Origin of the sequence: Aliigemmobacter aestuarii, from assembly GCF_004799285.1 — a bacterium.
Classification (GTDB): domain Bacteria; phylum Pseudomonadota; class Alphaproteobacteria; order Rhodobacterales; family Rhodobacteraceae; genus Aliigemmobacter; species Aliigemmobacter aestuarii.
In genome coordinates this window covers 1,232,282-1,287,267 of sequence record NZ_SSND01000001.1, presented here as the reverse complement: position 1 = coordinate 1,287,267, position 54,986 = coordinate 1,232,282, and the positions used below count along the sequence as shown (strand labels likewise).

At 65.6% G+C, this 54,986-nt stretch carries 61 protein-coding genes and 1 pseudogene (2 of these 62 running past the window's edge); 38 read left to right on the top strand and 24 right to left on the bottom strand.

Translation table 11 applies throughout. From position 1 onward, the window contains the following. The 3 genes and pseudogenes from E7811_RS06305 to E7811_RS06295 all read right to left on the bottom strand — a co-directional run. Positions 1-243 carry the beginning of a TsoY family (seleno)protein gene (locus tag E7811_RS06305; RefSeq protein WP_136393683.1) on the bottom strand. The gene continues 963 nt to the left of window position 1, outside the view, so 243 of the gene's 1,206 nt are visible here — the first part of the coding sequence; its start codon is at positions 241-243; its stop codon lies beyond the left edge, outside the window. Between the two features lie 139 nt (positions 244-382). Next, positions 383-1,582: a 3-oxoadipyl-CoA thiolase gene (gene pcaF / locus E7811_RS06300; protein WP_136393682.1), complete on the bottom strand. Its 1,200-nt coding sequence runs from the start codon at positions 1,580-1,582 to the stop codon at positions 383-385. Positions 1,583-1,585: 3 nt separating this feature from the next. After that, positions 1,586-1,963, bottom strand: a pseudogene (locus tag E7811_RS06295) (CoA-transferase); the annotation flags it as partial. 217 nt (positions 1,964-2,180) lie between these two features. On the opposite strand from E7811_RS06295, the gene E7811_RS18390 reads away from it, so the two are divergent. After that, positions 2,181-2,300 (top strand): helix-turn-helix domain-containing protein, encoded by a 120-nt coding sequence (locus E7811_RS18390; RefSeq protein ID WP_246020238.1) that lies wholly within the window; start codon positions 2,181-2,183, stop codon positions 2,298-2,300. Between the two features lie 60 nt (positions 2,301-2,360). Further along, positions 2,361-2,684, top strand: coding sequence for an IclR family transcriptional regulator domain-containing protein (locus E7811_RS18170; RefSeq protein ID WP_246020236.1), 324 nt, complete (start codon positions 2,361-2,363; stop codon positions 2,682-2,684). Between the two features lie 11 nt (positions 2,685-2,695). On the opposite strand, the gene E7811_RS06285 is transcribed toward E7811_RS18170, so the two are convergent. Further along, entirely contained in the window at positions 2,696-3,178 is a 483-nt protein-coding gene (locus E7811_RS06285; RefSeq protein ID WP_136393681.1) for a GNAT family N-acetyltransferase, read from the bottom strand. Positions 3,179-3,394: 216 nt separating this feature from the next. Between E7811_RS06285 and E7811_RS06280 the strand changes: the two genes are divergently transcribed. Further along, positions 3,395-6,850 carry a chromosome segregation SMC family protein gene (locus E7811_RS06280; protein ID WP_136393680.1) on the top strand — a complete coding sequence of 1,152 codons (3,456 nt, stop codon included), beginning with the start codon at positions 3,395-3,397 and terminating at the stop codon, positions 6,848-6,850. Positions 6,851-6,866: 16 nt separating this feature from the next. Here the strand turns inward: E7811_RS06280 and E7811_RS06275 are convergent, their stop codons facing one another. Both E7811_RS06275 and cbiB read right to left on the bottom strand, forming a co-directional pair. After that, positions 6,867-7,787, bottom strand: a complete 921-nt coding sequence (locus E7811_RS06275; protein WP_168732939.1) for a calcium-binding protein — start codon at positions 7,785-7,787, stop codon at positions 6,867-6,869. An 89-nt stretch (positions 7,788-7,876) separates the two neighbouring features. After that, on the bottom strand, positions 7,877-8,788 hold the full coding sequence (gene cbiB, locus E7811_RS06270; RefSeq protein ID WP_136394258.1) for an adenosylcobinamide-phosphate synthase CbiB: 912 nt from the start codon (positions 8,786-8,788) through the stop codon (positions 7,877-7,879). 301 nt (positions 8,789-9,089) lie between these two features. Here cbiB and E7811_RS06265 point away from each other — a divergent pair, with 301 nt between their 5' ends. After that, positions 9,090-9,440: a hypothetical protein gene (locus E7811_RS06265; RefSeq protein WP_136393678.1), complete on the top strand. Its 351-nt coding sequence runs from the start codon at positions 9,090-9,092 to the stop codon at positions 9,438-9,440. Positions 9,441-9,497: 57 nt separating this feature from the next. Here the strand turns inward: E7811_RS06265 and E7811_RS06260 are convergent, their stop codons facing one another. Beyond that, positions 9,498-10,670 carry a MalY/PatB family protein gene (locus tag E7811_RS06260; RefSeq protein WP_136393677.1) on the bottom strand — a complete coding sequence of 391 codons (1,173 nt, stop codon included), beginning with the start codon at positions 10,668-10,670 and terminating at the stop codon, positions 9,498-9,500. A 284-nt stretch (positions 10,671-10,954) separates the two neighbouring features. On the opposite strand from E7811_RS06260, the gene def (E7811_RS06255) reads away from it, so the two are divergent. The 5 genes from def (E7811_RS06255) to E7811_RS06235 are packed head-to-tail and all read left to right on the top strand — an operon-like array spanning position 10,955 to position 13,682. Beyond that, positions 10,955-11,476: a peptide deformylase gene (def, locus tag E7811_RS06255; RefSeq protein WP_136393676.1), complete on the top strand. Its 522-nt coding sequence runs from the start codon at positions 10,955-10,957 to the stop codon at positions 11,474-11,476. Beyond that, complete coding sequence (def, locus tag E7811_RS06250; protein ID WP_136393675.1) at positions 11,476-11,967, top strand: peptide deformylase; 492 nt, start codon at positions 11,476-11,478, stop codon at positions 11,965-11,967. Before def (E7811_RS06255) ends, def (E7811_RS06250) begins: the two co-directional genes overlap by 1 nt. Next, positions 11,964-12,467, top strand: coding sequence for a peptide deformylase (gene def / locus E7811_RS06245; RefSeq protein WP_136393674.1), 504 nt, complete (start codon positions 11,964-11,966; stop codon positions 12,465-12,467). Before def (E7811_RS06250) ends, def (E7811_RS06245) begins: the two co-directional genes overlap by 4 nt. Before the next feature lie 21 nt (positions 12,468-12,488). Next, positions 12,489-13,385 (top strand): methionyl-tRNA formyltransferase, encoded by an 897-nt coding sequence (gene fmt / locus E7811_RS06240; RefSeq protein WP_136393673.1) that lies wholly within the window; start codon positions 12,489-12,491, stop codon positions 13,383-13,385. A gap of 57 nt (positions 13,386-13,442) precedes the next feature. Further along, positions 13,443-13,682: a GlsB/YeaQ/YmgE family stress response membrane protein gene (locus tag E7811_RS06235; RefSeq protein ID WP_136393672.1), complete on the top strand. Its 240-nt coding sequence runs from the start codon at positions 13,443-13,445 to the stop codon at positions 13,680-13,682. Here E7811_RS06235 and E7811_RS06230 read toward each other — a convergent pair. The 6 genes from E7811_RS06230 to E7811_RS06205 form a co-directional block, all read right to left on the bottom strand. Next, positions 13,672-14,193, bottom strand: coding sequence for a transcriptional regulator (locus E7811_RS06230; RefSeq protein ID WP_136393671.1), 522 nt, complete (start codon positions 14,191-14,193; stop codon positions 13,672-13,674). The two genes, E7811_RS06235 and E7811_RS06230, sit on opposite strands and share 11 nt — an antisense overlap. Positions 14,194-14,252: 59 nt before the next feature. Continuing rightward, the gene (locus E7811_RS06225; RefSeq protein ID WP_136393670.1) at positions 14,253-14,888 is read right to left on the bottom strand and encodes a trimeric intracellular cation channel family protein; all 636 of its coding nucleotides are present in this window, start codon (positions 14,886-14,888) and stop codon (positions 14,253-14,255) included. Beyond that, positions 14,885-15,349, bottom strand: coding sequence for a ribonuclease HI (rnhA, locus tag E7811_RS06220; protein ID WP_136393669.1), 465 nt, complete (start codon positions 15,347-15,349; stop codon positions 14,885-14,887). Before rnhA ends, E7811_RS06225 begins: the two co-directional genes overlap by 4 nt. A 39-nt stretch (positions 15,350-15,388) precedes the next feature. Continuing rightward, positions 15,389-15,841, bottom strand: a complete 453-nt coding sequence (locus E7811_RS06215) for a DUF3429 domain-containing protein (RefSeq protein ID WP_136393668.1) — start codon at positions 15,839-15,841, stop codon at positions 15,389-15,391. Between the two features lie 23 nt (positions 15,842-15,864). Then, positions 15,865-16,815 (bottom strand): 4-hydroxy-3-methylbut-2-enyl diphosphate reductase, encoded by a 951-nt coding sequence (gene ispH, locus E7811_RS06210; protein ID WP_136393667.1) that lies wholly within the window; start codon positions 16,813-16,815, stop codon positions 15,865-15,867. A 205-nt stretch (positions 16,816-17,020) separates the two neighbouring features. Beyond that, the gene (locus E7811_RS06205) at positions 17,021-17,593 is read right to left on the bottom strand and encodes a LabA-like NYN domain-containing protein (RefSeq protein WP_136393666.1); all 573 of its coding nucleotides are present in this window, start codon (positions 17,591-17,593) and stop codon (positions 17,021-17,023) included. A 143-nt stretch (positions 17,594-17,736) separates the two neighbouring features. Here E7811_RS06205 and folK point away from each other — a divergent pair, with 143 nt between their 5' ends. The 13 genes from folK (at position 17,737) to E7811_RS06140 (ending at position 28,161) form a co-directional block, all read left to right on the top strand. Then, on the top strand, positions 17,737-18,312 hold the full coding sequence (gene folK / locus E7811_RS06200) for a 2-amino-4-hydroxy-6-hydroxymethyldihydropteridine diphosphokinase (protein WP_246020234.1): 576 nt from the start codon (positions 17,737-17,739) through the stop codon (positions 18,310-18,312). 94 nt (positions 18,313-18,406) lie between these two features. Beyond that, positions 18,407-18,760, top strand: a complete 354-nt coding sequence (rpoZ, locus tag E7811_RS06195; RefSeq protein WP_136393665.1) for a DNA-directed RNA polymerase subunit omega — start codon at positions 18,407-18,409, stop codon at positions 18,758-18,760. A gap of 25 nt (positions 18,761-18,785) precedes the next feature. Continuing rightward, on the top strand, positions 18,786-20,903 hold the full coding sequence (locus E7811_RS06190; RefSeq protein WP_136393664.1) for a RelA/SpoT family protein: 2,118 nt from the start codon (positions 18,786-18,788) through the stop codon (positions 20,901-20,903). Between the two features lie 22 nt (positions 20,904-20,925). Next, complete coding sequence (locus tag E7811_RS06185; protein ID WP_136393663.1) at positions 20,926-21,606, top strand: DUF2062 domain-containing protein; 681 nt, start codon at positions 20,926-20,928, stop codon at positions 21,604-21,606. Positions 21,607-21,650: 44 nt separating this feature from the next. Beyond that, a complete protein-coding gene (locus E7811_RS06180) occupies positions 21,651-22,412 on the top strand; it encodes a pyridoxine 5'-phosphate synthase (protein WP_136393662.1) in 762 nt (253 codons plus the stop codon). Next, entirely contained in the window at positions 22,409-22,852 is a 444-nt protein-coding gene (locus tag E7811_RS06175; RefSeq protein ID WP_136393661.1) for a hypothetical protein, read from the top strand. The genes E7811_RS06180 and E7811_RS06175 overlap by 4 nt, the downstream gene beginning before the upstream one ends. Positions 22,853-22,860: 8 nt before the next feature. Beyond that, on the top strand, positions 22,861-23,295 hold the full coding sequence (gene acpS, locus E7811_RS06170; RefSeq protein ID WP_136393660.1) for a holo-ACP synthase: 435 nt from the start codon (positions 22,861-22,863) through the stop codon (positions 23,293-23,295). Positions 23,296-23,361: 66 nt separating this feature from the next. Continuing rightward, complete coding sequence (gene lepB / locus E7811_RS06165; protein ID WP_136393659.1) at positions 23,362-24,150, top strand: signal peptidase I; 789 nt, start codon at positions 23,362-23,364, stop codon at positions 24,148-24,150. Next, a complete protein-coding gene (rnc, locus tag E7811_RS06160; protein WP_136393658.1) occupies positions 24,147-24,836 on the top strand; it encodes a ribonuclease III in 690 nt (229 codons plus the stop codon). The genes lepB and rnc overlap by 4 nt, the downstream gene beginning before the upstream one ends. Then, positions 24,829-25,746 (top strand): GTPase Era, encoded by a 918-nt coding sequence (gene era, locus E7811_RS06155; RefSeq protein ID WP_136393657.1) that lies wholly within the window; start codon positions 24,829-24,831, stop codon positions 25,744-25,746. Before rnc ends, era begins: the two co-directional genes overlap by 8 nt. Next, complete coding sequence (locus E7811_RS06150; RefSeq protein WP_136393656.1) at positions 25,736-26,077, top strand: DUF1491 family protein; 342 nt, start codon at positions 25,736-25,738, stop codon at positions 26,075-26,077. Before era ends, E7811_RS06150 begins: the two co-directional genes overlap by 11 nt. A 42-nt stretch (positions 26,078-26,119) precedes the next feature. Then, positions 26,120-26,839 (top strand): DNA repair protein RecO, encoded by a 720-nt coding sequence (recO, locus tag E7811_RS06145; RefSeq protein WP_136393655.1) that lies wholly within the window; start codon positions 26,120-26,122, stop codon positions 26,837-26,839. 155 nt (positions 26,840-26,994) lie between these two features. Further along, complete coding sequence (locus E7811_RS06140; RefSeq protein WP_246020233.1) at positions 26,995-28,161, top strand: MFS transporter; 1,167 nt, start codon at positions 26,995-26,997, stop codon at positions 28,159-28,161. A gap of 72 nt (positions 28,162-28,233) precedes the next feature. Here the strand turns inward: E7811_RS06140 and E7811_RS06135 are convergent, their stop codons facing one another. After that, complete coding sequence (locus E7811_RS06135; RefSeq protein ID WP_136393653.1) at positions 28,234-29,253, bottom strand: NAD-dependent epimerase/dehydratase family protein; 1,020 nt, start codon at positions 29,251-29,253, stop codon at positions 28,234-28,236. Positions 29,254-29,408: 155 nt separating this feature from the next. On the opposite strand from E7811_RS06135, the gene E7811_RS06130 reads away from it, so the two are divergent. Continuing rightward, complete coding sequence (locus tag E7811_RS06130; RefSeq protein WP_136393652.1) at positions 29,409-30,035, top strand: DUF4189 domain-containing protein; 627 nt, start codon at positions 29,409-29,411, stop codon at positions 30,033-30,035. Between the two features lie 19 nt (positions 30,036-30,054). Here the strand turns inward: E7811_RS06130 and E7811_RS06125 are convergent, their stop codons facing one another. Next, complete coding sequence (locus E7811_RS06125) at positions 30,055-31,719, bottom strand: acyl-CoA dehydrogenase family protein (RefSeq protein WP_136393651.1); 1,665 nt, start codon at positions 31,717-31,719, stop codon at positions 30,055-30,057. 169 nt (positions 31,720-31,888) lie between these two features. Here E7811_RS06125 and E7811_RS06120 point away from each other — a divergent pair, with 169 nt between their 5' ends. Beyond that, a complete protein-coding gene (locus E7811_RS06120) occupies positions 31,889-32,647 on the top strand; it encodes a sulfite exporter TauE/SafE family protein (RefSeq protein ID WP_136393650.1) in 759 nt (252 codons plus the stop codon). A 61-nt stretch (positions 32,648-32,708) separates the two neighbouring features. Here the strand turns inward: E7811_RS06120 and E7811_RS06115 are convergent, their stop codons facing one another. Beyond that, entirely contained in the window at positions 32,709-34,307 is a 1,599-nt protein-coding gene (locus tag E7811_RS06115; protein WP_136393649.1) for a phosphoenolpyruvate carboxykinase, read from the bottom strand. A gap of 385 nt (positions 34,308-34,692) precedes the next feature. On the opposite strand from E7811_RS06115, the gene E7811_RS06110 reads away from it, so the two are divergent. From E7811_RS06110 to E7811_RS06080, 7 genes are all read left to right on the top strand, one after another. Beyond that, positions 34,693-35,394, top strand: coding sequence for a response regulator transcription factor (locus E7811_RS06110; RefSeq protein ID WP_136393648.1), 702 nt, complete (start codon positions 34,693-34,695; stop codon positions 35,392-35,394). Between the two features lie 9 nt (positions 35,395-35,403). After that, positions 35,404-37,134, top strand: coding sequence for a sensor histidine kinase (locus tag E7811_RS06105; protein WP_136393647.1), 1,731 nt, complete (start codon positions 35,404-35,406; stop codon positions 37,132-37,134). Continuing rightward, complete coding sequence (locus E7811_RS06100) at positions 37,131-37,592, top strand: HPr kinase/phosphorylase (protein WP_281277026.1); 462 nt, start codon at positions 37,131-37,133, stop codon at positions 37,590-37,592. Before E7811_RS06105 ends, E7811_RS06100 begins: the two co-directional genes overlap by 4 nt. A gap of 72 nt (positions 37,593-37,664) precedes the next feature. Further along, complete coding sequence (gene rapZ / locus E7811_RS06095; protein WP_246020301.1) at positions 37,665-38,549, top strand: RNase adapter RapZ; 885 nt, start codon at positions 37,665-37,667, stop codon at positions 38,547-38,549. Between the two features lie 8 nt (positions 38,550-38,557). Beyond that, positions 38,558-38,956: a PTS sugar transporter subunit IIA gene (locus E7811_RS06090; protein ID WP_136393646.1), complete on the top strand. Its 399-nt coding sequence runs from the start codon at positions 38,558-38,560 to the stop codon at positions 38,954-38,956. After that, on the top strand, positions 38,953-39,222 hold the full coding sequence (locus E7811_RS06085) for an HPr family phosphocarrier protein (protein WP_136393645.1): 270 nt from the start codon (positions 38,953-38,955) through the stop codon (positions 39,220-39,222). Before E7811_RS06090 ends, E7811_RS06085 begins: the two co-directional genes overlap by 4 nt. 36 nt (positions 39,223-39,258) lie before the next feature. After that, the gene (locus E7811_RS06080) at positions 39,259-40,125 is read left to right on the top strand and encodes a lysophospholipid acyltransferase family protein (protein ID WP_136393644.1); all 867 of its coding nucleotides are present in this window, start codon (positions 39,259-39,261) and stop codon (positions 40,123-40,125) included. Between the two features lie 7 nt (positions 40,126-40,132). On the opposite strand, the gene E7811_RS06075 is transcribed toward E7811_RS06080, so the two are convergent. Beyond that, positions 40,133-41,008, bottom strand: a complete 876-nt coding sequence (locus E7811_RS06075; RefSeq protein WP_136393643.1) for a 3-hydroxybutyryl-CoA dehydrogenase — start codon at positions 41,006-41,008, stop codon at positions 40,133-40,135. 168 nt (positions 41,009-41,176) lie between these two features. Here E7811_RS06075 and E7811_RS06070 point away from each other — a divergent pair, with 168 nt between their 5' ends. After that, a complete protein-coding gene (locus E7811_RS06070) occupies positions 41,177-42,010 on the top strand; it encodes a DUF6473 family protein (RefSeq protein ID WP_136393642.1) in 834 nt (277 codons plus the stop codon). Positions 42,011-42,060: 50 nt separating this feature from the next. Here the strand turns inward: E7811_RS06070 and E7811_RS06065 are convergent, their stop codons facing one another. The 6 genes from E7811_RS06065 to E7811_RS06040 all read right to left on the bottom strand — a co-directional run bounded on the left by E7811_RS06065 (position 42,061) and on the right by E7811_RS06040 (position 46,289). Further along, positions 42,061-42,987: an electron transfer flavoprotein subunit alpha/FixB family protein gene (locus E7811_RS06065; protein WP_136393641.1), complete on the bottom strand. Its 927-nt coding sequence runs from the start codon at positions 42,985-42,987 to the stop codon at positions 42,061-42,063. 1 nt (position 42,988) lies between these two features. Then, positions 42,989-43,750 (bottom strand): electron transfer flavoprotein subunit beta/FixA family protein, encoded by a 762-nt coding sequence (locus E7811_RS06060; protein ID WP_136393640.1) that lies wholly within the window; start codon positions 43,748-43,750, stop codon positions 42,989-42,991. Between the two features lie 210 nt (positions 43,751-43,960). Continuing rightward, positions 43,961-44,533 (bottom strand): cob(I)yrinic acid a,c-diamide adenosyltransferase, encoded by a 573-nt coding sequence (locus tag E7811_RS06055; RefSeq protein ID WP_136393639.1) that lies wholly within the window; start codon positions 44,531-44,533, stop codon positions 43,961-43,963. A 3-nt stretch (positions 44,534-44,536) separates the two neighbouring features. Continuing rightward, complete coding sequence (locus E7811_RS06050) at positions 44,537-44,740, bottom strand: twin transmembrane helix small protein (protein WP_136394254.1); 204 nt, start codon at positions 44,738-44,740, stop codon at positions 44,537-44,539. Positions 44,741-44,820: 80 nt separating this feature from the next. Beyond that, positions 44,821-45,651, bottom strand: coding sequence for an SDR family oxidoreductase (locus tag E7811_RS06045; RefSeq protein WP_136393638.1), 831 nt, complete (start codon positions 45,649-45,651; stop codon positions 44,821-44,823). Between the two features lie 74 nt (positions 45,652-45,725). Next, positions 45,726-46,289: an SH3 domain-containing protein gene (locus E7811_RS06040; RefSeq protein ID WP_136393637.1), complete on the bottom strand. Its 564-nt coding sequence runs from the start codon at positions 46,287-46,289 to the stop codon at positions 45,726-45,728. Positions 46,290-46,435: 146 nt separating this feature from the next. Between E7811_RS06040 and E7811_RS06035 the strand changes: the two genes are divergently transcribed. From E7811_RS06035 to E7811_RS06020, 4 genes are all read left to right on the top strand, one after another. Then, the gene (locus E7811_RS06035) at positions 46,436-48,742 is read left to right on the top strand and encodes a DNA topoisomerase IV subunit A (RefSeq protein WP_136393636.1); all 2,307 of its coding nucleotides are present in this window, start codon (positions 46,436-46,438) and stop codon (positions 48,740-48,742) included. 25 nt (positions 48,743-48,767) lie between these two features. After that, positions 48,768-49,991, top strand: coding sequence for a DUF898 family protein (locus E7811_RS06030; protein ID WP_136393635.1), 1,224 nt, complete (start codon positions 48,768-48,770; stop codon positions 49,989-49,991). Continuing rightward, complete coding sequence (locus E7811_RS06025) at positions 49,991-51,121, top strand: M48 family metallopeptidase (RefSeq protein WP_136393634.1); 1,131 nt, start codon at positions 49,991-49,993, stop codon at positions 51,119-51,121. The genes E7811_RS06030 and E7811_RS06025 overlap by 1 nt, the downstream gene beginning before the upstream one ends. Positions 51,122-51,197: 76 nt before the next feature. Next, positions 51,198-52,040, top strand: coding sequence for a calcium-binding protein (locus E7811_RS06020; protein WP_136393633.1), 843 nt, complete (start codon positions 51,198-51,200; stop codon positions 52,038-52,040). Positions 52,041-52,067: 27 nt separating this feature from the next. On the opposite strand, the gene E7811_RS06015 is transcribed toward E7811_RS06020, so the two are convergent. Then, positions 52,068-53,447: a cytochrome P450 gene (locus tag E7811_RS06015; protein WP_394345598.1), complete on the bottom strand. Its 1,380-nt coding sequence runs from the start codon at positions 53,445-53,447 to the stop codon at positions 52,068-52,070. Positions 53,448-53,615: 168 nt separating this feature from the next. Here E7811_RS06015 and tuf point away from each other — a divergent pair, with 168 nt between their 5' ends. Together tuf and E7811_RS06005 are read left to right on the top strand one after the other, a co-directional pair. Continuing rightward, complete coding sequence (gene tuf / locus E7811_RS06010; protein ID WP_136393615.1) at positions 53,616-54,791, top strand: elongation factor Tu; 1,176 nt, start codon at positions 53,616-53,618, stop codon at positions 54,789-54,791. 176 nt (positions 54,792-54,967) lie between these two features. After that, positions 54,968-54,986, top strand: the 5' portion of a protein-coding gene (locus tag E7811_RS06005) for a CatB-related O-acetyltransferase (protein ID WP_136393632.1). The gene runs 623 nt beyond the window's last position; only the first 19 of its 642 coding nucleotides appear in the window; it begins with the start codon at positions 54,968-54,970; the stop codon falls past the right edge of the window.

Here is a 54,986-nt window from a genome sequence, read left to right as displayed (position 1 = left end):
CTGATAGTGCAGGACGGCAAGCCCGGCGATCGACAGCGCCGCAAGCGCGATCATCGCCTTGGTCACAAGGCCGCCCGCCGCAAAGGCGGCGGCGATGTCCTCGAACACCGGCACCTGCTGGCCGGGGTGGGGGATCCACATGTAGAGCCACAGGAAGAATGTCACCACCAGCCCCCCCGCGCCAAGCGCCGCAAGGAAGTAGGTCGGGTTCCAGGTGTTGGCCGGTCGCGTCGGGTTCGGCATCAGAGCCTCCATTCACATTCACAATATGGAATATGAATACAGGACATGCCCATGCAATGCGCCGCGACCCGCCGTCGCAGGGATCTCCGCATCCGTGCAGGATCGCCACGGGCGCGGCCAGCACGTGCGCGAAGGCCGGTCAGGCGCGTTCCAGCGCGATGGCGATGCCCTGGCCCACGCCGATGCACATGGTGGAAAGGGATCGCCTGGCGCCGGTGCGCGCCAGTTCCAGCGCGGCGGTTCCCGTGATCCGCGCGCCCGACATGCCAAGGGGATGGCCAAGGGCGATGGCCCCGCCGTTGGGGTTCACGCGGGGGTCGTCATCGGCGATGCCAAGCTGGCGCAGGGTCGCCACGCCCTGTGCGGCGAAGGCTTCGTTCAGTTCGATCACGTCCAGATCGGCCTGGGTCAGGCCGAGGCGGGCCAGAAGTTTGCGGCTGGCCGGCGCCGGGCCGATGCCCATGACCCGCGGCGGAACGCCCGCCGTGGCCCCGCCAAGAACGCGGGCCATGGGCGTCAGGCCAAAGCGCGCGGCGGTGTCCCCATCCGCAAGGATCAGCGCCGCCGCGCCATCGTTCACGCCGCTGGCATTGCCCGCCGTGACCGACCCGTTCGCAAACAGCGGGCGCAGTTTCGCCAGCGCCTCGGGCGTGGTGGCGCGCGGGTGTTCGTCGCGGTCCACGACCAGCGCGTCGCCCTTGCGCTGCGGAATGGTGACGGGGGTGATCTCGGCGGCAAGGCGCCCGTTCGCCTGGGCGGCGGCGGCCTTGGCCTGGCTGGCCAGCGCCATCGCATCCTGCGCCTCGCGGCTGATGCCATGGTCGTCGGCCACGTTCTGCCCGGTCTGGGGCATGGAATCGGTGCCATAGGCCGCCTGCATCGCGGGGTTCACGAAGCGCCAGCCGATGGTCGTGTCGTAAATCTCGGCAATGCGCGCGAAGGCGCTGTCGGCCTTGGGCATGACGAAGGGCGCGCGGCTCATGCTTTCGACGCCGCCGGCGATCATCAGCCGCGCCTCGCCCGAGGCGATCGCGCGCGCGGCTGTGAGCACCGCATCCATGCCCGACCCGCAGAGCCGGTTGATCGTCGTGCCGGTCACGCCCACGGGCAGGCCCGCCAGCAGGAGAGCCATGCGCGCGACGTTCCGGTTGTCTTCGCCCGCCTGGTTGGCGCAGCCATAGATCACGTCGTCAACCGCCTCCCAGTCGACGCCCGGATTGCGCGCCATGAGCGCCCGCAGGGGAACCGCCGCAAGATCATCGGTGCGCACCGAAGACAGGCTGCCGCCATAGCGCCCGATCGGCGTGCGGATATAGTCGCAGATGAAGACGTCGGTCATGGCTCAAAGCTCCGGCACGATCAGGTCCCCGATGGTCTCGGGGATCACCATCCTTGCCCCGGTCAGCGATTGCAACGCATCGACCGTCAGGGACGGCAGTTTTTCCCGCAGGACAAAGCGGCCCCCCTCGATGTCGATCACCGCCAGGCTGGAATAGATCCGCGTGACGCAGCCGACACCCGTCAAGGGCAGGCTGCAGCGTTCCACCAGCTTGGGCTTGCCGTCCTTGGTGACATGTTCGGTGATGACGGCCACGCGTTTCGCGCCATGCACCAGATCCATCGCGCCGCCGACGGCCGGCACGCCCTTCGGCCCGGTGGACCAGTTCGCAAGATCGCCGTTTTCGGCCACCTCGTAGGCCCCGAGGATGCCGTTCTCGATCCCCGCCACCGCAGATGCAAGGTTCGCAAGCGTCTTGTCCATCGTCTTTAACCCCTTGTGGCCCGGCCCCTGGACATGGGTTGAGGGATAGGGACAAGCTTGGCTTTCGTCCATCCGTGCGTGCGATATGAAACCTTTGTTGACATATCGCACAAATGGGGTCGCGCGTCGGGATATCGGAACGCGATATCATGGGGGGCTGGCCAAGGGGCTTTCGGTGATCAAGACCTTTACCGCGGATCGTTCGCGCCAGTCCATCGTCGAGGTGTCGGCTGCCTGCGATCTGGACAGGGCGACCGTCCGGCGCAGCCTTCTGACGCTCGCCCATCACGGATAGGCGGGATACGACGGCAAGTTCCTTAGGCTGACGCCGTGGGTGCCGGCCTATTGCACCAGCATGGGGCGCGTGCTGCCGACCGCCATGCCCGAGGCCGAGGCCCGGTCGATCCTTGAACCCGGGCTGTCGCCTGCCCGGACCCCGATGACGCTGACCGAGCCCGAGGCGGTCATGGCCGAACTGGCCCGTATCCGCACCCTGGGCCATGCAATCATCGACCGCGAGGTCGAAACCGGCCTGCGGTCCATCGTCGTGCCGATCGTCAACACGCGGGGCAGGATGATCGCCGCGCTGAACATCGGGGTGGCTGCCGTGCAATCCAGTGTCGCGGACCTTGCGCCGATGTATCTTGCGGACTTGCAGGACGTGCAGGCGCGCTTGTGAGAGATGCTGCGCTAGGCCGCAACACTGCGGCGATAGGTGACAGAGGTGGGCCGGTCAAAGCCGGGATGGGCCGTGCGGCCGGTTTCGACGAACCCCAGCCTTTGATAGATCGCGTGGTTGTCGGCCAGTTCGACCCGGACCTGCAACTCCAGCGCCGGAAGGCCATGCACCCGAGCACGATCCACGGCCAGATCGATCAGGCGCCGCGACAGCCCCGTGCCGCGCCAGGCATCCGCCACGGCGACCTTGCCGATGTACAGGCAATCCGGGCGCGGCGTCAGCACCATGCAGGCCACCGGCCCGCTGACCTGCGGGGCGTCGATGACCCAGACCTCGCCCTCGTCTGCCATCTGGCTTAGGTCTGCCTCTGTCGTCCGGTGGATCGACGACGGCGGATCGACCCGCCCATCCATATAGGCAAAGGAAGACCGGATCAGGCCCAGAAGCGCCGACCAGTCATGCGGGTTCTGCACCCTGCGTGGGTCAAGGGTCATGGTATGTTCGCGATCCAACCTGCGCCGGGCCATCGGCCTGATCGCCCGTCGCAGGTCAATCTAGCGCTTCTCGGCCCATCAAGAAAGCAACCTATGGCCGGCGATACGCCAAGATATTGTGGATAACCCGCCCGGAAACGCCAGATGCAGGGATCGGCGATTGACTCACCGGCCTGTGCTTCGGATCATGCACCTCTGCGGAATCACGGGGGCCTCTTGCGGTTTACACGGCTCAGACTGAACGGCTTCAAAAGCTTCGTCGACCCCACGGATCTGGTGATCCACGAGGGGCTGACCGGCGTTGTCGGCCCGAATGGCTGCGGCAAGTCCAACCTGCTTGAGGCGCTTCGCTGGGTGATGGGGGAAAACCGCCCCACCGCCATGCGCGGCGGCGGGATGGAGGATGTGATCTTTGCCGGCGCCGCCACGCGGCCCGCGCGCAACTTCGCCGAAGTCGCGCTGGTCATCGACAATGCCGACCGTCTGGCGCCGTCCGGTTTCAACGATCAGGACCAGATCGAGATCGTGCGCCGGATCACCCGCGATGCCGGGTCGGCCTACAAGGCAAATTCGAAGGATGTCCGTGCCCGCGATGTCCAGATGCTGTTCGCCGATGCCTCGACCGGCGCCCATTCGCCCGCGCTGGTCCGGCAGGGGCAGATTTCGGAACTGATCAACGCAAAGCCGAAGGCGCGGCGCCGGATCCTGGAAGAAGCTGCCGGGATCTCGGGCCTTTATCAGCGGCGGCACGAGGCGGAACTGCGCCTGTCGGCGACCGAACAGAACCTGGCGCGCGTGGATGACGTGCTGGAACAACTGTCGCAGCAGCTGGCGACGCTGGCCCGGCAGGCCCGGCAGGCCGCCCGCTATCGCGAGATCGGCGAGGAATTGCGGCGCGCCGAAGGGATGCTGTTGTTCCGCCGCTGGCGCGAGGCCGATCAGGCGCGGGCCGAGGCAGAAGAGGTGCTGCGCGCCCGGCTTCTTGCGGCGTCGCAGGCCGAAACCGCCGCGCGCGCCGCCGCGAAGTCGCGCGCCGAGGCCGAAACCGTGGTGCCGCCCCAGCGCGAGGAAGAGGCGATCGCGGGCGCCATCCTGCAGCGCCTGACCGTGCAGCGGGATGCGCTGAACGATCAGGAGGCGCGCGCGCTGCAAACGATCGAGACCCTGAAGGGGCGGATCGACCAGCTTGCCCGAGATATCGAACGCGAAGTCGGGCTGAACCGCGATGCGGGCGAAACGGTGCAGCGGCTGGAATGGGAACAGGCGCAGCTTCTGAAGGCCCACGAGGGGCACGACGACAGGCTGGCCGAGGCGGCAGAGGCCGCGCGCGAGGCTGCCGCCCTGTTGTCCGAACGCGAATCGATGATGTCGGAACGGACCGAAGATGCCGCCCGTCTGGCGGCCCGCCACCAGTCGGCGCAGCGCCTTCTGGGCGACACGCGGTCCACGCTTGAGAAGGCCGAGGCCGAGGCCGCCCGTGCCCGCGACGCGGTCGAGGCGGCGCGCGAGGCCGAAGGGCAGGCGGCCGAGGCCTTCGAGGCGGCCACCATCGCACAGGAAGAAGCGGTGGCCCTGGCAGAGGATACCGAGGCCGCGCTGTCCGAGGCCGAGGCCGCCCGTGCCGAGGCGCAGACACGCGAGGCCGACGCCCGCGCCGCGCGGTCGGCTGCCGAAGGCGAGGCGAACGCGCTACGGGCCGAGGTCGCGGCGCTGGCCCGGCTGGTGGAACGCGAGGCCGCGGCGGGCACGCAGGTTCTGGATCAGGTCCGCGTCACGCCGGGCTTCGAGGCGGCGCTTGGCGCCGCGCTGGCCGATGATCTGCGCGCCCCCGCCGTCAATGGCCAAGGCGGCTCCGGCTGGGCGGGCCTGCCGGATTACGATGCCGATCAGCCCCTGCCGCCGGGTGTCCAACCGCTTGCCGCACATGTCGAGGTGCCCGCGGTCCTGCGACGGCGGATTGCCCAGATCGGGCTGGTCGAACAGTCCGAAGGCGCAGCTCTGCAGGCGGCGTTGCGGCCGGGGCAGCGCCTTGTCAGCCGCGAGGGCGACCTGTGGCGTTGGGACGGTTTCCGCGCCGCGGCCGAGGATGCGCCATCGGCAGCCGCCCTGCGGCTGAAGCAGCTTAACCGGCTTGTCCAGCTGAAGCGCGACCTGGAAGAGGTTTCGGCCCGTGCGGACGGTGCCCGCGCCGCGCATGAGGCGCTGACCGCCCGTCTGGCCGATCTGGCGCGCGCCGACCAGTTGGCCCGCGACGCCCGCCGGTCCGCCGACCAGCGCGTGACCGAGGCCAACCGCGCCCTGGCCCGCGCCGAGGCCGACCGGTCCATCGCGGGCGGCAAGCTGGAGGCCGCGCGCCTGGCCGTGCGGCGCTTCGAGGAAGAGGCGATGGAGGCTCGCAGCCGCCTGCGCGAGGCCGAGGCCGGGCTGAAGGATCTTGACGATCTGGACGAGGCGCGCTCCACGGTGGAGGCGTTGAAAGTCACGGTCGAGGCCGCACGCATCACGATGATGTCGCGCCGGTCCGCCCATGACGAACTGCGCCGCGAGGGCGAGGCACGGGTGCGTCGCCGCCAGGAAGTGACCAAGGAAATCTCGGGCTGGAAGCACCGGCTGGAGACGGCCGAACGGCGCAGCGCCGAACTGGCCGAACGCAAGGCCGCGACCGAGGAAGACCTGATCGAAGCCAGCGCCGCGCCCGAGGAAATCGCGATCAAGCGCGAGGAACTGGGCGAGGCCATCGCCGAGGCCGAGGACCGCCGCCGCCGTGCCGCCGACGCCTTGGCCGAGGCCGAGACCGCGTTGCGCGCCGCCCAGGATGCCGAACGCGAGACGGAACGCGGGGCCGGCGAGGCACGCGAAGCCCGCGCAAGGGCCGAGGCCCGCGCCGATGCCGCACGGGAAACCGTGGCCTATGCTGCCGAACGTATCCGCGAGGATGCCGAGATGACGCCTGCGCAACTGCTGGAATCGCTCGGCACCGATCCCGATGCCATGCCTCATGCCGAGGCGCTGGATATCGAGGTGAACCGGCTGAAGCGTCAGCGCGAAGCGCTTGGCGCCGTGAACCTGCGCGCCGAGGAAGACGCGAAGACGGTGCAAGAGGAATACGACACTCTGTCCGGCGAAAAAACCGATCTGGAAGAGGCGATCAAGAAGCTGCGCGCCGGAATCTCGGGCCTGAACCGCGAGGGGCGCGAACGGCTGCTGACCGCCTTCGAACAGGTCAACGCCAGTTTTGCCACGCTGTTCACCCATCTGTTCGGCGGCGGCGAGGCGCGGCTGGTCCTGGTCGAATCCGACGATCCGCTTGAGGCCGGGCTGGAAATCATGTGCCAGCCGCCGGGCAAGAAACTGGCGACGCTCAGCCTTCTGTCAGGGGGCGAACAGACCCTGACGGCCCTGGCGCTGATCTTCGCGGTGTTCCTTGCCAACCCGGCGCCGATCTGCGTGCTGGACGAGGTGGACGCGCCGCTCGACGATGCGAACGTCACCCGCTTCTGCGACCTGCTGGACGAAATGACCCGCCGCACCGACACGCGGTTCCTGATCATCACCCACCATGCCGTGACGATGGCGAGGATGGACCGGCTGTTTGGCGTGACCATGCAGGAACAGGGTGTCAGCCAGTTGGTCAGCGTCGATCTGAAAAAGGCCGAAGCGCTGGTGGCCTGATGGGCCGTTACGGGCCTCAGAACAGGAAATCGGATGCCGTCAGCGTGTCGATATCCGTTCCGAAAAGGATCAGGCGATTGGTTCCATCCGTGATTTCGACCCGCCCGCCGACCTGTCGCATATGGTTCGCGCTCAGGTCCGCAAAGCCGGTGATCTCGCTCAGGGCAGACAGGTCGATCCGGTCAGACTGGGCCCCCGTCGGGTTGAAATCGTCAATCCGGTCGCGCCCGAACGCAAGGCCCATCACAAAGGTATCGGCCCCGGTTCCGCCCCGCAGCAGGTCATTGCCCCGGCCGCCGTCCAGCGTGTCGGCCCCGGCGCCCCCCAGCAAGGTATCCGCGCCGACCAGCCCCAGCAGCACGTCGCCCGCCCGCCCGCCGATCAGCCGGTCGTTCCCCACCTCGCCCAGCATCCGGTCGGCATTCCTGCCACCGTTCAGCGTGTCATTGCCCCGTCCACCTTGCAGCAGGTCGCGCCCTAGTCCGCCAAGCAGCGTATCTTTCCCGGAAAACCCAAGCAGCGTGTCATTGCCCGACTTGCCAAAAGCTGCGTCCGACTCGGCCGAGCCGAAAAACACATCGGCCAGCGCGCTGCCGTTCAGCGTGGCCGCGGATTGATAGGATGACACCATGAATTCGGCCACGAATTCGTCGGCCATGCTGTCGGTCATGAAGGTGACACGCGCGGGCCCTGTGAAGTTGAAGCTGTCATCGCTGACCGAAATCAGGATCACCCCGTCGTCATCCCCGCCAACAAAGGCAGATGCGCTGTCATCGCCGAATTCCAGCGAAGCATTGCCGTAGTCGAACAGGAAATACCCAAGGTCATCGTCGTAATAGCCATTGGTCTGGTATGCGACGGACAATGTGACGATCTGCCCGGATCGGGTGGCGGTTATCTCGGGCCGGACATCCCGGATTTCGTCGAACAGGATCATGGCAACACCTTCGCACCAATTACACGGGCACAAACAAAGCGCCTGTGAAAGCCTAGCGGCGAAGGTCCCGCCGGTCAATTTCCGGCGGATCAGGCCAGCGCGATCAGACCGATGACCAGCAGCATCCCCCCCCATGCGCGCCAAAGCGCGGTGCAGGATGCGTCGATCGTGTCGGGGCCGGGGCTGCGGCTGCCTTCGGGGTAGACCCAAGGGAAGGCGCGCATCTGGCCGTCATAACTGCGCGGGCCGGAAAGCGCGGTATTCAGCACCAGCGCCATCGCCGCCTCGGGCCAGCCGGCATTCGGGCTGCGGTGCAGGGGCGCATCGCGCAGGATCACGGGGCTCGCATCGAATCGGCCATGCGTCACGGCGATCAGAAGGGCGGTCAGCCGCGCGGGGATCAGGTTCAACAGGTCGTCGAACCGGGCCGATGCCCAGCCGAAATCCTCGTATCGCGGGGTGCGGTGGCCGATCATGCTGTCGGCGGTATTCACCACCTTGTAAAGCAGGATGCCGGGAAGCCCCGCGACCAGAAACCAGAAGGCCGGGGCGATCACCCCGTCCGAAAGGTTTTCGGCCGCGCTTTCGATGGCGGCGCGGGCGACGGCGGGTTCGTCCATCGCGGCCGTGTCGCGCCCCACGATCCGGCCGACCATCCGCCGCCCCTCGCCCAGTGACAGGCGCAGCGCATCGCCCACAGCGCGCACATGGTCGACAAGGCTGCGCTGCGCCAGAAGGATCGCGGCCAGCAGGATTTCAAGCAGGCCGAAATCGGGGATCAGGCGGATCAGCCAGCCAAGGACAATCGCCCCCCCGGCCAGGATCGCAAGCGCAAGGACGCCCTTCGCGCGGCGGGCCGCACCATGGTTCAGGCGCTTTTCCAGAAAGCCGACCGCCCGCCCCATCAGGACTGCGGGATGCGGAAACCGATCCCACAGCAGGCGCGGTTCACCGAAGGCGGCGTCAAGCAGCAGGGCAAGAAACAGCAGGCTGGCGGTCATGGTCACCGTCTGGGGCGGGGCGAGACGGTGTTAGCCGGAAACCGCAGCCCGGTCCAGCCCGGTGCGGCCCGATGCGGCCCGGTCTGGCCCGGTCTCGAAAGCCTGGCCCGCACCGCCGCTTCCTCTGGATTTGGTGGATGGCCCGCACCGTGCCCCAAGATGCAGTCTGCCGTCCGGAAAAGATCACCCGCAACGTTGCCTTTTCGGCACGATCGGGAAATTCACGTGATAATTCCGTTACTTCGCTTGATTAATCAGGGGCGCGACCCGATCATTTCAACAGGGGACGGAGGAACAGGCGATGCTTGAGTGTCTGCCGGCAGAGGTGCGCGAAGGGCTGGAAGCAGCCCGGAAGCGGGACATGCGCAAGAAATCGCGCTTGCGGGTGCAACTGGGCGATCAGGTCTATCCGATCCTGCGGTTCTGGGATGACGGGTTCACTGTCGACGCCGAACACGCAAGCCACCTGCGCGGTCTGGTCGATATCTTCGATGGCGCCCGGCATGTGTTTCAGGGGCTGATCATAGCCTCGACCGTCGAGAATGGTGAACTGATCTGTGAATTCAAGCGGTCCACCGCCGTGACCGACCGGCCGCCGCTGGATTTCTGGAAGGATGAAAACGCGCCCGTGGGCTACTTGCCCGGCGCCTGAGCGGGCAGGGAAAAACGGCGGGACCGGGCGCGCATCGCCCATGCCCCGCCGTAGCCGTCATTGAAGATCGGCAAAGGCCCGGGCAAGGCGTTCTGCGGCCTCGGCCACCTGTGCGCGCGGCGCGGCAAGGTTGAACCGAAGGAAGCTTTCCCCGCCCGCGCCGAAGGTGGCGCCGTGGTTGGCGGCGATAAGCGCTTCACGTTCCACGCGGGCGATGAACTCGGGCGCGGCCATCCCCGTTCCGGCGAAATCGACCCAGGCCAGATAGGTCGCTTCGAGGTTCATCGAGGCAAGGCCCGGAATGGCGTTCACCGCCGCGTCAAAGACCTTGCGGTTCCCATCCAGATAGAGGTTCAGCGCATCGACCCAGGCTGCGCCCTCGGGGGAATAGGCTGCGGTCGTCATGAACAGGCCGAAGGAATTCGGCGACAGGCCAAGCGCCGCCATGCGCGCGGCAAACCGGCTGCGCAGCGCCGGATCGGGGATGATCACGTTGCCGCTGTGCGCACCAGCGATGTTGAACGTCTTTGTGGCCGCCGTCATCATCACCAGACGGTCGGCGATGTCGGGCGCGGCATTGGCCATGACCGTATGCGAATGGCCCGGCATCACCAGATCATGGTGGATCTCGTCGGATACCAGGATCAGGTCGTGGCGGCGGCAGAAATCGGCAGCGGCGCGCAGCTCCGCCTGCGTCCAGACCCTGCCGCCGGGGTTGTGCGGCGAACAGAGGATCAGCATCTTTTCCCGCCCGGTCATCTGCGCGTCCCAGGCGTCGAAATCCATTTCGTAGCGGCCGCCTTCGTTGCGCAGGCGGCATTCCACCACCTCGCGGCCTGCCGCGCGGATAACGCGGGCGAAGGCATGATAGACCGGGGTCATCAGCACGACGCCGTCGCCCGGTTGGGTGAAGCTGTCGACGCACATCGCGGTGCCGTTCACCAGCCCGTGCGTGGTGAAGATCTGGTCACGCTCCACGGTCCATCCGTGGCGGTTCTGCATCCACCAGCGGATCGAATCCAGGTATTCGGCCTCGTCGCCGTAATAGCCGTAGATGCCGTGCGCGCACATCCCCTCAAGCGCCTTCTGCACGCAGGCCGGGGGACGGAACTCCATGTCGGCCACCCACATGGCGATCCCGTCCGCGGCGGGCACGCCATAGAGACGCTCCATCATGTCCCATTTCACCGAATGGGTTCCGAAGCGATTGATCCGTTCGTCAAAGTTCATTTTTGTCCTCGTCCTGTCTGGCAGAAGGGTAACGGCCTGATCCGGCGGCGCAAGGCCCGGTTACGGATTCAGCCTATTCGGATCGGGCGAGATGTCCAAGATCGGCCCACAAAACGATCCAGCATCCACAAAGAGTGTTACATTAGGGGAAAAAATCTCATCCAAAATCCACAAAGACGAACGATATAACCGCACCAAAGGGTGCCTGATGCCGGAATGGGACAGCTTTCCAACCAGCCTTCCGGATGATTGCGCGGCGCAACCGCATCGCATACATCGAAGAAATGATACGACCGATCCTGATCCACCCCGATCCGCGCCTGAAAAAGCCATGCGACCCCGTGACCGAAATTTCGGAGGATGTCGCGCGGCTGGCCGATGACATGCTGGAAACGATGTACGATGCACCGGGCATCGGCCTTGCTGCGCCGCAAATCGGCGTCATGCGGCGGGTCATCGTGATGGATTGCGAAAAGGACGGGCCGCGGCAGCCGATGGTCCTGATCAACCCGGAAATCGTCTGGGCCTCGGAAGATCTGTCGACCTATGAAGAGGGCTGCCTGTCGATCCCCGATCAATACGCCGAGGTCGAACGCCCCGCCGAGGTGCGCGTTCGCTGGATGGCGCTTGACGGGTCCGAACAAGAACAGCAGTTCGCGGGCCTCTGGGCGACCTGCGTCCAGCACGAGATCGACCACCTGAACGGCAAGCTGTTCATCGATTTCCTCGGCCCGCTCAAGCGGCAGATGATCACCCGCAAGATGGAAAAGCTGAAGCGGGAACGCGCGCGGACGGCGCAAGTCTGATGGCGGTCCTGCCGATTGTCCGCTGGCCCGATGCCCGCCTGACGACCCGCTGCGCCGAGGTTGGCGCGGACGAGGATGTGCGCGATCTGGTGCGCGACATGCTGGACACCATGTATGACGCCCCGGGTCGTGGTCTTGCCGCGCCGCAGGTTGGCGTGCTGAAACGCCTGTTCGTGATGGATGTCACCTGGAAGGAAGGTCACCCCGATCCGGTTGTGATGATCAACCCGGATATCCTGTGGATGTCCGAGGAACGCAGCATCGGCCCCGAAGGCTGCCTTTCCCTGCCGGGTATCGCGCCCGAGGTGAAGCGGGCCGAACGCATCCGCGTCCGCTGGACCGACTTGGAGGGGCAGCAGGCCGAGGCCGAGTTTTCCGGCTTCGCCGCGATCTGCGTGCAGCATGAGTTCGATCACCTTGACGGCATCGTTACCCTCATGCGCCTGTCGCCGCAGGCCCGCGCCTCGGCCGAGGCGGCCTATCTGCTGTGACCGTCCGCCGCTGCATCCCCTGGCCCGACAAGCGGCTGCAAACCCCGGCCATGCCCGTTGACGGGATCACCGACGAGGTCCGCGCGGTCTGGCGCGACATGGTCGATACGATGGAGGCCATGCCGGGCTATGGCCTGGGCGCGCCGCAGATCGGCGTCATGCTGCGGCTGGCCGTGGTCGATTGTTCCGAGGCGCGGGGGCAGGCGGTGCTTATGGCCAACCCCGAAATCCTGCATGCCTCGATTCAGTTCCGCGACCATGAAGAGGCCAGCCCCAACCTTCCGGGTGTGTCGGCCGTGATCAGCCGTCCGCGCGCGGTGACGGTACGTTTCTTGAACGCGGCGGGCGACGTCGAGGAACGCGATTTCGTTGGCCTCTGGGCCACTTCGGCGCAGCACCAGATCGATCACCTGAATGGCAGGATGTTCTTTGACCATCTGAAGCCGGTCAAGCGCAAGATGCTGATCGCCAAGGCGGAAAAGCTGCGTCGCCGTGGATGAAAAGGTTTTTCAGGAGGCGAGATGAAAATCGTTTTCATGGGCACGCCCGAGTTTTCCGTCCCCGTGCTTGAGGCGCTGGCGGCCACCCATGAGGTGAGCTGCGTCTACACCCAGCCGCCGCGCCCTGCGGGACGTGGCAAAAAGGACCGGCCGAGCCCCGTGCACGCCAGGGCCGAGGCGCTTGGGATTCCCGTGTGCCATCCCGTCAGCCTGCGCAACGCAGAGGCACAGGCGGATTTCGCGGCGCTTGACGCGGATGTGGCGGTGGTGGTGGCCTATGGCCTGATCCTGCCGCAACCGGTGCTGGATGCGCCGCGCCTGGGATGCCTGAACATCCACGCCTCGCTTCTGCCGCGCTGGCGGGGTGCGGCGCCGATCCACCGCGCGATCATGGCGGGGGACGCGGAAACCGGGGTCTGCATCATGCAGATGGAGGCAGGCCTTGATACCGGCCCCGTCCTCTTGCGCGAGGAAACCGCGATCGGCGACGGGGAAACCACGGGCGACCTGCATGACCGCCTGTCGGGAATGGGTGCGCGGCTGATCGTGCGGGCGCTGGCCGACCTGCCAAATCTCAGGGCCGAACCCCAGCCCGACGCGGGCGTGACCTATGCCGCCAAGATCGACAAGGCCGAGGCGCGCGTTGACTGGACGCGCCCCGCCGCCGAGGTGGACCGCCACATCCGCGGCCTGTCACCCGCCCCCGGCGCATGGTGCGAGGTCGGTGGCGAAAGGGTCAGGCTCTTGCGGTCGCGTCCGGCGGATGGGTCCGGAACACCGGGGCAGGTCCTGCACGGGTTCACCGTGGCCTGCGGGACGGGCGCGGTCGAGATCCTTCAGGCACAGCGCGAAGGCAAGCGCCCGATGGACGCGGCCGAGATCCTGCGCGGCATGGCCTTGCCCGCACGGCTGGACTGACCCATTCCCAAACCCGGCCTTTCCCCCCATATTGGCAGGGCAAAGGAGGGCCGCGGGATGCCCATGCTACTGTTCATCGTGATGATCGGCGCGGCGGCGGGGTTCTTCGCCACGCGCGTGATGAAGGTTCAGGCCGATGTGCCGACCACCGTGGTGATCGGGATCGCGGGCGCGTTGGTCGGATGGTTCGCGCTCAGGGTTCTGGCCACGCTGACGGGCTGGGCCGCCGTCTTCATCGGGGCGATCCTTGGCGCGATGGCGCTGATATGGATCTGGCAGAAATACCTCAGCCGCTGATCCGCTTCAGCGCGTCCTTCAGACGAAAGGCCTTGCCGCCGGCCTGCTGCCACAAAAGTTGACCCTGCCAGGCGGTAAAGAGGATCGCCGCCGCCTCGCGCGCCTTGCCGCCACCGCCGAGACGCAGCGCAAGCGCGGCTTCGACACGGGCGCGCCAGGCCGCCGCCCGTTCGCGCAGGGCGGGGTCGCGGAAATCGGCGGCCAAAAGAGAGATTTCCGAGGTTTCGCTTTCCGCGCCAAGCAGTTTCAGGAAGGCCTGCGCCCCCTTGGCCGACAGGGGCGTATCGGCCTCGGCCCGTTCGGTCAGGGCCTCGAGCGCGTCCCAGGCCGCCGACAGGGCTGCGCGCACCATGCCCTCGCGCGTGCCGAAGCGCTGCACCAGCGTCGGCCCGGCCAGCCCCGTGGCCTGTGACACGCTGCCAAAGGACACCGCCCGGTCGCCATGATCGGCCAGAATCCGGCGGACGCTTGCAAGGACCTCGGCATCGGGAAGAGATTTGGGACGGGCCATGACACTACCTTGAACGAATGGTCGTTCATGAAAACCGGCAGTCCGGGAAATGGCAAGGCTCAATTGCGCGGGCCGTTCCGTGGCGGGCGGGCGCGATAGACGGGCAGGCGCCAGCCAAGCGCAAGGCTGCCCGCGCGCAGGGTGACGGTGACAGCCGCGCAGATCAGCAGGGCTATCCCTGTTTCCAGGCCGAATGTCGCCGCGACGACGGCGGCGACCGCCCCCGCAAAGGCGGCGGTGACGTAAAGCTCGCCCTGCTTCAGGACAAGCGGCACCTCGTTGCAGACCACATCGCGCATCAGGCCGCCCATGCAGCCGGTGATCATTCCCATGACGATCACGATGGGCCAGGCCGAACCCATGCCCATGGCCACACCCACGCCCGCCGGCACCGCTACGGCCAGCGCGCAGGCATCAAGCCACAGAAGCGCACGATAACGGCTTTCCAGAAGATGCGCGGAAAAGAACACCGTCACCGCGGCCGATCCCGCGACGGCCAGCATCACCGGATCGGCAACCCAGAACACCATGTCGCGGTTCAGGATCGCGTCCCTCAGCGTCCCGCCGCCAAGCGCCGTCAGGCAGGCGACGAAGATGAAGCCCACGATGTCAAGCTGCGCCCGGCTGGCGACAAGCGCGCCGGTCAGGGCAAAGACCGCCACCGATGCGTAATCGAGGGCTGAAAGCAGGGTCATGCGCGGGCCGTCTTCTTGTAGGGGGCCATCCCCTCGCGTGCGAGTTCGTCGGCGCGTTCATTCTCGGCGTGGCCGGCGTGGCCCTTGATCCATTCCCAGCGAACCTTGTGGCGGGCCTGCGCGCCATCCAGCCGCTGCCAGAGGTCGACGTTCTTCACCGGCTTGCGGTCCGCCGTCTTCCAGCCGTTCCGCTTCCAGCCGTGGATCCATTCCGAAACGCCATTCTTCACATAGGCGCTGTCGGTGACGATGGTGATCTCGGACGGGCGAGCCAGCGTTTCCAGCGCGGTGATCGCCGCCAGCAGTTCCATCCGGTTGTTCGTCGTCTCGGCCTCGCCGCCCGACAGGGTGCGTTCCTTGATCACGCGGTCGCCGTCGCGGGCGATCATCAGCACGCCCCAGCCGCCCGGCCCTGGATTGCCGGAACAGGCGCCGTCGGTATAGGCGAAGAGGTGGGGCATGGGCGGTTCCGTTCCGATGGGGCGAGATGCGTCCGAGGATTACAGCGCCACGGCCAGACAGGCCAGAACGATCGCCGTCAGCAACAGGCGAAGCCGCAGCCACCAGCGCGGCGCAAGGGCCTGCATCCAGAACCAGACATCGAAGCCCAGAAGCCCCGCAAATCCGATGGCCAGCGCCCAGAGGCCAAAGCCGTGGCCGGGCGCCGCCGCGAAGAAGGCCCAGAGAGCGGGAATGACCGAAAGCCCATAGGCCCAGGTGGCCGTGCGCCCTTCGGCATCGGTGGCAAAGCCCCACAGCACGCCCGACATGAAACACAGGATGACCACGCCGTAATGGCGCATCATCGCATTCCCTTCGGCCAGCGCCTGTACCCAGGCGGGCAGCCCCGCCGCGCCGTAATGCGCCAGTCCCGCACCGGCGATGAAGGGCAGAAGGCCCGCAAGGCCGAAAGCCAGGGCAGGAAGCGGGATGCGGTCAGGCCCGGTGAACATGGCGGTCTCCGTTCATTCGGGGGTCATGCGGGTTCGCGCAGGACGCGCGGCACCTTGAACTCCACGCTTTCCTGCGCGGTTTCGACCAGTTCGACCGTCGTGTCATAACGGTCGCGGAAGGCGTCGATCACTTCGTTCACCAGCACCTCGGGCGCGCTGGCGCCTGCGGTGATGCCCACCGCGCGAATCCCGTCAAGCGCCCGCCAGTCGATGTCGGCGGCCCGCTGGACAAGCTGCGCATAGCCGCACCCGGCGGCGCGCCCCACTTCGACCAGACGTTTCGAGTTCGACGAATTCGGCGCGCCGATCACCAGAAGGGCGTCGATCCGGGGGGCGATGGCCTTCACCGCGTGCTGGCGGTTGGTGGTGGCATAGCAGATGTCGTCATGCGCGGGCACCACGATCGCAGGGAACCGCGCCTGAAGCGCCGCGGCGATCTCGGCGGTATCATCGACGGAAAGCGTGGTCTGGGTGATATAGGCCAGCCGTTCGGGATCGCGCACCGACAGGCCCGCCACATCCCCCACGGTTTCCACCAGCAGCACCTCGCCCGGCGGAAGCTGGCCGATGGTGCCCACGGTTTCGGGATGGCCCGCGTGGCCGATCATGATCATCTGGCGGCCCTGTTCGTGATGGCGCTGCGCCTCGTTGTGGACCTTGGTCACAAGCGGGCAGGTGGCGTCCACATGGATCATCTCGCGCCGCCGCGCCTCGGCCGGAACCGCCTTGGGCACGCCATGGGCGGAAAAGACCACCGGGCGGTCATCTGGGCATTCGTCAAGCTCCTCGACAAAGACGGCGCCCTTGGCGCGCAGATCGTCAACCACGAACTTGTTGTGCACGATCTCGTGCCGGACATAGACCGGCGCCCCCCATTTCTGCAGCGCCAGCTCGACGATCTTGATCGCGCGATCGACACCGGCACAGAAACCGCGGGGAGCGGCAAGGTAAAGGGTCAGGGGGGGCTTGGCCATGATCGTCCTTCGCGCAGTCTGTCTTGCCAGAGGTAAGGGCAACCCGCGCCCGCGTCCAGCCTTCACCGGCCGGTTCGCCGCCCCAGTCTGCCCCAGCCAGTCCCAGTCTGCCCCAGCCGTGCGGCAGGGGCAGCATCGCGAAACGAAAAGGGGCACGGCCTGCGGCCATGCCCCGTTCCCGTGATCGGCTTCGCCCGACCCTTCGTCACTTCACTTCGGTCGCAGCCTCTTCCCGTTCGAAACGGGGTTCGCGCGGCGGACGGCCGATGACATCGCGCAGCTCGTCCAGTTCGATGAAGTTGTCGGCCTGGCGGCGCAGTTCGTCCGCGATCATCGGCGGCTGGCTGCGGATGGTCGAGACCACCGAAACCCGGACGCCCTGCCGCTGAAGGCTTTCCACCAGCGGTTTGAAATCGCCATCCCCGGAAAACAGAACGATGTGATCCAGCCGCGGCGCAAGCTCCATGGCGTTCACCGTCAGCTCGATGTCCATGTTGCCCTTCACCTTCCGGCGGCCCTGGCTGTCGGTGTATTCCTTGGCGGGCTTGGTCACCATGGTGAAGCCGTTGTAGTGCAGCCAGTCGACAAGTGGGCGGATCGGCGAATAGTCGTCGTTTTCCAGAAGCGCGGTATAGTAGAATGCCCGCAGCAGCTTGCCCCGCCGCATGAATTCCTGCCGCAGCAGCTTGTAGTCGATGTCGAAGCCCAACGCCTTGGCTGCGGCATACAGATTCGATCCATCAATGAACAGCGCGAGCCGCTCGTCCTTGTAGAACATCCAAGTTGTCCCCTTTAAAAAATCGGCTCGTAATCGAACTTCCGTGAGTGGAGTGAGCGGTGTAGAAACTCGCCACGAGACGCGTTTGAATATCAGGCCCGGATGAGTCCCGGCAACCGGCCCTATACGAAAGCTTACCATCCATGATGGCACGAAGAAAGAACGCTCTCGTCGCACTCGGCGGGAATGCGCCCTGGGCGAATGCGGCGCCAGACCAGACGATCCGCGCCGCCCTTTCCGCAGCCGGGGCCGAGGGCCTGGCGCTGCGCGCGGCAAGCCGGATCTACCGGACGCCGGCCTATCCGCCCGGCTCGGGTCCGGACTATGCCAATGCCGCGGCGCTGTTCGACCTGCCCGAGGGGATGACGCCCGACGAGGTCCTTGTGGCGCTGCACCGGATCGAGTCGCGGTTCGGTCGGGAAAGGGTGCAACGCTGGGGGGCGCGGACGCTCGACATCGATCTTCTGGCCGTCGGCGACGCCGTGCATCCCGACCGCGCGGGCTTTGACCGTTGGCGCAACCTTCCGCCCGACCGCCAGCGGATCGAGGCGCCCGGCAGGCTGATCCTGCCCCATCCCCGTCTTCAGGACCGCGCCTTCGTTCTGGTGCCTCTGGCCGAAATCGCCGCGGACTGGCGTCACCCGGTGCTGGGAAAAACCGTGGCCGAAATGCTGTCGGATCTTCCCGAGGCGGATCGTTTGGCCGTGATTGCCCTGTGATCGCGGGAAATTGCGGGCAATCGCGCCTTGTCAAGCCCCGTCGAGGCGCGTAAACAGGCGGTTCCATGCCCCCCAATCCGAAACGGAGAACCCCATGGCCCGCGTGACGGTCGAAGATTGCGTTGACAAGGTCCCGAACCGGTTCGAGCTGGTGATGCTGGCCGCGCATCGTGCGCGCGAGATCGCCGCCGGTGCGCCGCTGACCATCGACCGCGACAACGACAAGAACCCCGTGGTGTCCCTGCGCGAGATCGCCGAGGAAACCCAGAGCGCCGACGACCTGCGCGAGCGTCTGATCGAAAGCCACCAGACCCAGATCGAGGTGGACGAGCCGGAAGACGACCAGATGGCGCTTCTCATGGGGGGCGAGATGGATCGCCCGGCTCAGGACGACATGTCGGAAGAAAAGCTGTTGCGCGCGCTGATGGAAGCGCAGGGCGACCGCTGAACCGGTTATTCTGACGGGGACGGGGATGATCGACGTCGAAGACCTGATCACCCTCGTCCGCAATTACAATCCCCGCACGAATGCCGACCTGATTCGTCAGGCCTATGCCTATGGGCGGCAGATGCACGAGGGCCAGTTCCGCAAGTCGGGCGAGCCCTATTTCACCCATCCCGTCGCGGTGGCCGCGATCCTGACCGAACAGCGGCTGGATGACGCGACGATCATCACCGCGCTGCTGCACGACACGATCGAGGATACGAAATCCACCTATTCGGAGATCTCCCGCCTGTTCGGCGAGGAAGTGGCCGAACTTGTCGATGGCGTGACGAAACTGACGAACCTGCAGCTTTCGTCAACCGAATCGAAGCAGGCCGAGAATTTCCGCAAGCTGTTCATGGCCATGTCCAAGGATCTGCGGGTGATCCTGGTGAAACTGGCCGACCGTCTGCACAACATGCGGACGATCAAGTCGATGAAGCCCGAAAAGCAGGCCCAGAAGGCGCGCGAGACGATGGAGATCTTCGCGCCGCTGGCCGGGCGCATGGGCATGCAGTGGATGCGCGAGGAACTGGAGGACCTGTCCTTCCGCGTGCTGAACCCGGATGCGCGCAATTCGATCATCCGTCGCTTCATCACCCTGCAACGTGAAACCGGCGACGTGGTCCACAAGATCACCGCCGACATCCGGCACGAACTGGAAAAGGCGCAGATCGAGGCCGATGTCTATGGCCGGGCGAAGAAGCCCTATTCGATCTGGCGCAAGATGCAGGAAAAGGACCTGGCCTTTTCCCGCCTGTCCGACATCTACGGCTTCCGCGTGATCACCCGGTCCGAGGCGGACTGCTATCGCGTCCTTGGCGTGATCCACCAGCGCTGGCGCGCGGTGCCGGGGCGGTTCAAGGATTACATCAGCCAGCCGAAATCGAACGGCTACCGGTCGATTCATACCACCGTGTCTGGGCGCGACGGAAAGCGGGTCGAGGTGCAGATCCGCACCCGCCAGATGCACGAGGTCGCTGAATCCGGCGTGGCCGCGCATTGGTCCTACCGCGAGGGCGTGCGGGTCCAGAACCCCTTTGCCGTCGATCCCGCCAAGTGGGTCGCCGGGCTGACGGAACGGCTGGGCGGGGAAGACCACGACGACTTCATGGAAAACGTGAAGCTCGAGATGTATGTCGACCAAGTTTTCTGCTTCACGCCGAAGGGTGATGTGGTGCAATTGCCGCGCGGGGCGACGCCACTGGATTTCGCCTATGCGATCCATACGCGCATCGGCAACAGCACCGTGTCGGCCAAGGTCGACGGCATCCGCGTGCCTTTGTGGACGCGGCTCAAGAATGGCCAGTCGGTCGAGATCATCACCGCCGAAGGGCAGCGCCCGCAGGCCGCCTGGATCGACATCGTCACCACGGGGCGCGCGAAATCGGCGATCCGCCGGTCGCTGCGCGAAGAGGATCGCGGCAGGTTCGTCAAGCTGGGTCAGGAATTCGTCCGCGTCGCCTTCGACCATATCGGCAAGCGCGCGACCGACAAGGCGCTTAGGACCGCGGCCAAGATGATGGGGCTGGCCGATGAGGCCGACCTTCTGGCGCGGGTCGGATCGGCCGAAATTCCCGCCCGGCGGATCATCCACGCGCTATATCCCGAACTTGGGGAAGACCAGAACGACGTCGTGGAAACGCAGCGCCCCGTGCTGGGCCTGACCGCCGACCAGACCTATCGCCGCGCTCCATGTTGCCAGCCGGTGCCCGGAGAGCGGATCGTCGGCATCACCTACCGGGGCGAAGGCGTGGTGATCCATGCCATCGACTGCCCCGCGCTTGAGGAATTCGAGGACCAGCCGCAACGCTGGGTCGACCTGCACTGGCAGCCGGGCCGCCATGCCGCCGTGTTCACCGTGAGCCTGGAACTGACGATTTCCAACGATGCAGGGGTGCTTGGGCGCGTCTGCACCTTGATCGGCGAACAGAAGGCGAATATCTCGGACCTGCACTTCGCGGACAGAAAGCCTGATTTCTTCAGGCTGATCATAGACGTGGACCTGCGCGATCTCGAACATCTGCACATGTTGATGACCGCGCTTGAGGCAGAGACGGATGTGGCCCAGATCGCCCGGCATCGCGACCTGAGCCGAAAGCCCTGAGGGGCGGGAAGGACGAAGGACCATGGTCTTCAAGCGGCGCAACCCGCGCACAGTGAAGCAATGGGTGGTCGAATCCTTCTACCCGCGCGGCGGCTGGACCCGCGCCGCCTATTACATGAAGCACCGGGTGACGCGCCTGCCGGACGAACCGCACCGGATTGCGCGGGGGGTCTTTGCCGGGGTCTTCATCTCGTTCACGCCGCTGTTCGGGTTCCATTTCCTGGGCGCGGCGCTGGTCGCCTGGGTGCTGCGGGGGAACATCCTTGCCGCGTTGATGGCGACTTTTGTCGGCAACCCGATCACATTCCCGCTAATTGCCGCCAGTTCCGTGGAACTGGGCAACTGGATGATGGGCCACGGCGGCTCCATGCCCGCGATGGAGATTGTCAGTTCCTTCGGGCAGGCTGGGGCCGAGCTTTGGGCCAATGTGACCGCGATCTTCACCGACGAGGTGGCGCACTGGGGGCGACTGCAGAAGTTCTTCTTCTACGTCTATGTGCCCTATTTCCTCGGCGGCGTGGGCCCCGGCATCATCGCGGGGATCATCGGCTATTACCTGAGCCTGCCACTGATCGCCGCCTATCAGAAGCTGCGCAAGAAACGCCTGCGCGACCGGGCCGAAAAACTGCGCGCCCATGCCGCAGCGCGGCTGCGGGCCGCCGAGGGCGCATCGGGGGATGACGGGCGCGGCGGAAAGCCGTAACGTCGCGCGCAGGCATGAACGGGCAGAACCGGAAGGACGCTGGCATGAAACCATTGGGCAGGCTTCGGTTGGGTGTGAACATCGACCATGTGGCAACCGTGCGCAACGCGCGTGGAACCGGCTATCCCGATCCGCTGCGCGCCGCCCTTCTGGCCGAGGTGGCGGGCGCGGATGGCATCACCGCCCATCTGCGCGAGGATCGCCGCCATATCCGCGACGCTGATATCGATGCGCTGATGGCCGGAATCTCGATCCCGCTGAACTTCGAATGTGCCGCGACGACGGAAATGCAGGCCATCGCCCTGCGCCATCGCCCGCATGCCGTCTGCCTTGTGCCCGAACGCCGCGAGGAACGCACGACCGAGGGCGGGCTGGATGTGGCGGGCGACGAGGCGCGCCTGGCCGACCATGTCGCCCCCCTGCGCGAGGCGGGCATCCGCGTGTCGATGTTCATCGCCCATGACCCGCGCCAGATCGAGGCCTGTGCCCGGATTGGCGCGCCGGTGGTGGAACTGCACACCGGCCATTACTGCGACCTGCACGAGGAAGGCCGGTTCGAGGAACGCGACGCCGAACTTGAAAAGCTGCGCGAGGGCGCGGCGCTGGCCCATTCGCTTGGCATCGAGGTCCACATGGGCCACGGCCTGACCTACGAAACCGTTCCGCCGGTCGCCGCCATTCCGCAGGTCATGGAACTGAACATCGGGCATTTCCTGATCGGCGAGTCGATCTTCCGCGGCCTTTCCGAGGCGATCGAGGAAATGCGGCGGGTGATGGACGCCGCGCGGCCCGGTCTGGACGGATGAGGCTGCGCGGGGCGGCCCTTGCGTTGTTCCTGGCCGCGCCCGTCTCGGCGCAGGTCGTGGGCGATTGCGACTGGCGCGCCGGTCTTCAGGCCCTTCCCGAACCTTGGGAACAGGCGACGCGCACCTTCGCGAACGGGGCGGTGCGGCTGGCGGTGTCGGATGTGATCGAACCGGCCGCCGGGGCGTTCTACCTGGTGATCCTGTCGCCGCCCTTCGATGAACTGGGCGGACGGCAATGCAAGGTGATCGGCGCCACGCCCGACGTGGGCTTCGGCGGCCTGACGCTTGACGGGATGGACGCCACCTATAACCCGGCGGCGGGGCTGGTATTTCGCGTTCCGGTGTCCGTCTACGATCCGGCATCGGCGCGGTTCCACGAGGCGGTTCTTGCCGTCACGCTCAATCAGGCCACGGGCGCGATCGGCGCCGCGCTTCAGTAGCGGGCGCCATGATCCTTGGCATCGGCAGCGACCTTGCGAACATCGACCGGATCGCGGCGACGCTTGACCGCTTTGGCGATCGGTTCCGCAACCGTGTCTTTACCGAGGTCGAACAGCGCAAGGCCGAAAGCCGCCGCGAGACCGTCGCCACCTATGCGAAACGGTGGGCGGCAAAAGAGGCCTGTTCCAAGGCGCTCGGCACCGGGCTAAGGATGGGGATTTCCTGGCGCGACATGGCGGTGACGAACCTGCGCAGCGGCCAGCCGGTGATGCACCTGACCGGATGGGCCGCCGAACGTCTTGCCGCGATGACGCCGCCGGGGCACGAGGCCTTTGTCCATGTCACGCTGACCGATGACCACCCCTGGGCGCAGGCCTTCGTTGTGATCGAGGCGAGGCCGAAAACCGCAGCCGCGCAGGCCCCGACCGGCGGCGCTGCTTGACTCGCCCGCGGCCCGCGCGCATGTAGCGCCCGAAAGCACGGGCAAACGAGCACAGAAGGCAGGGCAATGGCAAAGAACGGCAAGAAGGACAGCGGTCTGGTCGAAAACATCAAGACCATCGTCTGGGCGCTGGTGATCGCCGGCGTCTTCCGCACGCTTTTCTTCCAGCCGTTCTGGATCCCCTCCGGGTCGATGAAGGATACGCTGCTGATCGGCGACTTCCTGTTCGTCAACAAGATGGCCTATGGCTATTCGCGCTATTCCTGCCCGTTCGGGCTTTGCCCCTTCTCGGGGCGCATCCTGTTTTCCGAACCCGAACGCGGCGACATCGTGGTGTTCCGCCACCCGGTGAACGGCAGCGATTTCATCAAGCGGCTGATCGGCCTGCCGGGCGACACGGTGCAGATGAAGGATGGCGTGATGTTCCTGAATGGCCAGGAAGTGCCGCAAACCCCGGACGGCCAGTTCGAAGAGGTCTTTGCCCCGCAGGGGCCGATGCGGCACCTGCCGCGCTGCGAGAACGGCCCCGTGGGCGAGGGCGCGATCTGTGCGAAATCGCGTTTCATCGAAACCCTGCCGGGCGGCCGCACGCATGCCGTCCTGAACGTCGATGACCGCGGCTTTGGCGACAACACCGATGTGTTCACCGTGCCCGAGGGGCATTACTTCTTCATCGGTGACAACCGCGACAACAGCCAGGACAGCCGCTATGGTCAGGCGGTCGGCGGCGTCGGCTTTGTCCCGGCGGAAAACCTGATCGGCCGGGCGGACCGGGTGATGTTCTCGTCGGCGGGACGGTCGCTTCTGTTCTTCTGGACCTGGCGGTCGGATCGCTTCTTCAAGGGGCTGGAGTGAAACTGGCGGCGGAACTGAAATCCCTCGAGGAACGGATCGGGCATCGCTTTGCCCGGCCGGAACTTCTGGTCCGCGCGGTGACCCATTCCTCTTTCGCGACACCCGGACGGCCGTCGAACGAGCGGCTGGAATTCCTGGGCGACCGCGTTCTGGGCCTGTCGATGGCCGAGGCACTGTTCAGGGCCGATCGCGACGCCGCCGAGGGCCAGCTTGCCCCCCGGTTCAACGCGCTGGTGCGCAAGGAAACCTGCGCCGAGGTCGCACGTGAACTGGGCCTTGGCGAGGCGCTGAAACTCGGCCGGTCGGAAATGCTGTCGGGCGGGCGGCGCAAGGAGGCACTTCTGGCCGATGCGATGGAGGCGGTGATCGCCGCTGTCTATCTGGATGCCGGGTTCGAGGCCGCGCGCGACGTGGTGCTTCGGCTTTGGGGGCATCGGATCACGCAGGTGAAATCGGACGCCCGCGATCCCAAGACCTCGCTCCAGGAATGGGCCCAGGGGCGCGGCCAGACCCCGCCGCGTTATGATCTGGACAGCCGCGACGGGCCGGATCACCAGCCGGTGTTCACTGTGACGGTCTGGCTGCAAAGCGGCGAAAGCGAAACCGCACAGGCGGGAACAAAACGGCAGGCGGAACAGGCGGCCGCACGGGCGCTGATGGCACGATTGGAGAAGACGGATGGCTGACCAGGGAACACGGGCCGGCTTTGTGGCCCTGATCGGAGAGCCGAACGCCGGCAAATCCACGCTGTTGAACCGGATGGTGGGGGCGAAGGTTTCAATCGTCACCCACAAGGTGCAGACCACCCGCGCGCGAATCCGCGGTGTCTGCATGGAAGGCAACGCGCAGATCGTCTTTGTCGACACGCCGGGCCTGTTCAAGCCGCGCCGCCGCCTGGACCGCGCGATGGTCAAGGCCGCCTGGGGCGGGGCGAGCGACGCCGATATCATCGTCCTGCTGATCGAGGCGCATCGCGGACTGACCGAGGGCGTTCAGGCGATCATCAACAGGATCGCCTCGGAACTGCCCAAGGATCAGCCGGTGGCGCTGGCCATCAACAAGATCGACCGGGTGAAGGCGGAAACCCTGCTGGCGCTGACTGAAGAGATGAACCGCGCCTATCCTTTCGTGAAGACCTTCATGATCTCGGCCGAGCGGGGCTATGGCGTGGATGACCTGCGCGAATGGCTGGCGGGGCAGGTGCCCGAGGGACCGTGGTTCTATCCCGAGGACCAGATCGCCGACCTGCCGATGCGGGTGATCGCGGCCGAGGTGACGCGCGAAAAGCTGACGCTGCGCCTGCACGAGGAACTTCCCTACCAGCTGACCGTCGAGACCGAGAAGTGGGAAGACAAGCCCGACGGATCGACCCGGATCGATCAGGTCGTCTATGTCGCCCGCGACGGCCACAAGGGCATCGTGCTTGGCAAGGGGGGCGAGACGATCAAGGCCGTGGGCCAGGCTGCCCGCGCCGACCTTATCGAATTCCTCGATCGCCCGGTGCATCTGTTCCTGACCGTGAAGGTGCGGCCGAACTGGCTGGAAGAGGCCGAGCGCTATTCCGAGATGGGGCTGGATTTCAAGGATGGCGACTGAGCCGCGGCTGGCTTCGGGCGTCTGGGTCGCGGCCTATCTGAAACGGCTGGAACTGGCGGCGATCCCGGCCTTCGTGACGGCAAGGGGCGATGCCACCGCCGGCGCGGTTCTGGTCAAATGCGCCACGCTGGACGGGCAGGCGCGCGCTTTCCAGCGGTCATTCGATCTGATGACGGGCGCGCGCGCCTGGGTTCTGCTGTCCGAGGGCGAGGAACGTTCCGTCGATCAGGCCATCACGCGGCAGCGCGGTTTCGACCCGGACCTGTGGGTGATCGAGATCGAGGACCGGCAGGGCCGGACCCTGCTGGATGAGGATGGCCTTTCCGCCTGAACCCGCTTGCGCGCGGGCGTCCTGCGCCGGATAGTCTGCGGCATGGAATGGCGGGACGAAGGCGTTCTTCTGTCGATGCGTACGCATGGCGAAAGCGCCGCGATCATCGAGGTGTTCACGGCGGCACATGGCCGCCATTCCGGCGTCGTCCGCGGCGGCGCCTCGCGCAAGGTCGCGCCGATCCTGCAACCGGGCGCACAGTTGGCCGTGGAATGGCGTGCCCGGCTGGATGACCACATCGGCACCTACACGGTCGAACCGCTGCGGTCGCGGGCAGGGGTGTTGGGCGACCGGCTGGCGCTGGCGGGGCTGAACGCGGTCTGTGCGCTGATCCACGTGGCCCTGCCGGAACGCGAACCCCATGCGGCCCTCTGGCAGGCGACCGTCGGGCTGCTGGACGCCCTGCAATCCGTGCCGGACTGGCCTGCGGATTACCTGCGGTGGGAAATGCGCCTGCTGGAGGAACTGGGCTTTGGCCTTGACCTGACGCGCTGCGCCGTCACGGGCGCGCGTGACGGGCTGGATTTCGTCAGCCCCCGCACGGGCCGGGCGGTCAGCCGTGCGGGCGCCGGAGACTGGGCCGACCGGCTGTTTCCCCTGCCTGCCTGCCTGATGGGGCAGGGGCCCGCGGACCCGCGCCAGATGGCCGAGGGCCTTGCCATCACCGGGCATTTCCTGAACCGCGAACTGGCGCCCGTGCTTGGGGGGCGCCCCCTGCCCGAGGCGCGCGCACGCCTGATCGACCTTCTGGCGCGGCTTTAGGCCGGGGACATCCCGGAACCGGGACGCCAAAGACGACAGAATTTTGTCGCAAGGCGCAAAGACCTTGACCTGCGAAACCGCGCCAATGGGCGAAGGGCAGGACGATGGCAAACCGGTATATCCCGATATTCTTGAAACATGCGCCGACCCCGCGGGTGCAGTCCTTCGCCCTTCTGGCGGGGACCGAGGCCGCGGTGCGCGCAATGCTGATCTCGGTCTTCCCGCTTGCGATCTACGAAGCGGTGCAGGATGCGGGCGTCGTCAGCCGCGTCTATTTCCTTGTCGGTCTGGCCTCGTTCTGCTGGGGGCTGATGGTGCCCTGGGCCACCCGGCATGTGCCGCGCCGCTGGATGTATACCTTCGGCGTCCTGCTGTACCTTGTGGGCATGATCCTGGCCCTGCTGGGCGGGGCGATCGCGACGCCGCTTGCCGTCCTGTGCAACGCGATGGCCACGGCCACCACATTCGTCTGCTTCAACGCCTATCTTCTGGATTATGTCGCCCGCGCCGAACTGGGCCGCACGCAGAGCCTTCAGATGGTCTATGCCGCCGCGCCCTGGGCCATCGGCCCGATGCTGGGTGTCTGGCTGCGCGGGATATGGGAGCCGCTGCCCTTTCTGGTGGCGGGCGGCTTTGCCGTCGTGCTGCTGACGCTGTTCTGGATGCTGCGCCTGGGCAATGGCAAGCAGATCACGCGGGCGAAGGGGCCTGCGGTCAATCCCCTGGCCTACCTGGGCCGGTTCGTGGGGCAACCTCGGCTTCTGGCCGGCTGGCTGTTCGCGGTGATCCGATCCTGCGGATGGTGGATCTATGTCGTCTACCTGCCGATCTTCTGCATCGAGGCGGGCCTGGGTGAAACCGTGGGCGGCGTGGCCTTGTCGATGTCGAACGCCATGCTGTTCTTCACGCCTTTCCTTCTGAAGCTGGTCAACCGCACGTCGCTGCGGTTCGCGATCCGCGGCAGTTTCGTCCTTTGCGGGATCACCTTCCTTGCGGCGGCGGTGCTGTCGGGCTGGCCCTGGGTTTCGGTGATCCTGCTGGCGATCGGGTCTCTGGGCCTTGTGATGCTGGACACGGCCGGGGGGCTGCCGTTCCTGATGTCGGTCAAGCCGTCCGAGCGGACCGAGATGGCTGCCGTCTATTCCAGCTTCCGCGATGTGTCGGGAATCCTGACGCCGGGCATCGCCTGGACCGTCCTTCTGGTGGCGCCCCTGTCCGGGATCTTCGCGGCGGGGGCAGGGTTCTTCGGCGCGGCCTGGCTGGTGGCCGGGCGAATGCATCCCCGCCTTGGCATCCAGCGGCCGTCGCGCGGCAGGGCCTGAGCTGCCCGCCATCCCCTTGCCCGCCATCCCTTTGCCCGCCATCCCTTTGCCCGACGGTCACTTGCCCGACCGTCACTTGCCGGCTGCGGCCACCGCTTCTGCTGCCGCGCGGACGGCTTCGGCGGGCGGGATGAAGGACATTCCCATCTCCTGCCGTGCCCGATCGGACGAGACGCGGCCAAGATGCCCCAGATGCGGCACGATCGACCGCACCGCCGGGTCTGTCATCCCCATGAGCCGCATCAGCATGTTGGGGGCGGTTCGCGTGGCGATCCGGCGTTCGGGGTAGGCATCCTTCAGGATGCGCGCCATCTCGGCCATCCATAGGGATCCGCAGGCCGCGACATAGCGCTTGCCCGATGTCGAAAGATCCTCGGCCGCCCGCAGGTGCATTTCCGCGACATCGCGCACGTCGACGACCGGCCAGCCGATCCGGGGAACCATCGGGTCTTTGCCCGACATCAGGCGCTCGATGATCCGGACCGAGGTTCCGTAATGGCCATCCAGCGGCGGCCCGAGGACCAGCGCAGGATTGATCACGGTCAGCGCCAGGCCCTTGGCCTCGTCCCGGACGTAATCCCAGGCGGCACGTTCGGCCATCAGCTTGGATCGCGAATAGGCGGTCGTTCCGGGGCTGTCGGGATCAAGCCAGTCGGTTTCGTCCTGCACCGGCCGGCCGCCCGGATTGACGATTGCGGCGGTCGATGAGGTCAGCACGATGCGCGGAACCCCTGCCGCCCGCGCGGCACGAAGGGCGCGCAGCGTGCCCTGGACGGCGGGGCGGATCAGGTCATCTGCCGCCTTCGGCTGGACGATCGGAAAGGGTGATGCGGTGTGGATCAGCGTATCCACCCCCTGCATGGCGTCCCGCCACCCTTCATCCCGCTCAAGATCCAGCGTCACGCAGGTCAGGCGGTCCATCGCGTCGGGCGGCAGATGCGGCGCCAGTGCCGCGCGCAACTCGGCCTCGCGCGACAGGTTGCGCAGGCTTCCCCCGACACGATGCCCGGCGGCCAGGCATTTCAGGGCAACATGCTTGGCCACGAACCCGGTGGCGCCGGTCAGAAGGATGGATTGGGGCCGCGACGGCATGTCTTATGTCTTTTCCGTTCGAATGGGCCGATGCCTTGCGGCAACGGGGGAACTGGTCTTTAGGGCACTCGTCCGCCGACCTAAGGCCATTGCTTTCGCTGCAGCAAGCGATTTCGCAGTTGACCGTCACCGCAAGGCGGCCACAGTCTGCGCGCATGCCCGGAAAGCGCCCATCCCTCACCCGTTTCGATGCCGCGATTCTTCTTGTCGGCCTGCTGGCCATTCTGGGGCTTGAATGGGCCAAGGCCCCGGAAGACCGGTTCTTTGCCACGACGCCACAAGACGTGACGGTGCCGCTTGTTCTGACCGAGGGGCCGCCGGAAAGCCTGTGGCTGGAAGAGGTTGCCCTTGAAGGAGACGCCGCGCGGGATTTCCGAAAAGAAGCGGAAGGGGCCGAATATTTCACCGCCTTCGCCCTCGGTCCCGAGGGAAGCGGGCGGTATTCCTGGTCGCGCGAGGCGTCCTCGATCGGCGATGCGCGCCGGATCGCGATGAACATCTGCGGCGCGGATTGCCGGATCGTCTTTGAACGCCGCCCGCAAGGCTTTGCCGGCCCGGAAAACGGCACCCTGACGCGGGAGCAATCCGAAATCTACCGGCGGGTCGCCGCCATGACCGGCCCGCGCGCCTTTGCCCGCTCGGCTACCGGGTTCTGGGGCTGGGCACGGATGGACACGCCCGACGCGGCCCGTCGTGCGGCGATGAAGTTCTGCGAGGATGCGTTCCGCCCGCTGCTTGGCGCACCCGAGGCGCGGTGCGAGATCGTGGCCGAATGGCCCTGACCGCGCACCGGGTTGCGGATCAGTCCAGCAGGCGACGGGCAATGACCTGCGCCTGAATCTCGGCCGCGCCTTCGAAGATGTTCAGGATGCGCGCGTCGCACAGGATGCGGCTGATCTGGTATTCCAGAGCAAAGCCGTTGCCGCCGTGGATCTGAAGCGCGTTGTCGGCCGCCGCCCAGGCCACGCGGGCGCCCAGAAGCTTGGCCATCCCGGCCTCTAGGTCGCAGCGCTTGTCATGGTCTTTCTGCCAGGCGCTGAAATAGGTCAGTTGCCGGGCCACCATGATTTCCACGGCCATCATCGCCAGCTTGCCCGCGACGCGCGGAAACTCGACCAGCGACTTGCCGAACTGCTTTCGGTCCTCGGCATAGCGCATGCCAGTTTCCAGCGCCGATTGCGCCACGCCGACGGCGCGGGCGGCGGTCTGGATGCGGGCGCTTTCGAAGGTCTGCATCAGCTGCTTGAAGCCCTGGCCTTCAACCCCGCCCAGAAGGTTTTCGCCCTTCACCTTGAACCCGTCAAAGCCCAGTTCGTATTCCTTCATGCCGCGATACCCCAGCACCTCGATCTCGCCGCCGGTCATGCCGGGGGTGGGGAAGGGGTTTTCATCGGTGCCCGGCGTCTTTTCCGCCAGGAACATCGACAGGCCGCGATAATCCGTGGTGTTCGGATCGGTCCGCGCCAGAAGCGTCATCACATTGGTGCGCGCGGCGTGGGTGATCCAGGTCTTGTTGCCGGTGATTTCCCAGTCGTCGCCCACCTTGACCGCACGGGTGCGCAGGCTGCCAAGATCCGACCCGGTGTTCGGTTCGGTGAAGACGGCCGTGGGCAGGATCTCGCCCGAGGCCAGCTTCGGCAGCCAGTGCGCCTTCTGGTCGGGCGTGCCGCCGCACAGGATCAGTTCGGCCGCGATCTCGGACCGCGTGCCAAGGCTGCCCACGCCGATGTAGCCGCGCGACAGTTCTTCGGACACGACCACCATCGATGCTTTCGAAAGACCGAAGCCGCCGAATTCCTCGGGGATGGTCAGGCCAAAGACGCCCATTTCCGCCAGCGCCTGAATGATCTCCATCGGGATCAACTCGTCCTTCAGGTGCCATTCGTGGGCATGCGGGATGACCTGTTCGTCGGCAAAGCGACGGAACTGGTCGCGGATCATCTCAAGCTCTTCGTCCAGCCCGGTGGCGCCAAAGGTGGCGCGGCCATGGTTGTCGCGCATCAGCGCGACAAGCCGGGCACGGGCGGCAGGGGTGTTCCCGTCGGCCATCAGGCGGCTGGCCGCCGCGCCGGGGGTGCCGGACAGCCCCAGATCGGACAGGCGCGCAACCTCGCCCTGGCTCATCGGGATGCCGCCATAGACCTGCGACAGGTATTCGCCAAAGCCGATCTGAAGGATCAGCGCCTCCATCTCGCCGAAGGCGCCGGCCGCGTCGATCCGCCCGGCCCAGGCCCACATCTGGCGCAGGGCTTCGGTATAGGTGGCAAGCCATGCAAGGCAGTGCGCAGCATACTGGTGTTCCTCCAGCGCGGCGCCCGAAACCTTGCCGTTCGTGCTGACCATTGCGCGCAGGTTTTCACGTCCGGCGGTGAACAGCGCCTCGACCTCGGGCAGGGCCTGTTCCGTCTGGTCCAGAAGGTTGCTCATCAGGGGCGTGATCATTGCGGTTTGTCCATCATGCGGCATGGCGCGTCTCCGGCAGATTCTGCGTTTGCAAATGACCTAAGGCTTTCGCAGTTGCAGCGCAACAAAAATGCGCCAAGGCAATCGGGATCGCATGAAAATGTCGCATCCGATTGGGCCGTGCCCTTTCCTCCCTGCCGGGGTATAGCCCGGCGGAAAGACGAGGTGGATCATGTTCGGACTGGAACCCTGGGCCTTTGGGCTGGCGGTCGGAATCACGCTGTTTGCGGGATTCGTGAAGGGGGCGGTGGGATTTGCCATGCCCCTTCTGATGATTTCGGCGTTTTCGGCCTTCCTGTCCCCCGAAACCGCGCTGGCCGGGCTGATCCTGCCGACCGTGGTGACGAATGTAAGCCAGGCCTTCCGCCAGGGCTTTGCCGCCGCCTGGGGATCGGTAAGGAAATACTGGCGCCTGATCGTGGCCACGGTGGTGTTCATCGTGATTTCGGCGCAGTTCGTGCGCGACATTCCGACGCCGGTCTTCCTGATCCTGCTGGGTGTGCCGGTGACGGTCTTCGCGCTGGCGCAACTGACGGGCCGCAATCTTGCGCTGAAGCTGGAACATCAGAACCGCGCCGAATGGCTGCTTGGCGCGATCGGCGGGCTTTACGGGGGCATCGCCGGGGTCTGGGGCCCGCCGGTTCTGGTCTACATGCTGTCGATCCGGGCCGACAAGCGCGAGACGGTGCGTGTGACGGGCGTCATCTTTCTGATCGGCGCGGTGGTCCTGTTGGCGGCGCATCTTCAGACCGGGGTGATGAACGCCCAGACAGTCCCCTTTTCGGCGGCGCTGATCCTGCCCGCGATGGCGGGGCTGCTGTTGGGCTATCGGCTGCAGGACCGGCTGCCGCAGGAACGGTTCCGGCGCTGGACGCAGGCGCTTCTGGGGCTGACGGGCCTGAACCTGATCCGGGGCGGGCTGGGGTTCTGAGCAAACGAAAAACGCCACCCCGAAGGGCGGCGTTTTCATCCTTTCAACGCGGTGCGGACGGTCAGCCGATCGCTGCGGCCTTCACGTCGGCATCGATGTAGGGCACGTACTGGCCGAAGTTGTCGGCGAACATCTGAACAAGCTTGCGGGCCTGCGCATCGTAGGCTGCGGCATCGGCCCAGGTGCTGCGCGGGTTCAGAAGCGCATCGTCCACGCCCGGAACTGACACGGGAACCTCGAAGCCGAAGTTCGCATCCTTGCGGAATTCGCCCTTGGCCAGGGATCCGTTCAGCGCGGCCGTCAGCAGGGCGCGGGTTGCCTTGATCGGCATACGGCGGCCTGTGCCATAGGCGCCCCCGGTCCAGCCGGTGTTCACCAGCCAGCATTCGGCGCCGTGACGGGCGATCCTTTCCTGAAGCAGCTTGCCATAGACCTCGGGACGCCGCGGCATGAAGGGCGCGCCGAAGCAGGTCGAGAAGGTCGGCGTCGGTTCGGTCACGCCCCGTTCGGTCCCGGCGGTCTTGGCGGTGAAGCCGGACAGGAAGTGATACATCGCCTGCGCGGGCGTCAGGCGCGCGATCGGCGGCAGAACCCCGAAGGCGTCGCAGGTCAGCATCACCACGTTCCGCGGATGCCCGCCGCGCCCGGTGGCCGAGGCGTTCGAGATGTATTCCAGCGGATAGGCGCAGCGCATGTTTTCGGTCAGGCTCGAATCCTCGAAATCGAGGTCCAGCGTTTCCGGGTCGAAGACCATGTTTTCCACGACCGTCCCGAAGCGGGACGTGGTGGCATAGATCTCGGGTTCGGCCTCGGGGTTAAGGTTGATCGTCTTGGCATAGCAGCCGCCTTCGAAGTTGAAGGTGCCTTCGTCCGACCAGCCGTGTTCGTCATCGCCGATCAGCGTCCGCGACGGATCAGCCGACAGGGTGGTCTTGCCGGTGCCCGACAGGCCGAAGAACACTGCCGCATCCCCGTCGTCGCCAATGGCGTGGTTGGCCGAGCAATGCATCGGCATCACGCCCTTTTCCGGCAGCAGGTAGTTCAGCAGGGTGAAGACCGATTTCTTGTTCTCGCCCGCGTATTGCGTGTTGCCGATCAGGATCGTCTTGCGATCGAAGTTGAGCGCGATCACGGTTTCCGTGCGGCAGCCGTGGCGGGCCGGGTCGGCCTTGAACGACGGGCAGTTCACGATCGTCCATTCCGGCTCGAAGGTTTCAAGCTCGGCCCGGTCGGGGCGGCGCAGCAGGTGCCGGATGAACAGGCCATGCCAGGCAAGTTCGGTCACCACGCGCACATCCAGACGGTGCGCGGGATCGGCGCCGGCATACAGGTCCTGCACGAAATAGTCGCGGCCCTGCATGTGGGCCAGCATGTCGTCATGAAGGCGGTCGAAGGCCTCGGGGGCCATCGGGGCGTTGTTTTCCCACCAGATCTTGTCTTCCACCGAAGGCGTGCGGACAACGAACTTGTCCTTCGGCGAACGGCCGGTGAACTGGCCGGTGGTGCACAGGAATGCCCCGCCCTTGCCGATCCTGCCCTCGCCGCGCTGCACCGCCGCCTCGACCAGCGCCGGCTCGATGAAGTTGTAATAGACCGTCCCCAGACCGGTAATGCCTTGATCTTCAAGCCTTCTGGCTGGGTTCACGCGTCCATGGTTCATTGTGCAAGCTCCCGGTGCCGCGCGCGGCGGCGCGATCAGGTTCAACTCGGCCGCCCGGGCCAAAGGACGACCGGTCAGCCCCCGGAACCGGCAGCCGACAAGCGCCCTATAACATGACGGTTTTGCGGTGGAACAGGACGGTTTGGCGCAGTTAGCGCAACCATGGAAAAGTTTAGCGCAACCAAATTGCGGGATGTGGCATCGCGGTTGAAATCTTCGGTTGGATTGGCGTGAAACTGCGACAAATTAGTCAAACGATCAGTTTTTTGAGGCCTGATGGCCATGTGTGATGCGGGTGATTCGCACTTAACTGTTGATTCCGGATGTTGGAAAAGTGTTCATATGGGAAACAATAAGAATGCAGAGCAGTACAGGAAAACCGCAGATGTCTAGGATCGCCCTAGTGGACGACGACAGGAACATCCTGACGTCGGTCTCCATGACGCTTGAGGCCGAAGGCTTTGAGGTCGAGACTTATAATGATGGCCAGTCCGCACTGGATGCTTTCAACAGGCGCCTTCCGGATATGGCCGTTCTGGATATCAAGATGCCCCGCATGGACGGGATGGATCTGCTGCAGCGCCTGCGCCAGCGGACCACCATGCCGATCATCTTCCTGACCTCCAAGGATGACGAGATCGACGAGGTACTGGGCCTGCGCATGGGGGCCGACGACTATGTCAAGAAGCCCTTCAGCCAGCGGCTTCTGGTGGAACGCATCCGCGCGCTGCTGCGCCGCCAGGAGGCGATCACCACCGGCGAGGTCGGCACCACCGAAGAGAACAAGATCATGGAGCGCGGCCACCTGCGAATGGACCCGCTGCGCCATGCGGTGACATGGAAGGGCCAGGACGTGGCCCTGACGGTGACGGAATTCCTGCTGCTTCAGGCGCTTGCACAGCGTCCCGGCTTTGTGAAAAGCCGCGACCAGCTCATGGATGTGGCCTATGACGATCAGGTCTATGTCGACGACCGCACGATCGACAGCCACATCAAGCGCCTGCGCAAGAAGATGCGTTCGGTTGATGAAGAGTTCTCGGCGATCGAGACGCTCTATGGTATCGGTTACCGCTACAACGAAGAATGACGCCCGCGAATGACGGTGGCGACGCATCTGCACATGGAAGGTCCTGACACGCCCCGCAAGAGCGACGTGCTTCTGGGCGAAGACTGGGTTTCGCCCGACGCCATCGCCGATCACGAGCTGAGGGCACGCAAGGCACGGCCCCTGGTCGGGCTGAACCGGTCACCGCTGGCGCGCAAGATCGTCATCTTCAACATGATGGCGCTTGTCATCCTCGTGGCGGGGGTGCTGTTTCTCAATCCCTTCCGCGACAGCCTAGTATCGCTGCGTGAAAAGGCGCTGGAAACCGAAAGCCGCCTGATTGCGCAGGTGCTTCAGGCGCAGATGCCCGCAGCCGGTGGCGCGCTGGCCGCCGACGCTGCGACGGGCAGCACGAGGGGCGGTGCGACGGGGCTTGAACAGACGCTCGGCGCGCTTGATGTCGGGCCGGGCGTGCGTGTGTTCGTCTTCGATGCCAACGGGGCCACGCTGGCCGAGGTTGCGGGCGCGGTGCCTGCATCGGCCTCGGCCGAGGACAGCGACACCGTCATTTCCGATTTCCTGAACCTGATCTGGAACGCCGTCGCCGGGGTGTTGACGACCGGGCAGCAGAAGGCCGCGCCCGTCGATGACGAATCGATCGTCCGTGACCTTTATGCGCGGGCTATGGCCGGTGAAACCGCGTCGCGGCTGGTCAGCGAGGCCGAGGGCGGTTCGGTCTTTGCCGTGGCCACGCCGATCCGCCGGGGCGCCGATGTCCTGGGCGTGGTGGCCCTGGCTTCGGCGCAGGGCGACATCGACCGGCTGGTCAGCGAGGAACGCGAACAGATCCTTCAGATGTTCGTCATCGCGCTTCTGGTGTCGATCGGGCTGAGCCTCGTGCTGGCCTCCACCATCGCCAACCCGCTGTCCGACCTTGCCGCCGCCGCCGAACTTGGCCGCGACCGCGATGCGCGCAAGATGGCGCCGGGGCGCGTGCGGATTCCCGACCTGACCGCCCGCCCGGACGAGATCGGCCGACTTTCGGTTGCGATGCGGGGCATGGTCGCGGCGCTTTACGACAGGATCGACGCAAACGAACAATTCGCCGCCGACGTCTCGCACGAGATCAAGAACCCGCTGGCCAGCCTGCGGTCTGCGGTGGGGTCGCTGCGTTTCGTCAAGAAGGAAGAACAGCGCGAAAAGCTGCTGGACGTGATCGAACACGATGTGCGCCGCCTTGATCGACTGGTCAGCGACATTTCCAACGCCTCCCGGCTCGACAGCGAGCTGGTCAAGGAAGAGGAAGAGGAATTCAACCTGCTGAAGACGATCTCGAACCTGGGTGAATACCTGGGCCAGCAGGCATCCGAAAAGGGCGTGGAGTTCATCACCGACCTGCCGCGCGAACCGATCCTGATCCGCGGGCTGGAAGCGCGGCTGGCGCAGGTCTTCGTCAACCTGATCACCAACGCGATTTCCTTCTGCGAGGAAGGCGATGCCGTTCGCGTCTGGGTCCGCAAGCGCGAAAACCGCGTGCTGGTTGTGGTCGAGGATACCGGTCCGGGCATCCCCGAACAGGCGCTGAGCAAGGTGTTCAAGCGATTCTATTCGGAACGGCCGCAGGGCGACTTCGGAAACCACTCGGGCCTTGGGCTTGCCATCTCGAAACAGATCATCGAAGCGCATGGCGGCGTGATCTGGGCCGAAAACATCCGCCCGACGCATGCCGACATCACCTCCGAACCGCTGGGCGCGCGGTTCGTTGTGGGCCTGCCGGTGTGACCGGCCCGGCGACCGCCGAAGACACGCTGATCCTGCATGCAACCACCGTTGCCGTCGAGGGGCGCGGGATGATCCTTATGGGGTCATCCGGTTCGGGCAAGTCATCCCTTGCGCTGCAGATGATGGCGCTTGGCGCCGATCTGGTGGCCGATGACCGCACCATCGTCGCGCGGCAGGGCGGCGCGCTGGTCGGCGCCTGCCCGCCTGCGCTGATCGGCCTGATCGAGGCGCGCGGCATCGGCCTCTTGCGTGCGCCGGGCGCCGGGCCTGCCATCCTTGCCCATGCGGTCGATCTGGACCGCAGCGAGACCGAAAGAATGCCGCCGCCGCGTCGGATTTCCTTTCTGGGCGTCGCCCTCGACCTTGTCCTGGGGCAGCAGACGCGCCATTTTCCCCATGCGTTGTATCATCTGCTGCGGCACGGGCGGGCAGATGGAATCGGCGGTTCGGCGGAGTAGGTGCCCTTGAGCGACCAACCAGACAAGGCAAGGATGCCGGGCAGCCCGAGGCAGGGCACGCAAGCGCAGGGCATGCAGAACATCGTGCTGGTGACAGGGCCATCCGGGGCCGGGCGGTCGACCACGATCCACGCGCTGGAAGACTTCGGTTACGAGGTGATCGACAATCTGCCGATCAGCCTGGTTCCGCGTCTGGTGGAAGGGCCACAGCCCCTGGGGCGTCCGGTCGCCCTGGGCCTTGACGTGCGCAACCGCGATTTCAATGCAACCGCCGTCATCGAACTGATCGACCGGCTCACGCGCGATCCCGCGGTGATGCTGGAAGTTCTCTACCTCGATTGCAGCCCGACGGAGCTGATCCGGCGCTATGCCCAGACGCGGCGTCGCCATCCGATGGCGCCCGGCGAGACGCCAGCCGAGGGGATCGAGCGCGAGATCGACATCCTTGCCCCGGTGCGGGCCCGTGCCGACCACCTGATCGACACGACAGAAATGTCGCCCCATGACCTGAAGGCCGAGATCGCCCGCTGGTTCCACCGCGATGGATCTGATCGCATGGCGGTGTCGGTCCAGTCCTTTTCCTACAAGCGGGGCCTGCCGCGCGGCGTCGATCTGGTCTTCGACTGCCGGTTCCTTGCAAATCCGCATTGGGTGGCCGGTCTGCGTGACAAGGATGGCCGCGATCCCGGCGTGCTGGAGCATATCGCCGCCGACCCGCATTTCGCGCCCTTCGTCCAGAAGGTGACCGACCTTCTGCTGTTCCTGCTGCCCGCGCAGCTGGACGAAGGCAAGGCCCATGTGGCCATCGCCTTCGGGTGTACCGGCGGGCAACACAGATCGGTTGCCGTAACGGAAATCGTGGGCAATGCGCTTGCAGAAAACGGTTGGACGGTGTCAAAAAGGCACAGGGAACTGGAACGCAGGACGGCCGCCGCGCCGCCTACGAAAGCGGGGTAGATCGGGGCGTGATCGGGATCGTGATCGTCGCACATGGCGGCCTTGCCCGCGAGTATCTGTCGGCTGTCGAACATGTGGTCGGCAAGCAGCAGGCCATTGTCGCCATCTCGATCGAAGACGACCATGACCGCGCCCTGAAACAGGCCGAGATCACCGCCGCCGCCGACTCCGTCGATCAGGGCGGGGGGGTTGTGGTTGTCACCGACATGTTCGGTGGATCGCCCTCGAACCTGTCGCTGCCGGCCTGTGCCGCGAAGAACCGGCGTATCCTTTACGGCGCGAACCTGCCGATGCTGATCAAGCTGGCCAAGTCGCGCGACATGGCGGTGCCCGATGCGGTGGCGCTGGCGCTGGACGCCGGGCGCAAATACATCAACTCGCTGGACCTTGGCGGGGGAATGAAGTGATTGAACGCAGCTTCAGCATCGTGAACGAAAAGGGCCTGCACGCCCGCGCCTCGGCAAAGTTCGTGGAATGCGTCGAGGCGCATGACGCCAGCGCCGAGGTTTCCAAGGACGGCATGACCGTTTCGGGCGACTCGATCATGGGGCTTTTGATGTTGGCGGCCTCGCGCGGGACCTCTATAGATGTGCGGACGACCGGGGCCGAGGCCGAAAAGCTGGCAGAAGCCCTGGGCGCGCTGATCGCCAACCGCTTTGGCGAGGACTACTGAACCAGCCTGGGCCCGAAAGGACCGTTCCGCGACGTGATGGAAAACCCCCAGATCGAGCGTTTCTCGGACGCGCCGGGGTTCCGTCCCTATGACAAGCGCCGCCTGTCCTATGCCAACACCTTCACCAGTCCGTGGAAGTCGAACACGATCCGGGTGATGGAATGGCTGACTGGCAAGGTCACGCTCCTGCGCCTGATCCGCAAGTTCGAAGCCAGCGAGAAGGTGACGGGGCAGGCCTTCTTCACCAAGGCGCTGGCGACGATGGGCATCGGGCTGAACACGCCGGAAAGCCAGATCGCCAACATCCCCGCCACCGGCCCGGTGATCGTGGTGGCCAACCATCCGCATGGCCTGGTCGATGGGATGATCCTGGCCGATCTGATCGGCCGTGTCAGGACGGATTACAAGATCCTGACGCGGTCCCTTCTGACCGGCATCGAGGAGATTGCCGAGTTCATGATCCCCGTGCCGTTCCAGCACGAGGAAAACGCGCTTCAGCAAAGCCTCGAGATGCGCAAGCAGGCGATGGATCATCTGGCCGCCGGCGGGGTGGTGGTGCTGTTTCCCTCGGGCGCGGTGGCCAATGCCGAAACCTGGTTCGGCCCGGCCATCGAAAAGGAATGGCACCCGTTCACCGCCAAGATGATCCTGAAATCGGGCGCGGCGGTGGTGCCGGTCTATTTCCCCGGCCAGAACAGCCGTGCCTACCAGATCGCGGCACAGATTTCGCCGACCCTGCGGCAGGGGCTTTTGCTGCACGAGGTGGTGCATGCGCTGAACCGGCCCCAGGCCCCGGTCGTGGGCGCGCCGCTTGCGCCCGAGGTGATCGCGGACTGGGCGACCGACCCGCGCGGGTTCATGGAATGGCTGCGCGAACAGACCTTGTCCCTGCGCGCCGACTGACCGCTGATCAGCGCGTCGGCACCGGGGTTTCCCCGCGATAATCGTAGAAGCCTCGCTGGGTTTTCCGCCCCAGCCAACCGGCCTCCACATATTTCGTCAGAAGCGGGCAGGGGCGATATTTCGTATCCGCCAGGCCGTCATGCAGCACGTTCATGATCGCAAGGCAGGTGTCCAGCCCGATGAAATCAGCCAGCTCCAGCGGCCCCATCGGATGGTTCGCCCCCAGTTTCAGCGATTCGTCGATCGACTTGACCGAGCCCACGCCTTCGTAAAGCGTATAGACCGCCTCGTTGATCATCGGCATCAGGATGCGGTTCACGATGAAGGCGGGGAAGTCCTCGGCGCTGGCGGCCGTCTTGCCCAGCTTTTCCACCACGCCCAGCAGGGTCTTGTAGGTTTCCTCGTCCGTGGCGATGCCCCGGATCAGTTCGACCAGTTGCATCACCGGCACCGGGTTCATGAAATGGAATCCCATGAACTTTTCCGGCCGGTCCGTGCGGCTGGCCAGCCGCGTGATCGAGATCGACGAGGTGTTCGAGGTCAGGATCGTCGAAGGTTTCAGATGCGGCAGCAGGTCTTCGAAGATCGCCTGCTTCACCGTTTCGCGTTCGGTCGCGGCCTCGATGACCAGATCGGTCGGCCCCAGATCGGCCAGTCTCAGCGTGGTGCGGATGCGCGCCATCGCGGCGGCCTTGTCCTCGGCGCTGACCTTTCCGCGGGACACCTGCCGTTCGATGTTGCGGTCGATCAGGGCCACCGCCTTGTCGAGGCTGTCCTGGCTGATGTCGTTCAGCAGCACGTCATAGCCCGCAAGCGCGAAGACATGGGCGATGCCGTTGCCCATCTGACCTGCGCCCACAATCCCAACCGTCTGAATAGCCATTCTCGCCACCTTCCTTGTCCGCGCTGACCATATGCCCCGGCAGGGGCGATGTGCAAGGCTGGCGCGCCTTCCTGCTGTGGTGAAAATTTTCCGAGAACCCAAGGTTTAGCGGTTTGGAAAGCCTTTGCCGTCACGATCCGTTCCGGGTGAGAATTCAGGGTGGGTGCGATGGCCTATGCAGTTCAGGGCGACTATGCCCTTGATTACTATCCCTGCCGCTATGGCAGGTCGAAGATCCTGTTCCGCGGGCCGCGGCGGGATCTTTCCTTTCCTTTCATTGCCGTTCTTGGCGGAACGGAAACCTATGGAAAGCACATTTCCATGCCCTATCCGGCGCTGATCGAGGAACGGACCGGGCTCAGGATGGTCAACCTCGGCTATCCAAACGCGGGGATCGACCTTTATCTGGGCGAACCCGAGGTGGCCCGGATCCTGGCCGCAGCCCGGGTGACAGTCGTGATGATCATGGGGGCGCAGAACCTGTCGAACCGGTTCTATTCCGTCCATCCGCGCCGGAACGACCGGTTCCTGAAGGCGTCATCCCTGCTTCAGACGATCTATCGCGAAGTGGACTTCACCGAATTCCACTTCACTCGCCACATGCTGCAGACCCTGCAGGCGGTATCGCCCGCGAAATTCGCGGTGATGGCGGATGAATTGCGTTGGGCCTGGGTTGCACGGATGACCGCGCTTCTTGACCAGGCGGGTGGGAAAACGGTGCTGGTCTGGCTGGCCGATGATCCGCCCCCCGCGCCCGGACCGGCCGACCTTTCCCGTGACCCCCTGCTGATCGACCGGTCCATGCTGACGGCCCTGCGCGCAAAGGCCACGGCCTATGTCGAGGTGATCCCCAGCAGCGCGGCGCTGCGCGACAGCCCGCCCGAGATGGTGCCGGGGCCTTTCGACAGCCTGCCCGTGCGGGGATTGCCCGGTCCGGCGGTGCATGAGGAACTGGCCGCCGCGCTTGGCCCGGTGTTGGAACGGATTTACGAGGCCGAATGAAAAAGGGGCACCCCGAAGGGTGCCCCTTTCAACGCCTTGCGTCACCGGCCTTACAGCTTTTCGATGAGTTCCGGGACGGCGGTGAAGAGGTCTGCGACCAGGCCATAGTCGGCGACCTGGAAGATCGGGGCCTCTTCGTCCTTGTTGATGGCGACGATGACCTTCGAATCCTTCATCCCCGCGAGGTGCTGGATCGCGCCCGAGATGCCGACCGCGACATAGAGGTTCGGTGCCACGACCTTGCCGGTCTGGCCAACCTGCCAGTCGTTCGGGGCATAGCCCGAATCGACCGCCGCGCGCGAGGCGCCGACGGCCGCGTTCAGCTTGTCGGCCAGTTTCTCGATCAGCGCGAAGTCGGCTTCCGAACCCACGCCGCGCCCGCCGGACACGACGATCCCGGCGCTGGTCAGTTCCGGCCGGTCCGAGGCCGCCACCTTGTCCTCGACCCAGGAGGACAGGCCCTGCGCGGTCTCGCCCGAGATCTTTTCGACCGCGGCCGATCCGCCTGCGCCCACGGCGGCGAAATTCGCCGTCCGCACGGTGAAGACCTTCACCTTGTCACCCGACTTGACGGTCTGGATCGCGTTGCCGGCATAGATCGGGCGTTCAAAGGTTTCGGCATCGATCACCGCCGTCACATCGGTCAGGACCATGACGTCCAGAAGGGCCGCCACGCGCGGCAGCACGTTCTTGGCCGCCGCCGTCGCCGGGGCCGCGATATGGCTGTAGCCCCCCGCCAGGCCCGCGACCAGCGCCGCCGTCGCCTCGGCCATGCCGTGGCAATAGTCGTGCCCTTCGGCGAACAGCACCTTCGACACGCCCGCAAGCGTCGCCGCCTCGGCTGCCGCCGCATCGCCGCCCTGGCCTGCGACCAGCACATGCACGTCACCCAGCGATTTCACCGCGTCCAGCGTCTTGGCCAGCGCATCGGTCGCCAGTTGCCCGTTGTTCACATCGGCAAGAAGAAGAACGGCCATCTCAGATCACCCCCGCTTCGTCTTTCAGTTTCGCGATCAGTTCGTCGACCGAGCCGACCTTCACGCCCGCCTTGCGACCGGCGGGTTCGGTGGTCTTGACCACCGTCAGCCGGGGGCTGACGTCCACGCCGTAATCGGCGGGCGTCTTGGTGGCCAGCGGCTTAGACTTGGCCTTCATGATGTTCGGCAGCGACGCATAGCGCGGCTCGTTCAGGCGCAGGTCCACGGTCACGACCGCGGGCAGCGCCACGCTGATCGTCTGCAACCCGCCGTCCACCTCGCGCGTGACGGTGGCCTTGTCGCCCTCGACCGCCAGCTCGCTGGCGAAGGTCGCCTGCGACCAGCCCAGAAGCGCGGCCAGCATCTGGCCGGTGGCGTTCATGTCGTTGTCGATCGCCTGCTTGCCCGCGAGGACGATGCCGGGGGCCTCTTCCTTCACCACGCCGGCCAGAAGCTTGGCCACGGCCAGGGGCTCGATGTCGGTGTGCACATCCGCCGCGGCTTCGATCAGGATCGCGCGGTCCGCGCCCATCGCCAGCGCCGTGCGCAGCGTTTCCTGCGATTGCTTCACGCCGATGGAAACCACGACAACCTCGGTCGCGACGCCCTTCTCCTTCAGACGGATCGCCTCTTCCACGGCAATCTCGTCGAACGGGTTCATCGACATCTTCACATTCGCCAGATCGACACCCGATCCGTCCGCCTTAACACGGACCTTCACGTTGTAGTCGATCACACGTTTGACAGGCACGAGGACCTTCATCCGCAAATCTCCTTACATCCGGCCCCGCGTGCGGGGCCCATCCCAAGCTCTCCGCCGCGTTGTTAGCCCGTCCGGCACGTCGGCAACAGTGAAAAATCGACGCGCCGTGTCGTTCGGACGCCACGTTTTCCGTCAGTGACCGCCCATGCGCCGCAATGCAGCGGACGTTGCGTCATCTGTCGGGGCGCAGAGCCGCGAATCGCCGGCACCTTAGCGTGTCAGGCCGGGCACCCACAGAACATCGGCGCTGCCCTCGTCATTGGCGATACGGCCCGCGACGAAGAACCAGTCGGACAGCCGGTTGAGGTATTTCACCGCCTCGGGATTGACCTCTTCCATGGTGGCAAGTTCGACCACGCAGCGTTCGGCGCGGCGGCTGACGGTGCGGCAGAGGTGCAGATGCGCGGCCAGTGCCGATCCGCCCGGCAGGATGAAACTGCGCAGTGGTGTCAGGCGCGCGTTCATCGCGTCGATTTCCGATTCGAGTCGCGCCACCTGGCCTGCGATCACGCGCAGCGGCGGGTATTCCGCGGTGGCATCCTTGTGCAGGTCCGGATTGCACAGGTCCGCTCCCAGATCGAACAGGTCGTTCGAGATCCGGGCGAGCGCGGCATCGAAATCCCCGGTTGCATGCAGGCGCGCAAGGCCGACGGTGGCGTTGGTCTCATCGACCGTGCCATAGGCGGCCACCCTGTTGGAATGCTTGGCTACCCTTGCCCCGTTGCCCAGGGCGGTTTCGCCGGCGTCGCCGGTCTTGGTGTAGATCTTCGACAGAACGACCATGTCTTACCCCTTGGACCGCAGCCAGGCGAAGGCCACGATGATGATCACCACGACCGCCTGCGCGATGATGCGATAGCGCATGATCCGGTTGGCGTGCTTGCGGTTGAAGTCACCCCCTTTGGCGAAACCGCCGATGCCGACCATCAGGATGGCCAGAACGACGAAGGCCCCGAAGGCGCCCATCAGGAACAGCGGATCGTCTAGCAGCATCGGGAGCTCCTTTCGTGTCTGCCCTTCATCTAGCGGGCCTGACGGAAAAAGCGAATGGTCTTCTGCGCGCCGTGCTGTCAGCCTTTCGCGATCAGCCAGTCCAGCGCGCGGGTCGGCAGCACGCGGCGCGCGAGGTTCATCAGATGCGTCGGCGTGGTCACGAAATAGCGCGCCGCTGGGCGCGGGCTTTCCAGCGCATGGATCAGCCTGGCCGTCACCGCCGAGGCCGGAAGTTCGAACCGGTCCGGCCCGCGGCTTTTGTAAAGACGGTCCAGCAGGCCGCGATATTCATCGGCGCGGGCAGAGTTTTCCCAGTCGATCCATTTCTCGAAATGCGGGATGGCGTTTTCGCGGATCCGGCTGGTGATCGGGCCGGGTTCGATCAGGATCACGTCGATGCCGGTGCCCCGCATCTCGATCCGCAGGACGTCCGTCAGCCCCTCCATCGCGAATTTGGTCGAGACATAGGCGCCGCGCCATTGCAGGGCGACAAGCCCGAGGACCGAGGAACAGTTGACGATGCGGCCATGCCCCTGGCTGCGCATCGTGGGGATCACCCGGCGCGTCAGGTCGTGATAGCCGAACAGGTTGACCTCGAAGATCTCGCGAAGGGCGCCGCGCGGCAGGTCCTCGACCGCGCCGGGGCAGGCGAAGGCGCCGTTGTTGAACAGTGCGTCCAGGGTTCCGCCGGTGCGTGACAGGGCTTCGTCGACTGCGGCGGAGATACTGGCTTCGTCGGCATAATCCAGCACGAAACTTTCCAGCCCCTCGCCTTCAAGGCGCGCGCAATCCGCTTCCTGCCGGCAAGTGGCAAAGACCCGCCAGCCGCGTGCCTTCAATCCATGCGCGGCGTCAAGGCCGATGCCCGAGGAACACCCGGTGATGAGGATGCTTTTCTGCCGTGTCATGCCTGCCTGCTGCGGTTTTCCGTCTTGCATATGGGCTTACGGAGCTTGCGGCAGGACGGCAACCGAAGATCGCGTCAGTTCGTGGCCGGTTCGGGGGTGAGGAAGCTCATCGAGACATAGCCCTCGATCCCGTCACCCTCGACCAGGATGCGCGCCCAGCCGTTGGCCTCTTCCCAGACGACCAGCGCGGTATCGCCGCGCACAAGCTTGCCCACGACGCTGTATTCGGTCGACGGCCCTTCGCGCACGTTCACGGCGCGGGCGTTCACGGTGAAGATTCTGGCGCCATCTGCATCGCCGACGGGGTCCGCGGTAACCGGTTCCGCGATGACAGTAAAGGACGGATCGGGCGCCCTGAGCTGGACGACACGGGGCGAGGTCTGGACGGGTTCGGGGGGCGTGTAGGCGATGGCCGTCGGGTCAAGTCCCGTGTCCTGCGCAGCGGTATCGGGAACGGCGGTATCGGGTGCGTCGGCAAGAGCCAGGGCCACGGATCCGGCGGCAGCGTCCGGTGCGGGGGCAGGCAGAGTCGGCGAGCTGGCGGCCATCAGGCCGGGCCGCATCTGGCCGTAGTCGCGACCGCCGATCAAAAGCGTCACGAACATTGCCGCGCAAAGCAGGACCGTAAGCCTAATCATCACACCACCTGAATCACCACAACGTGAACGTGTTTACCACAACCCGGTCAGGGTCACAGAGGAAAAAGCCCTCGAAATTTCCCCCTTTGCCCGCGTGCCTGCAATTCCGGCTGGACCGATGCCTTCGGTCAAACTACACAACATCCATGACGACAGAGCCTGACGACCCCAAGATCGAGCAAGCCACAAGCGCCGAACCGCTGAGCCGTGCCATCGGAGAGCGCTATCTGACCTATGCGCTGTCCACGATCATGCACCGCGCGCTGCCCGATGCGCGCGACGGTCTGAAGCCGGTTCACCGGCGAATCCTCTATGCCATGCGCGAGCTTCGGCTGTCCTCGACCGGGGGTTTCAGGAAATCGGCCAAGATCTCGGGCGATGTGATGGGCAACTATCACCCGCATGGCGATGCCGCGATCTATGACGCGATGGCGCGTCTGGCGCAGGATTTCAACGTGCGCTACCCGCTGGTCGACGGGCAGGGCAACTTCGGCAATATCGACGGCGACAATCCCGCCGCCAGCCGCTACACCGAGGCCCGCCTGACCGCCATCGCCGAAACCCTGATGGAGGGGCTGGCGGAAAACGCGGTGGACTTCCGGCCGAACTATGATGGCACGCTGGAAGAACCCGTGGTCATGCCGGCGGCCTTCCCGAACCTTCTGGCGAACGGGTCGTCGGGGATCGCGGTGGGGATGGCCACCAACATCCCGCCGCACAACCTGCACGAACTGATCGACGCCTGTCAGGTGCTGCTGAAGGCGCCCGACACGCCCGATGATGCGCTGGTGGATATCATCCCCGGCCCGGATTTCCCGACCGGCGGCGTGATCGTCGAACCGAAGGACAGCATCCGCGACGCCTATCGGACAGGCCGCGGCGCCTTCCGCATACGCGCGAAATGGGCGGTCGAGGATCTTGGTCGCGGCCAGTGGCAGATCGTCGTGACCGAGATCCCCTATCAGGTGCAGAAATCCAAGCTGATCGAACGGCTGGCCGAACTGATCCAGTTGAAGAAGGTCCCGCTCTTGGCCGATGTGCGCGACGAAAGCGCCGAGGATGTGCGCATCGTTCTGGAACCCCGCGCGCGCACGGTTGAACCCGACGTCCTGATGGGGGCGCTGTTCCGCAATTCCGATCTGGAAACTCGGTTCAGCCTGAACATGAACGTGCTGATCGACGGACGCGTGCCCAAGGTGTGCAGCCTTAAAGAGGTGCTGCGCGCCTTCCTCGACCATCGCCGCGACGTGCTTTTGCGCCGCACCGGGCACCGGATCGAGAAGATCGACAACCGGCTGGAGATCCTGGAAGGGTTCATCATCACCTTCCTCAACCTCGACCGGGTGATCGACATCATCCGTTATGACGACGATCCCAAGCGGGCGCTCATGGCCGAGGACTGGGGCAAGCCGCATCTCCGGGCGGCGTCAGAGAAGGATTACGTCCCGCCGCCGATGGATGGCGAAGGCGAACTGACCGAGGTGCAGGCCGAAGCGATCCTCAATATGCGGCTGCGGTCGCTGCGCAAGCTTGAGGAAATGGAACTGATCCGCGAGCGCGACGCGCTAATGGCCGAACGCGCCGAGCTGGACGATCTTCTGGCCGACCCGCGCCTGCAATGGAAGCGCATCGGCAAGGATCTGGCCGAGATCCAGAAGCAGTTCGGCAAATCCACGCCCACGGGCGCCCGCCGCACGACCTTTGCCGACGCGGGCGAGGTCGAGGAAGTGCCGTTCGAGGCGATGATCGAACGCGAGCCGATCACCGTTATCTGTTCCAGGATGGGCTGGATCCGCGCGATGAAGGGGCACGTGCCGCTCGACTCCGAGGTCAAGTTCAAGGACGGCGACGAGGGGCGGTTCATCTTCCATGCCGAAACCACCGACCGCATCCTTCTGCTGGGGGCGAACGGGCGGTTCTACACGCTTCTGGGCGCCAACCTGCCGGGTGGGCGCGGCATGGGCGAACCCGTCCGCCTGATGGTCGATCTGCCGAACGACAGCGAGATCGTCGAACTGATGATCCACCGCCCCGGCGACCGGCTTCTGATCGCCTCGACCGCCGGGGACGGCTTTGTCGTGCCGTCGGACGAGGTTGTTGCCCAGACCCGCGCGGGCAAGCAGGTGCTGACCGTCAAGGATGGCGTCAGGGCCGCGCTGGTCCGGCCGGTCAAGGGCGATACCGTTGCCGTCGTCGGCGACAACCGCAAGCTTCTGGTCTTCCCCCTGTCGGAACTGCCCGAAATGGCCAAGGGCAAGGGCGTCCGGCTCCAGAAGTACAAGGACGGCGGCCTGTCGGACGCCACGACCTTCGTTCTGGCCGAGGGGCTGGCCTGGAAGGATCCGGCCGGACGCACGCGGCTGGAACCCGACCTGTCCGAATGGCAGGCCGCGCGTGCCAGCGCGGGCCGGATGGCGCCAAGGGGGTTCCCACGGGACAACAGATTCACCTGATCGAAACGGGCGGAGATTTCGAGTAATGATTGAAACGGGTTCATTCGAGAAGGCGACCTACGCGGGCAAGGGCGGGCCCCTGTTCCGGCTTGCGCTTGCCACCAACCTGCTGACCGTGCTGACGCTCGGGATCTACCGGTTCTGGGGCAAGACGCGCATCCGCCGGTTCATCTGGTCGGCGACCCGTTTTCAGGGCGATGCCTTCGAATACACTGGCACCGGGCTTGAGAAATTCCTGGGATTCCTGGTCGCGATGGTCTTTCTGGCCGTCTATCTGGGCATCGTGAACCTCTTGCTGTTCTTCGCCGGAATCCGCTTCGTGCTGGAACCGACGACCGAGGCCGAACTCACCATGCAGAGCACGGTCATCTTCGTCTCGTTCCTGGCGCTTCTGCCTTGGATGTTCTTCGCCGAATACCGGTCGCGCCGCTACAAGTTGGCGCGGACACGGTTCCGGGGGATCCGCTTCGGGATGGAATCGCAGGCCCTTGGCTATGTGCTGAGGGCATTGGGACATACGCTGCTTACAACCGTCACGCTTGGGCTTTTGCTGCCGCGCCAGACCTTCGGGCTGGCGAAATACATGACCGACCGCAGCTATTACGGCGACGCGCGCTTCGTCCAGTCGGGGCGCTGGACCGCCCTTTATGGCGCGATGAAGCATGTCTTCATCGGGGCAGTCATCGTGATCGCGGCGATCGTCATGACCTTTGTCATGGCCGGGATGAACCCGTCGGACCCGGCGGGGATGACACCCTGGGCGATCCTGCCGGTGGTCTTCGGCTATGTCTGGCTGCTGATCGGGTTTGTCTATTACCGCGTGCAGAGCTTTGCCTACCTGATGTCGAACACGACCCTCGAAGGCGAGGTGCTGTTTGCTTCCAACCCGTCATTGAAGACGATCCTGACAAAGGTGATCGTCGGCACCATCCTTCTGGTCATCGCGGCGGCGGTGGTCCTGCTGGGCTACGGCCTGATCGTTGCGGGGCTGTTTGCCAGCCTGGGCGAGGGTGCCGAGGACATCGGCATCGTGCGCCTGGTGATCATCGCGGGGCTTTACCTGCTGCTTCTGGCGGCGCTTTCTGCCGGGGCGCTGGCCCTGATCACCCATCCCGTCATCGCCCATATCGTCGCGACCTCGTCGGTGGCCAATGCCGAGGCCCTGTCGCGGGTGCGTCAGCGCGCCTTCGACAAGGGCGCTGATGCTGACGGGTTCGCCGACGCGCTGGATATCGGCGGGGCGATCTGATGTCCGCCCCCGCCCCAGTCGAGGCGGTCTTCTTCGACGGGCACAGCGCACGGCGCCACATGCTGCGCGTCCGCCCGACCGACGACGGCGCGGGCCTTGCCCTTCTGGCCGAAGGGGCCGAGGCCGAGGTCGTCTGGCCGCTTTCCCATGTCCGGCGCCTGCCGGGCGAGGCGGATCGCGGGATGCTCACACTGACGTTGCACCACGATACCGGCGATGAAACGCCCCGCGATCCGGCGCGTCTTGTGCTGGGTGACGCGCAAATGATCGCCTGGGTTCTGGCGTATGCGCCCGCGCTAGACCGGCGCGACCTGCGCCGGGGCACGGCGCGCCGGGTGGTCACGCGCCTTGCCGCTGCGGCGGCGGCCTTCTGCGTCCTGTTCTTCGTGCTGCTGCCCCGGCTTGCGCTGTTCCTGGCCGATCGCATCCCGCCCGAAACCGAGGTGGTACTGGGCCAGTCCGTCAAGCAGCAGATCGAATGGCTGCTGACAGTGGACGGAGAACAGCGCGCGCTGACCTGCACCGGTGCCGAAGGGGCCGAGGCGCTTGCCATCATGCGCGACCGGCTGACGATCGGGCTGGATCTGCCCTATCCCGTCGATCTGGTGGTCTTCGATCACGCGATGGTCAACGCCTTTGCCGCGCCGGGCGGGCATGTGGTGATCCTGCGTGGCCTTCTGGACGAGGCAGAGACGCCCGAGGAAGTGGCGGGTGTGCTTGCGCATGAACTGGGCCATGTTGCGGCACGCGATCCGCTTCGCGCGGCGATGCGGTCGGCCGGCACGGCGGGGCTTCTGTCGATCGTGCTGGGTGATTTCACCGGGGCCGCGCTGATTGCGGTGATGGGCGAACATGTGATGAACGCCGCCTACAGTCGCGAGGCCGAAACCGCCGCCGACGGCTTCGCCCACGATCTTCTGCGCACCGCGCAGGTGGACATCGCCGGGCTTGCGGATTTCTTCGACCGTCTGGACAGGGACGGTACGGGCCTTCCGGAATACATCGCGACCCATCCGCAGACCGCAGGCCGGGCCGATGCCGCGCGTGGCGAGGCGTCGGATCAGGGCGTGACCCGCCCGGTTCTGAGCGGGGCGGAATGGATGGCGCTTAGATCGATCTGCGAAGGCTGACCGGAGCGGCGATAAGGTTTGACCGCGCCTGTCGCGTTCCCTAACCTTTCCCGGCATTTGATCGAAGGAGACTGCCGTGGCCCGTTTTGTATTTCGCTCCTACAGCACGACCGAGGGTGTCGAGGTCAATCCGCTGACCGTGAGTAATCTGTTCGACTATGAAAACATCCGCATCACCTCGACCGAGGTCCGCCTGTTCGACAGTTCGTCGAGCTATGCCTCTTTCATCGGGCGGAACATCACCTCGATCACGGTCGATGGCGAACCCTTCCCCATCGGCGGAACGCTGACAGGCCTGCGTGTGCAGGAAGGCAGCCGCACGCTGGTCGAGGTTTCGGGCTGGGCCATCGACATCCGCAGTTTTGCCGAGAACGTGGACGCGGGCAACTTCCGCGCGGTGCTGAACCAGATGGTCGGCGGCAATGACACGATGATCGGGACGGTCGCCGCAGACTTTCTTTTCACCGGGGCGGGGCGCGACGTGATCGCGGCGGGCGGCGGGTCCGACCGGGCCGAGGGCGGCATCGGCAATGACCGTATCGACGGTCAGGGCGGCAACGACCAGCTTCTGGGGCAGGGTGGCGCAGATAAGCTTTTCGGCCGGGCCGGCGGCGATACCCTCCGGGGCGGGGCTGGCAATGACGTGCTTACCGGCGGAAGCGGCGCGGATGCCCTGTTTGGCGGAGGGGGCAACGATGTCTTCGTCTTCGGAACCCGTGACGGGCTGAACGACCGGATCATGGATTTCACCGAAGGACAGGACCGCATCCGCGTGTCTGCCCCGGGCCTTGACTTCGGTGACATCATTATCAGGGATTCCGGGTCTGACAATGTCATCGTCCGGATCGGGAACACCCGCGTCCTTGTGATGGACGGGCAGGACGTGGCCTGGGACGCGGGCGATTTCATATTCGCCTGACCGGCCGGGGGTGGCCCGGCAAGTCTTTCAGACCGGGTCGACCTTCAGCCAGACGCCACCTTCGGGGCGCAGCGTCAGGATCATCACGGGGCGCGGGTCGCGCCCCGGCACGGCGGAAAATCGGAACCGCGCCAGCAGGGTCGAAAGGATGATGACCGCCTCCTGCAGTGCGAAATTCGCGCCGATGCAGATCCGCGGACCATCGCCGAAGGGCAGGTAGGCAAACCGTTCCACCGCCTTCGGGTCGGCGAAGCGCCCCGGCTCGAACGCATCGGGCCGGTCCCACAGGGCGTGATGGCGGTGCAGCGCATAGATCGGCAGGATAACGGTATCCCCCGGCAGGACGTCCCGCCCGCACAGCACGTCGCGTGCCTGTGCGGTGCGCGACAGGAACGCGGCGGGGGGATAAAGCCGCAACGCCTCGTCCACGATCTGCCGGGTAAGGGGCAGGCGGGCCACATCGGCGGCGGTGGCCGCGCGGCCATCCAGAACCGCCCGCGCCTCGGCACGGGCGGCCTCCTGCACCTCGGGGGAAAAGGCGCAAAGGTAAAGCGACCAGGCCAGCGTCAGCGCGGTGGTTTCATGGCCTGCGACGATGAAGGTCAGCAGGTTGTCGCGCAGTTCGGCCGTCGTCATCCGGCGACCGGTCTTCGGGTCCTCGCCCTCCAGAAGCAGGTCCAGCAGATCGGGCAGGGGGCGCGCGTCCTCGGCCCGGCGGCGGTCGATCGCCTGATCGGCGACCTGTTTCATCTGGCGGAGCGTGGCGCCCGACATCACCCGCCCCGGCCTTGGCACCCAACCCGGCGCCCCGATGATGTCCAGAAGCGAGACCTTGGCGGTCTGGGCGATGTAGCCCTCGATCGCGCGGTGCACTGCGGCCCGGTCGAACCCCTCGCCCCCCGACAACGTCACGTCCGAGATCACCTCGAAGGTGGCTGTCACCATCTCGTCGAAGACATCTGCGGCGCGCCCGGCGGCGCGCGCGATCCGTTCCGACGCACGGTCGGCCGCGGCGGTCATTACCGGGGCGAGCGCGGCCACGTTGCGATGCGAAAAGACCGGGGCGGCGGTCCGCCTTTGCCACAGCCATTCGGCCCCCTCGGCGACGAACAGGCTGTCGCCGATCGCGGGTTCGAGGATCAGCTTGGTGACAACCGATTTCGGATAGTCCTCGACCCGGTCGCGCAGGATACGCTTCAGCGCGCCCGGCTCCATCACCATGTGCCAGCGCTTGCCTGTCCGACCCGAGATCATCGGCATCCGCGTGGCGATGTCGGGGATCAGTTCCAGTACGTTGCGACGCCCGGCGCGCAGTGTTCCGAATATGCCGAGAGGTTCCGTCGCAAGGGGCACGCGCACCGGCATGCGTGGTGGCGGGCGCGGTGCGATCGGGGCATGGTGGGTCACGGCTGCGATCCCTTCTGTTGCTGGCCATGATATAGGCCGCCGCCCGCTGCCGGCAAAGCCTGTGATCCGCCAACACGGTCTTGATTTTCCCGCTTTCACTGGATATGTGGCGCGCGATGCTGAACAGGGCCTTCTTCCGGGGGCCCCCCAACGATGAGGCGCCCGACCATGGCAAAGGCAAAGTTTGAACGGAATAAACCGCACGTGAACATTGGCACGATTGGCCACGTTGACCACGGGAAGACGACGCTGACGGCTGCGATCACGAAGTATTACGGGGAATTCCGTGCCTACGACCAGATTGACGGCGCGCCGGAAGAGCGTGCGCGGGGGATCACGATCTCGACGGCGCATGTGGAATACGAGACGGAAGCGCGTCACTACGCGCACGTCGACTGCCCCGGCCACGCGGACTATGTGAAGAACATGATCACGGGTGCGGCGCAGATGGACGGCGCGATCCTGGTTGTGGCCGCTTCGGACGGCCCGATGCCGCAGACGCGCGAGCACATCCTGCTGGGCCGTCAGGTGGGCATTCCCTACATCGTGGTCTACATGAACAAGGTTGACCTCGTGGATGACGAGGAACTGCTGGAACTGGTGGAGATGGAAGTGCGCGAGCTTCTGTCGTCCTACGAATATCCCGGCGACGACACCCCGATCATCAAGGGTTCGGCGCACAAGGCGATGATCGGCGAGGACCCGGAGATCGGCGAGAACTCGATCCGCGCGCTGATGAAGGCTGTGGACGAATACATCCCGACGCCGGCGCGTGCTGTCGACCAGCCGTTCCTGATGCCGATCGAGGACGTGTTCTCGATCTCGGGCCGCGGCACCGTTGTGACGGGCCGTGTGGAGCGTGGCGTGATCAACGTGGGCGACGAAGTCGAGATCGTGGGCATCCGCGACACGAAGAAGTCGGTCTGCACGGGCGTCGAGATGTTCCGCAAGCTTCTGGATCGCGGCGAGGCGGGCGACAACATCGGCGCGCTGCTGCGTGGCGTTGACCGTGACGGCGTGGAGCGCGGCCAGGTGCTGTGCAAGCCGGGTTCGGTGAAGCCGCACACGAAGTTCGAGGCCGAGGCCTACATCCTGACGAAGGAAGAAGGCGGCCGCCACACGCCGTTCTTCGCGAACTACCGTCCGCAGTTCTACTTCCGCACGACCGACGTGACGGGCACGGTGAAGCTGCCGGAAGGCACCGAGATGGTGATGCCGGGCGACAACCTGAAGTTCGAGGTGGAGCTGATCGCCCCGATCGCGATGGAAGAGAAGCTGCGCTTCGCCATCCGCGAAGGCGGCCGCACCGTCGGCGCAGGCGTCGTCTCGAAAATCATCGCGTAATCCGGTCTGACCGGAACGTGGAAAGGCCGTCCTTCGGGGCGGCCTTTCGCATTTCGGCCGGGCCGGGGTGACGCCGTTCCGCGCATGTGCTAGACACCGCCTGCAACCGATGGAGGAGACGATGGACAAGACCGCCTGAACCCGAATTCCCGAAATTCCGTTCAGAAGGACAGTCCATGCCGTTTCTCAACGCAT

Coding starts and splice junctions, on each gene's coding strand:
- pcaF (WP_136393682.1), bottom strand. CDS start 1,582: ATGACCGACGTCTTCATCTGCGACTATATCCGCACGCCGATCGGGCGC.
- E7811_RS18170 (WP_246020236.1), top strand. CDS start 2,361: ATGGGGCGCGTGCTGCCGACCGCCATGCCCGAGGCCGAGGCCCGGTCG.
- E7811_RS06285 (WP_136393681.1), bottom strand. CDS start 3,178: ATGACCCTTGACCCACGCAGGGTGCAGAACCCGCATGACTGGTCGGCG.
- E7811_RS06275 (WP_168732939.1), bottom strand. CDS start 7,787: ATGATCCTGTTCGACGAAATCCGGGATGTCCGGCCCGAGATAACCGCC.
- cbiB (WP_136394258.1), bottom strand. CDS start 8,788: ATGACCGCCAGCCTGCTGTTTCTTGCCCTGCTGCTTGACGCCGCCTTC.
- E7811_RS06265 (WP_136393678.1), top strand. CDS start 9,090: ATGCTTGAGTGTCTGCCGGCAGAGGTGCGCGAAGGGCTGGAAGCAGCC.
- E7811_RS06260 (WP_136393677.1), bottom strand. CDS start 10,670: ATGAACTTTGACGAACGGATCAATCGCTTCGGAACCCATTCGGTGAAA.
- def (WP_136393676.1), top strand. CDS start 10,955: ATGATACGACCGATCCTGATCCACCCCGATCCGCGCCTGAAAAAGCCA.
- def (WP_136393675.1), top strand. CDS start 11,476: ATGGCGGTCCTGCCGATTGTCCGCTGGCCCGATGCCCGCCTGACGACC.
- fmt (WP_136393673.1), top strand. CDS start 12,489: ATGAAAATCGTTTTCATGGGCACGCCCGAGTTTTCCGTCCCCGTGCTT.
- E7811_RS06235 (WP_136393672.1), top strand. CDS start 13,443: ATGCCCATGCTACTGTTCATCGTGATGATCGGCGCGGCGGCGGGGTTC.
- E7811_RS06230 (WP_136393671.1), bottom strand. CDS start 14,193: ATGGCCCGTCCCAAATCTCTTCCCGATGCCGAGGTCCTTGCAAGCGTC.
- E7811_RS06225 (WP_136393670.1), bottom strand. CDS start 14,888: ATGACCCTGCTTTCAGCCCTCGATTACGCATCGGTGGCGGTCTTTGCC.
- rnhA (WP_136393669.1), bottom strand. CDS start 15,349: ATGCCCCACCTCTTCGCCTATACCGACGGCGCCTGTTCCGGCAATCCA.
- E7811_RS06215 (WP_136393668.1), bottom strand. CDS start 15,841: ATGTTCACCGGGCCTGACCGCATCCCGCTTCCTGCCCTGGCTTTCGGC.
- ispH (WP_136393667.1), bottom strand. CDS start 16,815: ATGGCCAAGCCCCCCCTGACCCTTTACCTTGCCGCTCCCCGCGGTTTC.
- E7811_RS06205 (WP_136393666.1), bottom strand. CDS start 17,593: ATGTTCTACAAGGACGAGCGGCTCGCGCTGTTCATTGATGGATCGAAT.
- folK (WP_246020234.1), top strand. CDS start 17,737: ATGATGGCACGAAGAAAGAACGCTCTCGTCGCACTCGGCGGGAATGCG.
- rpoZ (WP_136393665.1), top strand. CDS start 18,407: ATGGCCCGCGTGACGGTCGAAGATTGCGTTGACAAGGTCCCGAACCGG.
- E7811_RS06190 (WP_136393664.1), top strand. CDS start 18,786: ATGATCGACGTCGAAGACCTGATCACCCTCGTCCGCAATTACAATCCC.
- E7811_RS06185 (WP_136393663.1), top strand. CDS start 20,926: ATGGTCTTCAAGCGGCGCAACCCGCGCACAGTGAAGCAATGGGTGGTC.
- E7811_RS06180 (WP_136393662.1), top strand. CDS start 21,651: ATGAAACCATTGGGCAGGCTTCGGTTGGGTGTGAACATCGACCATGTG.
- E7811_RS06175 (WP_136393661.1), top strand. CDS start 22,409: ATGAGGCTGCGCGGGGCGGCCCTTGCGTTGTTCCTGGCCGCGCCCGTC.
- acpS (WP_136393660.1), top strand. CDS start 22,861: ATGATCCTTGGCATCGGCAGCGACCTTGCGAACATCGACCGGATCGCG.
- lepB (WP_136393659.1), top strand. CDS start 23,362: ATGGCAAAGAACGGCAAGAAGGACAGCGGTCTGGTCGAAAACATCAAG.
- era (WP_136393657.1), top strand. CDS start 24,829: ATGGCTGACCAGGGAACACGGGCCGGCTTTGTGGCCCTGATCGGAGAG.
- E7811_RS06150 (WP_136393656.1), top strand. CDS start 25,736: ATGGCGACTGAGCCGCGGCTGGCTTCGGGCGTCTGGGTCGCGGCCTAT.
- recO (WP_136393655.1), top strand. CDS start 26,120: ATGGAATGGCGGGACGAAGGCGTTCTTCTGTCGATGCGTACGCATGGC.
- E7811_RS06135 (WP_136393653.1), bottom strand. CDS start 29,253: ATGCCGTCGCGGCCCCAATCCATCCTTCTGACCGGCGCCACCGGGTTC.
- E7811_RS06130 (WP_136393652.1), top strand. CDS start 29,409: ATGCCCGGAAAGCGCCCATCCCTCACCCGTTTCGATGCCGCGATTCTT.
- E7811_RS06125 (WP_136393651.1), bottom strand. CDS start 31,719: ATGCCGCATGATGGACAAACCGCAATGATCACGCCCCTGATGAGCAAC.
- E7811_RS06120 (WP_136393650.1), top strand. CDS start 31,889: ATGTTCGGACTGGAACCCTGGGCCTTTGGGCTGGCGGTCGGAATCACG.
- E7811_RS06115 (WP_136393649.1), bottom strand. CDS start 34,307: ATGAACCATGGACGCGTGAACCCAGCCAGAAGGCTTGAAGATCAAGGC.
- E7811_RS06110 (WP_136393648.1), top strand. CDS start 34,693: ATGTCTAGGATCGCCCTAGTGGACGACGACAGGAACATCCTGACGTCG.
- E7811_RS06105 (WP_136393647.1), top strand. CDS start 35,404: ATGACGGTGGCGACGCATCTGCACATGGAAGGTCCTGACACGCCCCGC.
- rapZ (WP_246020301.1), top strand. CDS start 37,665: ATGCAGAACATCGTGCTGGTGACAGGGCCATCCGGGGCCGGGCGGTCG.
- E7811_RS06080 (WP_136393644.1), top strand. CDS start 39,259: ATGGAAAACCCCCAGATCGAGCGTTTCTCGGACGCGCCGGGGTTCCGT.
- E7811_RS06075 (WP_136393643.1), bottom strand. CDS start 41,008: ATGGCTATTCAGACGGTTGGGATTGTGGGCGCAGGTCAGATGGGCAAC.
- E7811_RS06070 (WP_136393642.1), top strand. CDS start 41,177: ATGGCCTATGCAGTTCAGGGCGACTATGCCCTTGATTACTATCCCTGC.
- E7811_RS06065 (WP_136393641.1), bottom strand. CDS start 42,987: ATGGCCGTTCTTCTTCTTGCCGATGTGAACAACGGGCAACTGGCGACC.
- E7811_RS06060 (WP_136393640.1), bottom strand. CDS start 43,750: ATGAAGGTCCTCGTGCCTGTCAAACGTGTGATCGACTACAACGTGAAG.
- E7811_RS06055 (WP_136393639.1), bottom strand. CDS start 44,533: ATGGTCGTTCTGTCGAAGATCTACACCAAGACCGGCGACGCCGGCGAA.
- E7811_RS06045 (WP_136393638.1), bottom strand. CDS start 45,651: ATGACACGGCAGAAAAGCATCCTCATCACCGGGTGTTCCTCGGGCATC.
- E7811_RS06040 (WP_136393637.1), bottom strand. CDS start 46,289: ATGATTAGGCTTACGGTCCTGCTTTGCGCGGCAATGTTCGTGACGCTT.
- E7811_RS06035 (WP_136393636.1), top strand. CDS start 46,436: ATGACGACAGAGCCTGACGACCCCAAGATCGAGCAAGCCACAAGCGCC.
- E7811_RS06030 (WP_136393635.1), top strand. CDS start 48,768: ATGATTGAAACGGGTTCATTCGAGAAGGCGACCTACGCGGGCAAGGGC.
- E7811_RS06025 (WP_136393634.1), top strand. CDS start 49,991: ATGTCCGCCCCCGCCCCAGTCGAGGCGGTCTTCTTCGACGGGCACAGC.
- tuf (WP_136393615.1), top strand. CDS start 53,616: ATGGCAAAGGCAAAGTTTGAACGGAATAAACCGCACGTGAACATTGGC.